The 57,155-nt window shown below is 62.6% G+C and carries 49 protein-coding genes and 1 pseudogene (1 of these 50 cut by a window edge); 26 read left to right on the forward strand and 24 right to left on the reverse strand.

Annotation, left to right across the window (positions count from 1 at the left end):
• Positions 1-78: 78 nt before the first annotated feature.
• Entirely contained in the window at positions 79-780 is a 702-nt protein-coding gene (locus JM946_RS24260) for a TorF family putative porin (protein ID WP_203169969.1), read from the forward strand.
• Between the two features lie 23 nt (positions 781-803).
• Here the strand turns inward: JM946_RS24260 and JM946_RS24265 are convergent, their stop codons facing one another.
• Entirely contained in the window at positions 804-4,031 is a 3,228-nt protein-coding gene (locus tag JM946_RS24265; RefSeq protein WP_203169970.1) for a putative bifunctional diguanylate cyclase/phosphodiesterase, read from the reverse strand.
• Here JM946_RS24265 and JM946_RS24270 point away from each other — a divergent pair.
• From JM946_RS24270 to queD, 5 genes are all read left to right on the forward strand, one after another.
• Complete coding sequence (locus tag JM946_RS24270; protein WP_218043096.1) at positions 4,030-4,578, forward strand: cupin domain-containing protein; 549 nt, start codon at positions 4,030-4,032, stop codon at positions 4,576-4,578. The genes JM946_RS24265 and JM946_RS24270 overlap by 2 nt on opposite strands.
• Before the next feature lie 26 nt (positions 4,579-4,604).
• Complete coding sequence (aguB, locus tag JM946_RS24275; RefSeq protein ID WP_203169971.1) at positions 4,605-5,480, forward strand: N-carbamoylputrescine amidase; 876 nt, start codon at positions 4,605-4,607, stop codon at positions 5,478-5,480.
• Positions 5,481-5,528: 48 nt separating this feature from the next.
• Positions 5,529-7,751, forward strand: a complete 2,223-nt coding sequence (rlmKL, locus tag JM946_RS24280; protein WP_203169972.1) for a bifunctional 23S rRNA (guanine(2069)-N(7))-methyltransferase RlmK/23S rRNA (guanine(2445)-N(2))-methyltransferase RlmL — start codon at positions 5,529-5,531, stop codon at positions 7,749-7,751.
• Positions 7,752-7,978: 227 nt separating this feature from the next.
• Positions 7,979-8,353, forward strand: coding sequence for a hypothetical protein (locus tag JM946_RS24285; protein ID WP_203169973.1), 375 nt, complete (start codon positions 7,979-7,981; stop codon positions 8,351-8,353).
• Positions 8,354-8,427: 74 nt separating this feature from the next.
• The gene (gene queD, locus JM946_RS24290; RefSeq protein WP_203169974.1) at positions 8,428-8,784 is read left to right on the forward strand and encodes a 6-carboxytetrahydropterin synthase QueD; all 357 of its coding nucleotides are present in this window, start codon (positions 8,428-8,430) and stop codon (positions 8,782-8,784) included.
• Positions 8,785-8,810: 26 nt separating this feature from the next.
• On the opposite strand, the gene JM946_RS24295 is transcribed toward queD, so the two are convergent.
• Entirely contained in the window at positions 8,811-10,844 is a 2,034-nt protein-coding gene (locus tag JM946_RS24295) for a response regulator (RefSeq protein WP_203169975.1), read from the reverse strand.
• A gap of 140 nt (positions 10,845-10,984) precedes the next feature.
• Entirely contained in the window at positions 10,985-12,268 is a 1,284-nt protein-coding gene (locus JM946_RS24300) for an NAD(P)/FAD-dependent oxidoreductase (protein ID WP_203169976.1), read from the reverse strand.
• Positions 12,269-12,438: 170 nt separating this feature from the next.
• Here JM946_RS24300 and JM946_RS24305 point away from each other — a divergent pair, with 170 nt between their 5' ends.
• On the forward strand, positions 12,439-15,612 hold the full coding sequence (locus JM946_RS24305) for an amidohydrolase family protein (RefSeq protein ID WP_203169977.1): 3,174 nt from the start codon (positions 12,439-12,441) through the stop codon (positions 15,610-15,612).
• Positions 15,613-15,725: 113 nt separating this feature from the next.
• Here the strand turns inward: JM946_RS24305 and JM946_RS24310 are convergent, their stop codons facing one another.
• Positions 15,726-17,099, reverse strand: a complete 1,374-nt coding sequence (locus JM946_RS24310) for a glutamine synthetase family protein (RefSeq protein ID WP_203169978.1) — start codon at positions 17,097-17,099, stop codon at positions 15,726-15,728.
• Between the two features lie 248 nt (positions 17,100-17,347).
• Between JM946_RS24310 and JM946_RS24315 the strand changes: the two genes are divergently transcribed.
• From JM946_RS24315 to JM946_RS24365, 11 genes are all read left to right on the forward strand, one after another.
• The gene (locus tag JM946_RS24315; RefSeq protein ID WP_203169979.1) at positions 17,348-18,115 is read left to right on the forward strand and encodes a gamma-glutamyl-gamma-aminobutyrate hydrolase family protein; all 768 of its coding nucleotides are present in this window, start codon (positions 17,348-17,350) and stop codon (positions 18,113-18,115) included.
• Positions 18,116-18,120: 5 nt separating this feature from the next.
• Positions 18,121-19,455 (forward strand): glutamine synthetase family protein, encoded by a 1,335-nt coding sequence (locus tag JM946_RS24320; protein WP_203169980.1) that lies wholly within the window; start codon positions 18,121-18,123, stop codon positions 19,453-19,455.
• 85 nt (positions 19,456-19,540) lie between these two features.
• On the forward strand, positions 19,541-20,929 hold the full coding sequence (locus tag JM946_RS24325; RefSeq protein WP_203169981.1) for an aspartate aminotransferase family protein: 1,389 nt from the start codon (positions 19,541-19,543) through the stop codon (positions 20,927-20,929).
• 58 nt (positions 20,930-20,987) lie between these two features.
• The gene (locus JM946_RS24330) at positions 20,988-22,139 is read left to right on the forward strand and encodes a polyamine ABC transporter substrate-binding protein (RefSeq protein WP_203169982.1); all 1,152 of its coding nucleotides are present in this window, start codon (positions 20,988-20,990) and stop codon (positions 22,137-22,139) included.
• A 21-nt stretch (positions 22,140-22,160) separates the two neighbouring features.
• A complete protein-coding gene (locus JM946_RS24335; protein WP_203169983.1) occupies positions 22,161-23,303 on the forward strand; it encodes an ABC transporter ATP-binding protein in 1,143 nt (380 codons plus the stop codon).
• Entirely contained in the window at positions 23,300-24,307 is a 1,008-nt protein-coding gene (locus JM946_RS24340) for an ABC transporter permease subunit (RefSeq protein ID WP_203169984.1), read from the forward strand. The genes JM946_RS24335 and JM946_RS24340 overlap by 4 nt, the downstream gene beginning before the upstream one ends.
• Complete coding sequence (locus JM946_RS24345) at positions 24,304-25,140, forward strand: ABC transporter permease subunit (RefSeq protein WP_203169985.1); 837 nt, start codon at positions 24,304-24,306, stop codon at positions 25,138-25,140. The genes JM946_RS24340 and JM946_RS24345 overlap by 4 nt, the downstream gene beginning before the upstream one ends.
• Before the next feature lie 51 nt (positions 25,141-25,191).
• Positions 25,192-26,337, forward strand: coding sequence for a methionine aminotransferase (locus JM946_RS24350; protein WP_203169986.1), 1,146 nt, complete (start codon positions 25,192-25,194; stop codon positions 26,335-26,337).
• A gap of 58 nt (positions 26,338-26,395) precedes the next feature.
• On the forward strand, positions 26,396-27,184 hold the full coding sequence (locus JM946_RS24355; protein ID WP_203169987.1) for an amidohydrolase: 789 nt from the start codon (positions 26,396-26,398) through the stop codon (positions 27,182-27,184).
• A gap of 6 nt (positions 27,185-27,190) precedes the next feature.
• The gene (locus JM946_RS24360; protein ID WP_203169988.1) at positions 27,191-28,357 is read left to right on the forward strand and encodes a trans-sulfuration enzyme family protein; all 1,167 of its coding nucleotides are present in this window, start codon (positions 27,191-27,193) and stop codon (positions 28,355-28,357) included.
• Between the two features lie 88 nt (positions 28,358-28,445).
• Positions 28,446-29,432 (forward strand): LLM class flavin-dependent oxidoreductase, encoded by a 987-nt coding sequence (locus JM946_RS24365; protein WP_203169989.1) that lies wholly within the window; start codon positions 28,446-28,448, stop codon positions 29,430-29,432.
• 2 nt (positions 29,433-29,434) lie between these two features.
• Here JM946_RS24365 and JM946_RS24370 read toward each other — a convergent pair whose 3' ends face one another.
• The 3 genes and pseudogenes from JM946_RS24370 to JM946_RS24380 all read right to left on the reverse strand — a co-directional run bounded on the left by JM946_RS24370 (position 29,435) and on the right by JM946_RS24380 (position 30,440).
• Positions 29,435-29,743: an addiction module antidote protein gene (locus JM946_RS24370; protein WP_203169990.1), complete on the reverse strand. Its 309-nt coding sequence runs from the start codon at positions 29,741-29,743 to the stop codon at positions 29,435-29,437.
• A 2-nt stretch (positions 29,744-29,745) separates the two neighbouring features.
• Positions 29,746-30,052, reverse strand: a pseudogene (locus JM946_RS31805) (type II toxin-antitoxin system RelE/ParE family toxin).
• A gap of 178 nt (positions 30,053-30,230) precedes the next feature.
• Positions 30,231-30,440 (reverse strand): hypothetical protein, encoded by a 210-nt coding sequence (locus tag JM946_RS24380; RefSeq protein ID WP_203169991.1) that lies wholly within the window; start codon positions 30,438-30,440, stop codon positions 30,231-30,233.
• A gap of 80 nt (positions 30,441-30,520) precedes the next feature.
• Between JM946_RS24380 and JM946_RS24385 the strand changes: the two genes are divergently transcribed.
• Positions 30,521-30,856, forward strand: coding sequence for an Mpo1-like protein (locus JM946_RS24385; RefSeq protein ID WP_203169992.1), 336 nt, complete (start codon positions 30,521-30,523; stop codon positions 30,854-30,856).
• Between the two features lie 11 nt (positions 30,857-30,867).
• Here the strand turns inward: JM946_RS24385 and JM946_RS24390 are convergent, their stop codons facing one another.
• From JM946_RS24390 to JM946_RS24405, 4 genes are all read right to left on the reverse strand, one after another.
• Entirely contained in the window at positions 30,868-31,344 is a 477-nt protein-coding gene (locus tag JM946_RS24390) for a (2Fe-2S)-binding protein (protein ID WP_203169993.1), read from the reverse strand.
• A 9-nt stretch (positions 31,345-31,353) separates the two neighbouring features.
• The gene (locus tag JM946_RS24395; protein ID WP_203169994.1) at positions 31,354-33,576 is read right to left on the reverse strand and encodes a xanthine dehydrogenase family protein molybdopterin-binding subunit; all 2,223 of its coding nucleotides are present in this window, start codon (positions 33,574-33,576) and stop codon (positions 31,354-31,356) included.
• A 107-nt stretch (positions 33,577-33,683) separates the two neighbouring features.
• On the reverse strand, positions 33,684-34,574 hold the full coding sequence (locus JM946_RS31370; RefSeq protein WP_203169995.1) for a LytR/AlgR family response regulator transcription factor: 891 nt from the start codon (positions 34,572-34,574) through the stop codon (positions 33,684-33,686).
• A gap of 151 nt (positions 34,575-34,725) precedes the next feature.
• Positions 34,726-36,096 carry a metal-dependent hydrolase family protein gene (locus tag JM946_RS24405; RefSeq protein WP_203169996.1) on the reverse strand — a complete coding sequence of 457 codons (1,371 nt, stop codon included), beginning with the start codon at positions 36,094-36,096 and terminating at the stop codon, positions 34,726-34,728.
• 211 nt (positions 36,097-36,307) lie between these two features.
• Between JM946_RS24405 and JM946_RS24410 the strand changes: the two genes are divergently transcribed.
• Positions 36,308-36,877 carry a porin family protein gene (locus JM946_RS24410; RefSeq protein WP_203169997.1) on the forward strand — a complete coding sequence of 190 codons (570 nt, stop codon included), beginning with the start codon at positions 36,308-36,310 and terminating at the stop codon, positions 36,875-36,877.
• Between the two features lie 58 nt (positions 36,878-36,935).
• Here the strand turns inward: JM946_RS24410 and aceK are convergent, their stop codons facing one another.
• From aceK to JM946_RS24430, 4 genes are all read right to left on the reverse strand, one after another.
• The gene (aceK, locus tag JM946_RS24415; protein WP_203169998.1) at positions 36,936-38,699 is read right to left on the reverse strand and encodes a bifunctional isocitrate dehydrogenase kinase/phosphatase; all 1,764 of its coding nucleotides are present in this window, start codon (positions 38,697-38,699) and stop codon (positions 36,936-36,938) included.
• A gap of 189 nt (positions 38,700-38,888) precedes the next feature.
• The gene (gene icd, locus JM946_RS24420) at positions 38,889-40,190 is read right to left on the reverse strand and encodes an NADP-dependent isocitrate dehydrogenase (RefSeq protein WP_203169999.1); all 1,302 of its coding nucleotides are present in this window, start codon (positions 40,188-40,190) and stop codon (positions 38,889-38,891) included.
• 135 nt (positions 40,191-40,325) lie between these two features.
• The gene (locus JM946_RS24425) at positions 40,326-41,621 is read right to left on the reverse strand and encodes a sensor histidine kinase (RefSeq protein ID WP_203170000.1); all 1,296 of its coding nucleotides are present in this window, start codon (positions 41,619-41,621) and stop codon (positions 40,326-40,328) included.
• Positions 41,578-42,264 (reverse strand): response regulator transcription factor, encoded by a 687-nt coding sequence (locus JM946_RS24430; RefSeq protein WP_203170001.1) that lies wholly within the window; start codon positions 42,262-42,264, stop codon positions 41,578-41,580. Before JM946_RS24430 ends, JM946_RS24425 begins: the two co-directional genes overlap by 44 nt.
• A gap of 226 nt (positions 42,265-42,490) precedes the next feature.
• On the opposite strand from JM946_RS24430, the gene JM946_RS24435 reads away from it, so the two are divergent.
• Positions 42,491-43,054, forward strand: coding sequence for a phosphatase PAP2 family protein (locus tag JM946_RS24435; protein ID WP_203170002.1), 564 nt, complete (start codon positions 42,491-42,493; stop codon positions 43,052-43,054).
• 315 nt (positions 43,055-43,369) lie between these two features.
• Here JM946_RS24435 and JM946_RS24440 read toward each other — a convergent pair whose 3' ends face one another.
• From JM946_RS24440 to JM946_RS24455, 4 genes are read right to left on the reverse strand one after another with little or no spacing between them, the layout of a single operon-like run.
• Complete coding sequence (locus JM946_RS24440; RefSeq protein ID WP_203170003.1) at positions 43,370-43,765, reverse strand: DUF6165 family protein; 396 nt, start codon at positions 43,763-43,765, stop codon at positions 43,370-43,372.
• A gap of 32 nt (positions 43,766-43,797) precedes the next feature.
• Positions 43,798-44,829: a CDP-glycerol glycerophosphotransferase family protein gene (locus JM946_RS24445; RefSeq protein WP_203170004.1), complete on the reverse strand. Its 1,032-nt coding sequence runs from the start codon at positions 44,827-44,829 to the stop codon at positions 43,798-43,800.
• A 9-nt stretch (positions 44,830-44,838) separates the two neighbouring features.
• Positions 44,839-45,669: a glycosyltransferase family 2 protein gene (locus tag JM946_RS24450; RefSeq protein ID WP_203170005.1), complete on the reverse strand. Its 831-nt coding sequence runs from the start codon at positions 45,667-45,669 to the stop codon at positions 44,839-44,841.
• A gap of 49 nt (positions 45,670-45,718) precedes the next feature.
• Complete coding sequence (locus tag JM946_RS24455; RefSeq protein ID WP_203170006.1) at positions 45,719-46,786, reverse strand: glycosyltransferase family 9 protein; 1,068 nt, start codon at positions 46,784-46,786, stop codon at positions 45,719-45,721.
• 10 nt (positions 46,787-46,796) lie between these two features.
• Here JM946_RS24455 and JM946_RS24460 point away from each other — a divergent pair, with 10 nt between their 5' ends.
• Positions 46,797-47,633 carry a 3-deoxy-D-manno-octulosonic acid kinase gene (locus tag JM946_RS24460; protein ID WP_203170007.1) on the forward strand — a complete coding sequence of 279 codons (837 nt, stop codon included), beginning with the start codon at positions 46,797-46,799 and terminating at the stop codon, positions 47,631-47,633.
• 109 nt (positions 47,634-47,742) lie between these two features.
• Here the strand turns inward: JM946_RS24460 and lpxL are convergent, their stop codons facing one another.
• Positions 47,743-48,666, reverse strand: a complete 924-nt coding sequence (gene lpxL, locus JM946_RS24465) for an LpxL/LpxP family Kdo(2)-lipid IV(A) lauroyl/palmitoleoyl acyltransferase (RefSeq protein ID WP_203170008.1) — start codon at positions 48,664-48,666, stop codon at positions 47,743-47,745.
• Positions 48,666-49,601 (reverse strand): LpxL/LpxP family acyltransferase, encoded by a 936-nt coding sequence (locus tag JM946_RS24470; RefSeq protein ID WP_218043098.1) that lies wholly within the window; start codon positions 49,599-49,601, stop codon positions 48,666-48,668. The genes lpxL and JM946_RS24470 overlap by 1 nt, the downstream gene beginning before the upstream one ends.
• Positions 49,602-49,655: 54 nt before the next feature.
• Between JM946_RS24470 and waaA the strand changes: the two genes are divergently transcribed.
• Complete coding sequence (gene waaA / locus JM946_RS24475) at positions 49,656-50,942, forward strand: lipid IV(A) 3-deoxy-D-manno-octulosonic acid transferase (RefSeq protein ID WP_203170010.1); 1,287 nt, start codon at positions 49,656-49,658, stop codon at positions 50,940-50,942.
• On the opposite strand, the gene JM946_RS24480 is transcribed toward waaA, so the two are convergent.
• Together JM946_RS24480 and JM946_RS24485 are read right to left on the reverse strand one after the other, a co-directional pair.
• On the reverse strand, positions 50,918-51,451 hold the full coding sequence (locus JM946_RS24480; RefSeq protein WP_203170011.1) for an MEDS domain-containing protein: 534 nt from the start codon (positions 51,449-51,451) through the stop codon (positions 50,918-50,920). The genes waaA and JM946_RS24480 overlap by 25 nt on opposite strands.
• 283 nt (positions 51,452-51,734) lie before the next feature.
• On the reverse strand, positions 51,735-53,333 hold the full coding sequence (locus tag JM946_RS24485) for a glucan biosynthesis protein (protein ID WP_218043100.1): 1,599 nt from the start codon (positions 53,331-53,333) through the stop codon (positions 51,735-51,737).
• A 170-nt stretch (positions 53,334-53,503) separates the two neighbouring features.
• Here JM946_RS24485 and JM946_RS24490 point away from each other — a divergent pair, with 170 nt between their 5' ends.
• Positions 53,504-54,007, forward strand: coding sequence for an RcnB family protein (locus tag JM946_RS24490; protein WP_203170012.1), 504 nt, complete (start codon positions 53,504-53,506; stop codon positions 54,005-54,007).
• A gap of 224 nt (positions 54,008-54,231) precedes the next feature.
• Entirely contained in the window at positions 54,232-55,767 is a 1,536-nt protein-coding gene (locus JM946_RS24495) for a M48 family metallopeptidase (protein WP_203170013.1), read from the forward strand.
• Positions 55,768-55,831: 64 nt separating this feature from the next.
• Here the strand turns inward: JM946_RS24495 and JM946_RS24500 are convergent, their stop codons facing one another.
• On the reverse strand, positions 55,832-56,038 hold the full coding sequence (locus JM946_RS24500; RefSeq protein ID WP_203170014.1) for a CsbD family protein: 207 nt from the start codon (positions 56,036-56,038) through the stop codon (positions 55,832-55,834).
• A 343-nt stretch (positions 56,039-56,381) separates the two neighbouring features.
• Here JM946_RS24500 and JM946_RS31375 point away from each other — a divergent pair, with 343 nt between their 5' ends.
• Positions 56,382-57,155: the start of a homoserine dehydrogenase gene (locus JM946_RS31375; RefSeq protein ID WP_203170015.1), read on the forward strand. The gene runs 972 nt beyond the window's last position; 774 of the gene's 1,746 nt are visible here — the first part of the coding sequence; the start codon lies at positions 56,382-56,384; the stop codon falls past the right edge of the window.

Consider the following 57,155-nt stretch of genomic DNA (forward strand, 5'->3'; position numbering starts at 1 on the left):
GTGGATCTGGCCGACTAAATCAACTCGAAGCACATGCCGGGCACGGCGTGTTCCTTTCTCACCACAAAGGGGAGACGTATGCGTCAACTGAGGATTCTGGCTACTGTCGGATTACTGGGCGCGGCGGCGACAGCGAACGCCGATGTTTCGTCGACCTGGGCGTTGACCAACGAGTACGACTTCCGCGGCATATCTCAGTCGGCCAAGGATCCCGCCCTGCAAGGCAGCCTGGATTTTTCCATGGACAACGGCTGGTACGTGGGCGCATGGGCCAGCAACGTCGACTTCGATTCGGACGTCGACTACGAAGTGGACCTGTACACCGGCTTCTCCGGCGGCGCCGAAGACGGGCTCGGCTGGGACGTGGGCTTCGTGTACTACGCTTATCCGGACGACTCCGACATCAACTACCCCGAGATCTACGGCAAGCTCAGCTACGACATGTTCTCCGGCGGCGTGTATTACTCGAACGACTGGGGTAACACGGGCGAAAACTCCATCTACGTGACCGGCGATGTGAGTGTGCCCTTGTCGGATGCCTTGAGCTTGAACTTCCACGCCGGCTACAGCACCGGCGATTATTTCGAAGACCTGGACGCCGAGTACTTCGACTACTCGGTGGGCATCGGCTACACCGTCAACCAGTTCAATCTGTCGCTAAGGTACGTCGACACCGATCTGGATCGCGGCGACAACGGGTTCTCCGGCGACGACGTGTTCAACACCGAGGGGCGCGTGATTTTCTCGATCGCCACCACCTTCCCCTGGCAGAACGACTGAGCGACGGCGCAGGCGCCGACGGCTCAAGAGCCTCGCATCGAAAGGTGCGAGGCTTTTTTGTTGGACGACAGAGGCAGCTGCTTGATGACCGCCGCGACCGCGTTCGGCTTGGAAAGCAGCACCAGCTCTTGCGCGCGCTGTGCGGCGCTCGCCATCGCCGTGAACACCTGGTCCATGGGCACGGGTCGCGATAGCAAATAACCCTGCAACGAAAGATCCTTGCAGCCGAGCAAACGTTCGAACTGCTCGGCGCGCTCCACTCCTTCGGCGGTGACCTGCAGGTCGAGGCCGTCGCACATATCGACAATGGCGCGAACGATGGAGCGCGAGCGCGGGTTGGTGTCGATGCTCTCGATCAAACTGCGATCGAGTTTGACGCGGGTCAGCGGCAAGCGCTCGAGCGAAGACAGCGAAGAGTAGCCGGTGCCGAAGTCGTCGAGCGCGATGGCGAGGCCGAGCGCGCGCAGTCGATGCAACTGCTCGATCGTGGCCGGGCCGGTTTGCAGCACCGACTCGGTCAACTCGATTTCGATGCAGCGCGCCGGCAAGTTGTATTCGTCCAATAGCTCGCGCACGCGATCGACGAAGCGATAGTCGAGTAGCTGTCGCGGCGATACGTTGACGGCGATACGCGCTTGCGGCCAGGCGCCATGGTGCCACCGAGCGGCTGCGCTCACGGCCGTACGCAACACCCAGTCGCTGATCTCCATGATGAGCCCGGACTCTTCGGCCACGTTCAGGAACTCGCCCGGAGGCACATAGCGGCCGTCCGGCGTGCGCCAGCGGAGCAGGGCTTCGACCAGCTCGGTCTGCAAATCTTCGATGCTCACTTCGGGTTGGAAGAACAGCTCGAACTCATCGCGCTCGATCGCGCGGCGCAGGTCCTGCTCGATGCGGAACTTGTTGGAAGCGCCCTTGAGCAACTCGGGCGTGAACATGCTCACCCGCCCGCGGCCCAGCGACTTCGTGTGGAACAGCGCGGTGTCCGCGGCGATCAGCAGCGCTTCGGGATTCTGCTCGTGATCCGGATAGATGCTCGCGCCGACGCTAACGCCGATGATCAGATCCCGGCCGTCAATGTCGAGCGGGGTCTGAAACGCACGAATGATTTCTTCGCCGGCGGCGTGGACGTCATCGGTGCCGCCGACGCCTTCATAGATGACGGTGAACTCGTCTCCACCCAAGCGTGCAGCGAACCCCGCCGGCTGGGCGGCGCTCTGCAGCCGTCTCGCGATACCCCGCAGGACTCGATCGCCGAACGAATGCCCGACAGAGTCGTTGATGTTCTTGAAGTTGTCCACGTCGAGAAACAACACTCCGACACGGCCGCCGGCGCGTGCGGCGCGTTCGATGCTCGCATTCAACAGCGTGAACAAATGACGCCGATTCGGCAGGCCGGTGAGCGGGTCCAGCTCCGCCAGCTCCTGCAGCTGGCGCGTGCGTTCGGCGACCTTCGCTTCGAGCTGATGATGCGCTTCGAGCGCGACGGCCTGTGCTCTGCCCAGGCGCTCCGCCATGTTGTTGAAGGCGACCGCGAGCGAGTCGAGTTCCTTGATGCCGCCGCGAGCGACCCGGGCGTCCGGCTCACCGGCCGCGATGCGCTCGGATGCTTTGATGAGGCGTCGGACCGGGATGACGACACTGCGCACGGTAGCGATGGAGATCCACAGGCACAGTACGAGCACGACGATGCTGATCCAGGCCACGAGGGCGCGATTCGAAGACTCCGCTTCGGGCTGCGCGATCGGCACCGGAGTTTCATCCAACGCTGGCGCTAGCGGAGATGTCGCGCCAGACCAGGGAGTCGGCGGCGCATTCGCATCGAGCGGGTTGGCCTGTGCCAGCGATTGAGTCGCCGAAGCGTTCGCATCCAGCGGGTTCGTTCTCGCCCCAGGCAAACCGGTCTGCGGAGCGCTCACGTCGAGCGAGTGCGTTGGCGCCCAGGGCGTGCTGTTCTTGGAGGGGTGAGGCTGCGCTGATTTCGATTCAACCATCGCGCCCGGCGTTCGCTGGGGAGCGGTCGAGTCGCTGGGCAGGGCCGCCAGCACTCGGATTGTCTGCGTGACAAAACGATTGCCGCTGGTGGTCAGCTCCCGATGGGTCGTCACCAGCGATGTGCGCAGTTTGACCAGGGTGGCGAAGTCTTGCTCCATGGCGGCGAACCATTCGTCGCTCTCGGCACGCCGCAGGCTGCGGGAGTTGTCGAGCAGCGACTTCGCAAAGCTCGCTTCTGCCTTGCCCAATGCTTGGAAGATCTCGGGCTGGGTGCTCCAGGTGCGCACGGCGGCGGCGAAACTGTCGCGCAGCCCACCCAGGCTGGTGTTGAGCTGAACCAGCGACTGCCGCGCCACCACTCGCCCGAAGATCTTGAACGCGCCATCGAGGGAAGCGTTAACGCGCCCATCCATGTGTTCCAGCGTTTCCGAATATTCACGCAACAGGCGGCGACGGCCCTGCGAAAGGTCGATCCACTTGGCGGCCTCGCGCTGGTGCTGGCGGAGCGAGGCCGGCAACGAGTCGTAAGCGGTCTCGCCGAACGCTTTGGCCTGAGCCGTGAAGCTCGCCGACGCGCGGTCCAGTTCATTGCCGGCCTGGCGATAGCGCGCCTGTATTTCGATCGAGTCGGATTGGACGGCGGCGTAGACAGCTTCGTCGAAGCGTTCGAGAGCGCGGGTCAGTTCTTCCGCCGACAAGGTTTTGACGGGCGCCGGCGCTCGGACGGCGAGATCCACCTGCGCAGCGTTGATTTCGGCGGGCGGTATCGGCACTGGCGACGATGTCGCGCTGTCCGTCACAATGGACACGCCCCGTTCGACAATGAAGTTCGCGGCGGCCGCCAGGACGGCAACGCTGGCGAATGCGACCATCAGGCGCTCAGTGATGCCCCATGGCGCTAAAACGCGAGAAAGCAGCGCCGAGCAAGCGCTCGAGATCGAGCCCAAGGTGGGCAGACTCGCCCGCGCAGTGGCCAGCCACCGGCGCGCGGCTTCGATGAAGCGCAAATAACCCACTATGAATTCTGGACCAGCGCTGATCAATTGGGCGGGGGCATAGTCTGCGCAGCGCTGCTGCGAGGATCCATGAGGCACTCTACAGTTTGAAGGATGCATCCCATTGGTGTTCGCCGCGGGCGGCCTGAGGGATGCGCGAGCCGCCCAAGTAGGGGACTGCCTACGTTGCCGAGCGCCTCCTGGATGGAGCCGGGTGCCGTCTATTATCCTAAACACACGACGTGCACCGGGGAGCGGCATGAGTATAGACGTAGGCGGTCATTTGAAGGCGGTGCGCACGATGTACGGCCTGTCCCAGCGGGAGCTGGCCAAGCGCGCCGGCGTGACCAACGGCACCATTTCGCTGATCGAGCAGAACCGCGTCAGCCCCTCGGTGAGCTCCCTGAAAAAAGTGCTGGACGGCGTGCCGATGTCGCTGGCCGATTTTTTCGCCTTGGATTTGCAGGAATCTCCCCAAGTTTTCTACTCCCGGGACCAGCTCACCGAGATCGGCGACCGCGAAGTGTCGCTGAAGCTGGTGGCGGCCCAGCGGCCCAACCGCGCCATGAGCATCATGTACGAACGCTATCGGCCGAAGGCCGACACCGGCTCGGACATGCTCAGCCAGCAGGGCGAGGAGGGCGGCATCATTCTGAAGGGCCATATGGAATTGACCGTAGGTGGTCAAAGCAGAGTGCTCGGCCCCGGAGACGCGTACTATTTCGCCCGCGCGGTCCCGCACCGGTTCCGCAACGTCGGCGATGAGCCTTGTGAGATCGTCAGCGCCAGCACGCCGCCGACGGTCTGATTTCTACTTGCGAGCGCCCGAACACGATGAAGACCACTGTTGCCGCCACTCAATTCGCCAGCACGCCGGACCGCGTCGCCAATCTCGCCACTGCCGAGCGGCTGGTGCGCGAATCGGCCAGGCAGGGCGCGAACATCGTGCTGATTCAGGAGCTGTTCGAGACGCCGTACTTCTGCAAGGAGCACGATCCGAAGTGCTTCGCGGTGGCGATGCCGATCGCCGAGAATCCGGCCGTGCGCCGTTTCCAGGATCTGGCGCGCGAGTTGAACGTGGTGCTCCCTTGCAGCGTCTACGAGCGCGCGGGCAATGCGTTCTATAACAGCGTCGCGATCATCGACGCGGACGGCTCACTGCTCGGCACCTATCGCAAGGCGCACATTCCCGAGAGCCCGGGCTATCACGAGAAGTTTTATTTCTCGCCGGGCGATACCGGCTTCAAGGTGTGGCCGACCCGCTTCGGCACCATTGGCGTGGCGATCTGCTGGGACCAGTGGTTCCCCGAGTCGGCGCGCGCAATGGCCGTGCAAGGCGCCGAGATCCTGTTCTATCCCACCGCCATCGGTTCGGAGCCGCAGGATTTGAGCATCGATTCGCGCGATCACTGGCAGCGCGCGATGCAAGGCCACGCCGCTTCCAACATCATGCCGCTGGTCGCGTCCAATCGCGTCGGCACTGAGAAAGGCGAGCATTGGACGGTGACCTACTACGGCTCCTCGTTCATAGCCGACCACACCGGCGCCATCGTGAAGCAGGCGGCCCGTGACAACGAGGCGGTGCTCACGGCGACCTTCGATCTGGATTGGATCCGCAACTATCGCAATGCCTGGGGCGTATTCCGCGATCGCCGGCCGGAGTTGTACGGACCGATCATGACGCTCGACGGTCAACAGCGCGCACGCTGATTTTCTATCTGCCAGGGGCCGCGCCTGTGCGCGGCCGAGAGCTATTTCATGCAAATTTTCGTTTCGTGTCCGCCGGGCGTCGCGGATCTGACGGCTGCGGAGCTGCGCAATTGCGGCGCGACCCAAACGCGCGAGTTCAAGCTGGGCGTGCAGGCTGAGGGCTCGCTCGAGGTCGCCTATCGCGCTTGCCTGTGGTCGCGAACGGCCAGCCGTGTGCTGTTGCCGCTCGGGTCATTTCCCGCGGCCACGCAAGATCAGCTGTATCAGGGCATCGCGAGTATCGATTGGCAGCAGCACATGAATCCGAAGGGCACGATCGCCATCGACTTCGGTGGCGCCTCCAGTGGCATCACGCATACGCATTTCGGCGCGCTCAAAACCAAGGACGCCATCGTCGATCAGTTTCGAGAGCGCACCGGCGAGCGGCCATCGGTGCAATTGGAACAACCGGACGTTCGTATCGATGTGCGACTCGATCGCGATCGAGCCACGGTCAGCCTCGATCTCTCGGGCGACAGCTTGCATCGCCGCGCCTACCGCGCGCGCGGTGTGGCGGCTCCATTGAAAGAGACTCTGGCGGCGGCGGTGTTGCTTCGCTGTGGTTGGCCTGCCATCGCGGAGGAGGGCGGCGATCTCGTCGATCCCATGTGCGGCTCTGGCACGCTGCCCATCGAAGCTGCGCTGATGGCGCTCGACATCGCGCCGGGCCTGCTTCGCAGCTACTTCGGTTTCATCGGCTGGCGTGGTCATGATCGCGCGTTGTGGGCGAAGCTCATCGAGGAGGCTCGAGCCCGACGCGAAGCCGCCGCGTCGAAGCGAATCACGCTGCGCGGCTACGACACCGATGCGCTCGCAGTTCGTGCCGCCATCGAAAACGTCGAGCGGGCCAGGTTGCGGGGCGTGGTTCACATCGAACGGCGCGATCTGGAACAGCTCACGCGACAGAGCGATGCGCCGACTGGATTGGTGGTCACCAATCCGCCGTATGGCGAGCGCATCGGCGAGCAGGAACGCTTGCAGGCGTTGTATCAAACATTGGGTGCGAAGCTGCGAGAGCATTTCGAAGGCTGGAAGGCGGCGGTGCTCACCGGCAATCCGCCATTGGCCAAGTCGGTGGGCATCAATGCACGCCGCACTCACACGCTGTTCAACGGCCGTATCGAGTGCCGGCTGCTGCGCTTCGATGTAACGCCGGGCGACTATGTCGGCGAGCGAAAGCCGCCGCCGGATGCGGCCGAGCTGCGCGAGCGGCCCGGTGCGCAAATGTTCGCCAATCGGCTGCGCAAGAATCTCAAAACCATGCAGGACTGGGCGCGCCGCGAAAACGTCGATTGTTTTCGCATCTATGACGCGGACATGCCTGAGTATGCATTCGCCATCGATCAATACGGCGATGGCGAAGGCGAGCGCTGGGTGGTGGTGCAGGAATATGCGCCGCCGAAAAGCATCGATCCGAAGGCTGCGCGCCAGCGACGCAACGAAGCGCTGGCCGTGATTCCGCACGAGCTGGCGATCGAGCCGGAACGTTTGTTCATTCGCGAGCGACGTCAGCAGAAGGAAGGCGCGCAGTACGAGAAGCTGGATAACGAGCGCGAGTATCAACTGGTGCGCGAGCAGCCCTATCGATTCGCGGTGAACTTCACCGATTATCTCGACACCGGTTTGTTTCTCGATCATCGGCTGACGCGACGCCTGGTGGGCGAAATGGCCCGAGGCAAGCGCTTTTTGAATCTGTTTGCTTATACAGGCACCGCGACCGTGTACGCGGCGGGCGGCGGTGCGACCTCCTCGACCACCGTCGATATGTCTCGCACCTATCTGGATTGGGCCAAGCGCAACCTGGCGTTGAACGATCTCGCCGGGCCGGAACACGGCTTCGTTCAGTCTGACTGTCTGGCATGGCTGAAAGAGCAACGAGACAAGTCGCGTCGGTGGGATCTGATGTTCATCGATCCGCCGACGCATTCGCGCTCCAAGCGCATGGAACAGGATTTCGACGTGCAGCGGGATCACGTGCAGCTGCTGAGCCTTGCTGCGCAGCTGCTGGCCCCGGGTGGCGTCATCGTGTTCTCGAACAATTACACGCGTTTTCGGCTGGACCGCGAGGGACTTGCAGCATTCGAAGTGGAAGACATCGGGCGACGCACGTTGCCGCGCGACTTCGAGCGCAACCCGCGCATCCATGCTTGTTATGTCCTGAAGCTACGCGACACGAGCGATGCAGTTGCAGGAGTTACTGAAGATTCTGCTGGTGGCGCGGGCCGGCACTGAACGGAAGACGCTCACCGTGCGTGTCCATCCATTCACCGGACGGTGTCGGCGGAGGTCAAACGCCGCGGCAAATGGAGCTTCGAAATGGTGATTGCTTGCGCTTTTCGGCGCGGAAAACCGCTAAATAGGGGTGAAGCTCATTGCCATGACAGGGCCGTTGCAGCACAATTGCGCCCGCGTTACAGCCCACCCTCTCCCCAAAATCCGTCGATTGTGAAGTGATTGTTATGAGCGGCGATCCGTTCCAGGTTCATTTTCATCCCAAACTGGGCGTGGTGATCTACGATCCCGTCGCGCAGATGGGGTTGGCGCGCGAGCAGATGCGCCTGTTCAAGGTTGGCTCGATGACTTCGAGCACCTTCATGCGCGGCATCGTCAGCAAGGATCTGAACGCCTGCACCGGGGACGCGGCCAGCCAGAGCGCCGGCGCCGTGGATACTTACCGGACTGCCCGCTCGGGCCGTCGCAAGCCGTACTGCGAACAGTGCCGTCGTCACTTCGGCTCGGTGGATTTCGGCGTTTGCAGCGATTGCAGCGGCATCCGTTGCACCTGTGGCACGTGTAGCTGCGTGTCCAGCTCGCGTCGTCGCAAGGCGGCTTGAGCCGTGCAGCTGCGCATCGGCGCAGCTTGATGAGATAATCGAAAAGGCGCCGCTCGCGGCGCCTTTTTTCACATATGAACATCTTTCGCGTTTTCACCATCGAAGCGGCGCACCGCCTGCCCAACGTGCCGGCGGGCCACAAGTGCGCGCGCCTGCACGGCCATTCGTTTCGCATCGTGCTGCACTTGCGCGGCGAGGTGGATGCCACGTCGGGCTGGGTGATGGACTTCGCCGATGTGAAGGCGGCGTTCCAGCCGATTTACGATCGGCTCGATCATCACTACTTGAACGAGATCCCCGGGTTGGAGAATCCCACCAGCGAGAATCTGGCGCGCTGGGTGTGGCAGCAGGCCAAGGCGGTGTTGCCGTTATTGGATAAGGTGGTGATTCACGAGACTTGCACGAGTGGCTGCGAGTATCGCGGGGACTGACCGGGTAGCTCAGCTCGTCTCGGGGCTCAGGCTTGGGCTTGGGTGAATGAGGCGAAGGTCGTCTGGATGTCGGTGAGGCTCACCGGCTTGACCAGGTGGGCTTCGAAGCCGGAGTCGGCGGAGCGTTGCTTGTCGGCGGCGAGGCCGTAGCCGGTGATGGCGATCAGGCGGGCCTGGGGGATCATGGATTTCAGGCGGCGAGCCACTTCGAAGCCGTCCATCTCGGGCAAGCCAATATCCAGCAGCACGAACTGCGGGTCGAACGTCGCAGCCTGCGTCAGCGCGTCGGCGCTGGAGTAGGCGGTGAGCGTCACGTGCTCTTCGAGCTGCAGTAACAAGGCCAGCGAATCGGCCGCATCCCGGTTGTCGTCGACGATCAGCACACGAGCGGAGTTTCCGTTCGCGTTCGCGGCTGCCGGTGTAGCGTCGACCATGGCCACTGCCAGCGGCATGCGGAGGGTGAACGTAGAGCCGCGATCCACGCCGGGGCTGGTGCCACTGACGCTGCCGCCTTGCATCTCCATGAGCATGCGGCAAACAGCCAGTCCGATCCCCAGGCCACCGAGCGAGCGATCGAGCGAGCGCTCGCCTTGCACGAAGAGCTCGAACATCCGGGGAATGAGCTCCGCTGGCATGCCGATGCCGGTATCGCTGATCTCGACGACGGCAGCGCCATCTTCAGCGAATCCCCGCAGCCGAATCTCACCGCCCGGCTCCGTATATTTCGCCGCGTTGGTCAGCAGGTTCGCGATGCATTGAGCGAGCCGCACCTTGTCCGCATCGACCCAGAGAGGCTCGGCGCACAGCCCCAACGTGAGCCGATGTTGTTTCTCTTGAATCAGTGGCTGCGTGGTTTCGAGCGCCAGGTCGATGCACGACTGCATCGTGAGCCGTTCGCGATTGATCTCGATGCGGCCGCGAGTGATGCGAGAAACGTCAAGCAAGTCGTCCAGCAACCGGCCGAGGTGGCGGATCTGCCGATCCACGATGCCGACCAGCGCCTGCTCTTTCTCTTGGCGCACCAGGCGTGACAAAGCCTGCGCCGCATTGCCGATGGCCGCGGCGGGATTGCGCAATTCGTGGCTCAGCATGGCCAGGAACTCGTCCTTGCGCTCGCTGGCCTCACGGAAGCGAGCTTCGCTTTCCCGCAGCAGCCGCTCGGCCTTGCGTTGCTCGGTGATATTGCTGCCCGAGCTGACGACGCAGTCGCTGCCCATGGCGAACAGGGTCACGGAAAAATCCTGATCGCCGTAGATCGTTTCGTAGCGAACCGTCTGGCGTGTTTCGACCGCCTGCAAGCACCGGCCGTGAAAAGCAGCTATCTGTTCTGGCTGCAGCAGCTGTGAGACACGACGACCCAGTGCTTCCTGTCGCGACAGCCCGAACAGTCGAAGGGCGTTCGTGTTCGCGTCTCTGAAGCCCCAGTCGCTGATTGCGCCGTTCTCATCGCGCACAGCCTGCAGCACCGTGAACAGCTCAGTGGGATGCTCGAAGATGGCGTGCAGTTGCTCATCACGCTCGGCAAGCGCGCTGGCGTAGCGCGTTTCTATTTCAGTGCGAGCGCGGGTCAGCGATGTATTCAGCGCTTCGAGATGCCGACGGCGCTCGTGCAGTTCCACCAGCACCATCACTTTGGTGCGCAGGATCTCCGGCACGACTGGCACGGAGATGTAGTCGATGGCGCCGACCTCGTAACCTTTGAGCTGATCGAGGTTGGAGATATTGATGCCGGTCACAAAGATGATCGGCGTGCGCTCCCAGCGCGGGTGTTCGCGAATCATGCGCGCGGTTTCGAAGCCGTCCATGTCCGGCATGTTCACGTCCAGCAGGATCAGCGCGAATTCCTTGATCAGCAGCTGTTTGAGCGCTTCCCGGCCGGACGATGCACGAACGCATTCGATGTCCAGGCCGGCAAGGATGGCCTCGTACGTGAGCAGTCGCGCCGGCTGGTCGTCGACCAGCAGAACTCCCACGCGCGGCTTGCCAGGTTCGGTCTGCGCAGCAGGTTCAGCACCGGACGCGGTCGATGTCGCCGGAGCCTTGTCTGTCGCCTGTTTCATTGACGCACTTAAAATTCACCGACAGCCGAGGGCGGCCGCCAATCTGTTCTTGGGCGTGGGAGGTCTCGGCCTGCCAGACCTGCCGAGCGCATTTGTGGGAATGCGTGTAAAAAGGCGGAAGTTCCGCCGGCGCCTGAAAACTAGAGCAGATCCCGAGCTCGATACCAGAGCATGGCCAACACCAGGGCCGGCATCCTGAGAAACTGGCCTCCGGGGAAGTTCCTATGGCTGATCCGGGTGAACAGATCGAAGCGTTCAGCCTGCCCGGCGATGGCTTCAGCGGCCAGGCGGCCCGCGATGCCGGTCAATGCGATGCCATGCCCGGAGAAGCCCTGCAGATAGTAAATATGAGGAGCGATACGCCCGAAGTCCGGCGCGCGGTTCATCGTGATGTCAACATAACCTCCCCACGCATACTCGATCCGCACATCCGCCAGCTGCGGAAACACTTTCAGCATGCGCTTGCGGGTGGCGTTCGACGTGTTGAAGGGATCCAGCCCCGAATAGCTCACGCGCCCGCCGAACAGCAGGCGGTGGTCCGCCGAGCGTCGAAAGTAATCGAGCACGAAATTGATGTCGGTGACGGCGATGTTCTTGCGCATCAATCGATGCATGCGCGCTTCGCCCAGCGGCTCTGTGGCCACGATGTATGTGCCCACCGGCATGATGCGCGATCGGAGTGAGGGCACCAGCGTATTCAGATAGGCGTTCCCACAAAGCACGACGAACTTCGCCCGCACTCTGCCGCCCGCGGTGGTGACCACTGCGGGTTGGTCGTGAGTGATGTTCGTGACTAACGAACGTTCGTGGATCGTCACGCCAGCTGCACTGGCGGCCGCTGCGAGACCGAGGGTGTAGTTCAGTGGATGCAAATGGCCGCTGCCGTGGTCGTACAGGCCCGCTATATAGCGCCTAGTCTCCAGTAGCGATTCGACCTTGTCGCGCTCCATGAATTCAAGTTGGGTGTAGCCGTATGTTTGCTCCGCTTCGCGCTGTTCGTGCAGCAGGTCCGCACGCTGGCGCGGTTTGATGGCGACGTGCATCTGGCCCCAATGCAAATCGCATTCGATATCGTACTTCGCGACTCGGTCGCGGATCAGCTGCAACCCTTCCAGCGAGATGTCCCACATTCGCCTGGCGTTCTGCGCGCCGACCTGTTGCACGAGTTTCTGTTGGCCGCTCGCGAAACCGGCGATGGCCTGGCCGCCACTGCGGCCCGAGGCGCCCCAGCCGACCCGCTGCGCTTCGAGCAGCACGACTTTATAGCCGCGCTCAGCCAGCTCCAGCGCGGTCGAGCAGCCGGCGATGCCGCCGCCGATGACGCAAACGTCCGCTGTCTGATCGCCGCGCAGGGGCGGATGCTCGGGCGCGGGGTTGGCCGAGGCTGCGTAATAAGAGACCGCTTGGTTGGGATCTGTCGTCAAATCAGGCTCCGATGGCTTGGCCCGCGTGGGATGCGGCCAAATTTCGAGCCGACAAGCTAGGGCGGCTTACGGTTTTGCGCAACTCTGCGTCTATCTTGTCGATGGGCGCCGTTGACGCGCGCCATGCGCACGCCTGTTTAGAATCGGCTGACTGGCATAGGACTGAATGCATGCTCAAAAGTGCTCTGATCACCGTACTGGTTTCGCTCGGCACGGCCTCCGCCAGCACGCTGCCGCTGACTACACCGCGCCACGTCGGGTTCGAGACCGATGAGGGCACGTGGATGGCGCCGGACATCTCGCCCGACGGCAAGAGCATTCTGTTCGACCTGCTGGGCGACATCTACGCGCTGGACGCCGCGGGCGGTCGGGCTCGGCCGCTGTTGTCAGGGACCGCGTTCGAGGCGAACCCGGTGTTCTCGCCTGATGGCAAGCAGTTCGCGTTCGTCAGTGACCGTTCCGGCGCCAACAATCTTTGGATCGCGAATGTGGATGGCAGCGATCCGCGGCAGATTTCGCAAGACGAGGGCGCTGTGCTGTGGACGTCGCCGAGCTGGTCGCCGGATGGCGAGTATGTGTACGCATCGCGGATGACGCACTCGACGCTGGCGTTCGAAGTGTTCATGTTCAACAAGCACGGTGGCAGGGGCACGCAAGTCACCAAGGCGCGGCCGTCCGGCTCCGAGGACTTCGACAATCGCCGCAATGTGCTCGGCGCCGTGGTTTCGCCCGATGGTCGATATCTTTATTTCGCCTCGAAGATCGGCACGACCTGGTCGGACAAAGAGCCGCCACAGTGGTCGATCACTCGTCGCGACCTGCGTAACGGTCAGGATCACCAAATCATCCAGTCGCACGGCGAGGCCATGCAGCCGGCCTTGTCTCACGATGGTCGCCGGCTCGTGTACGCCAGCCGGTATCAGAATGACACGGGTTTGCGTATCCGCGATTTGAGTTCGGGGGACGATCAGTGGCTGTTGTATCCCATCGATGATGATGGGCATAACGGCGGTTATTACGCGAACTTGCTGCCTCGCTATACCTTCACGTCGGATGATCGAGCGCTGATTCTCAGCTCCGGCGGCAAGCTGCAGCGCTTGTCCCTGGTGGACCGCTCGCTAACGGACATTCCGTTCACGGCGCAGGTGGAGCTCGACATCGGGCCGCAGACCCGGGTCGAGCAGCGTGAAGAGACCGGGCCGGTTCGCGTGCGCGTGATCCAGCGGCCACGACAATCGCCGGACGGGCGCTCGGTGGTGTTCTCGGCACTAGGACAGTTGTATCTGCTCGATCTGCAGCCGGGCGCCAAGCCGCGAGCGCTGGGAGCAGGATATCAACCCTCATGGTCGGCTGATGGTCGTTCGATCGCGTTCGTCACCTGGAGCGCGCGCGATGGTGGGCATGTTTGGAGTATGGCTGCTCGCGGTCGGAGCGCGCCGAAACAACTCACTAACGTGTCGGCGTATTACACGGAGCCGGTGTTCGCGCCGGACGGCAAGAGCGTGCTGGCGTTGCGGGCGAGTCACTATGATCGTTTGCGTGCGTCTTCTGAAATCGATCCAAGCCGCGCGACGGACATTATTCGTTTGCCGGCGGCGGGCGGCGAGGCTCATCTCGTGGCGCATGCTTATGGCGCACGGTTGCTCGACTTCGGTAGCGAGCCGGATCTGATTCGTTTCTATTCTCCGGAAGGCGTGAAAACGCTGCGGCTCGATGAGCCTTCGGCAGAGCCGCGGCGAGTCGTGGTGATCGAGGCTCGACACCCTTCTCAGTACGTCGAGTCGGCGCGGCCGGCGGAGGAGGTGCGGTTGAGTCCGGATGGGCGCTGGGCTTTGGCTAGAACGGCGTCGCAGCTCTATCTGGTTTCGGTGCCGCCGTCGATGACCGCTGATCCGCCAGTCGTGAATCTGAAGGCGCCGTCGACTCGGGTTGTGAAGCTCACTTCAGTCGGCGCTGATTATTTTGCGTGGGCCGATGGCGGGCGGACCATTACGTGGTCGGTGGGTGCGTCGTTCCGGCGTGTTCCTTTGAGTGCTCTTGCCGATGCGGAAAAGACTGCGGAGCGCTTCGATGCCGTGGTCGAGGTCGGTCGTGACATTCCGGAGGGTTCGGTCGTGCTTCGAGGCGCGACGGTGATCACCATGCGCGGCGATGAAGTCCTGCGCAACGCAGATGTTGTGGTTGTGAACAACAAGATCGTCGGTGTGGGCGCGCAGGGCAGCGTCGATGTGCCGGAGGGCGCTGTGGTGCGCGACGTTTCTGGCAAGTACATCGTTCCGGGCTTCATCGATACACATGCACATTGGGCGGAGATGCGGCGCGACATCCTGGAGCCGAATCAGTGGCCGTTCCTGGCGAATCTTGCGTACGGCGTTACGTCGGGGCTCGACGTGCAGCCGTTCACCGTGGATGTGTTCGGGTATCAGGACATGATCGATGCCGGGCTGATGCTCGGGCCCCGTGCGTATTCCACTGGGCCGGGTGTGTTCGTCAACAGCGAAATCAATTCCGAAGCGGATGCGCGCAATGTATTGACGCGCTATCGCGACTACTACCGTACGCGCAACATCAAGTCGTACATGGTGGGTGGGCGTAAGGAGCGGCAGTTCATGATCCAAGGCGCGAGTGCGCTCGGCATGATGCCAACGACGGAGGGTGCGTCGGATTTGCACCTGAATCTCACTCATGCGTTGGATGGGTTCGCGGGTAACGAACATGCGTTGCCTGTTTCGCCGTTGCGCAAGGATGTCGTCGAGTTGTTCGCCAAGAGTCGGATTGCGTACACGCCGACGATCAGTGTGTTGTACGGCGGCAGGCCGGCGCTTTATGAAATGACCATTCGTCATGTGCCGCAGGCGGACGCGAAGGTGCGGAGGTTCATGCCTCCAGGTGTGCTCGATGTGAAGACGCGCACCGTGAAGTGGTCACGCCCTGAAGATCAAACTTACGCGTCGTTCGCGGCGGATGCGGTGGCGATTCAGCGTGCGGGTGGTTTGGTTGGCATGGGGAGTCATGGGGAGATGCAGGGCATCGGATATCACTGGGAGCTCGAGGCTTACGCTTCCGGCGGTGCGACTCCACATGAGGTGCTGCGGGCGGCGACGATCGGGTCAGCGGAAGTGATTGGGCGGGCTGGGGCGCTCGGTAGTCTCGAGGTGGGTAAGTTTGCGGACCTGCTCGTTTTGGATCGGAATCCGCTGGTTGATGTGACCAATACGGTTTCGCTGAGTTTGGTCATGAAGAACGGCCGCCTTTACGATGCGAACACACTCGATGAGGTTTGGCCGCGGCAGAAGGCGCTAGAGGCGCAGTGGTTTTGGAACGAGGCGCCGCCTCGCCGTTGAGCGGAAGACTCACCCTCTGACCCCTCCCGTGAACGGGCCGTGAACGGGAGGGGCTACCTGACTTTTCTCCCTGCGGGAGACGGGCTTTACGGAGTGATGATCCGGTAGAACCCTCAGCACGTGCGCGCGTACCACGCGTACTCGAGGGGAGAGACGTGAGACTCGAAGGCCTGTAGTTCGCCGCGGCGAGTAGTGACGAAAAGCTTGTGAAACTTCTCGCCGAGGTACTCGCGCATGACATTGCTCGCTTCTAGCTTCGAAGCGGCCTCAGGCCAGGTGATGGGAAGCGTGGTGACTGCGTTTCGATAGGGGTTGCCGGTCACGGGAGGGCCGGGGTCGAGTCGCAGGTCGAGGCCGTGATGTATGCCGGCGAGAACAGCGGCGGTGAGTAGATAAGGGTTCACGTCCGCCCCAGCCACTCGATGTTCGATACGTCGGTTCTCCGGGCTGCTGGCAGGAATTCGCAAAGCGACGCCGCGGTTGTTCACTGCCCAATTGGCATTCAAAGGAACATACGCCTCCGATCGATAGCGACGATATGAGTTCGCCGTCGGGGCGAAAATGAACATCGCGTCCGCCATGGTCGCCGCCAGCCCACCGATGGCGTGCTTCAACTGTTCGCTGCCCGTCGCCTCATCGGCAGCAAAAATATTCCGACCGTGCCGATCCAGCATGCTCACGTGAATGTGAGCTCCGCTGCCCGCCATATCCATGTAAGGCTTGGGCATGAACGTCGCCTCCATGCCGTGGCGTGCCGCGACTCCCCGCACCAGTCGCTTGAAACGAATCGCCTGATCGCAGGCGAGCAGAGCATCCGACGTATGCTGAAGATTCACTTCGAACTGGCCGGGCCCGTACTCCGCCAGCGCCGTGCCCGCCGGAATCTGCTGGGCCTCGCAAGCGCTGGAGATCTCCGCGAGCACCGCCGAGTACTCGTTCAGATCCGCCATGGAGTTGATCTGCGTCTGATATTCGCGGCGCCCGGTCTGTGGCAACCGAGGCGGTTGCGCACGCCCGTCGACAGTGCGCTCCGGATCGAGCAGGTAGAACTCGAGCTCGATGGCCACGACGGGCGTCAGCCCGAGCGAGTGAAAGCGATTCAACACTGAGGCCAACACATGACGCGGGTCCCCGTAGAACGGCGAGCCGTCGTGATCGATCATCGACACCTGGATCTGTGCGACGCCTTCGCCGTCACGCCAGGGTACGGGCACCAGCGTGCCCTCGATCGGCAGACAGCGACGATCCGCATCGCCTTCATCGAAGCCGAGGCCGGTTTCCTGAATCGTGCCGCCGAGCACGTCGAGCGCGAACATCGAGCCCGGCAGCAGAAAGCTGCCGCGGTACATACTCGGCAACTCGGCGATGGTCACGCGCTTGCCGCGAGGGATTCCGCACAAGTCGGCGAGTAGCACATCGACAAAGCGCGTTTCGGGATGGCGCAGCTTGAAGGCAGTCAGCTGCACGGAGTGGTCAGTGACCGCCATAAGGGATTCCCTGTTTAAGATTTGGGTGCGCCCGGCGCCTCACTGACGGGCCCGGCGCACAGCCAGGATAGCCACTGCGGGCTAGGGGCGGCAAGCGGACAACGTGCGATGCGGCGGATGCAAGCTATTGAAGTGACTATATTTCCGCCTCATCCTACATTCGCGGACGGGCGGCCCAGCCACGGATGTGCTTAAATGCCGGCACGCGACCAGGCTGCTGAACTGGCTCGTCGTTAAAGATCTTAAACGTGTCAACGCGTAGGCCTCTTATCGGGATTCCGGCGGACAGGCGTCTGTTGGGCCACCATTACTTCCACTGCGTCGGCGAGAAATACATCGCCGCGGTGGCTGAAGGCGCTCAGGCCGTCCCTGTCTTGATTCCGTCGCTGGGCGAGGGCCTGCAAGCGCGTGAGCTGCTGGCGGACTTCGACGGCATCCTGTTGACCGGCAGCCCGTCGAATGTCGAGCCGCATCGATACAACGGTCCGGCCAGCGCGCCGGGCACCTTGCACGACGCCTGGCGGGACGCAACCACGCTGCCGATGATCCCGCAGGTGATCGAGGCAGGGCTGCCGCTGCTCGCCATCTGTCGGGGCTTTCAGGAGATGAATGTCGCGTTCGGCGGCACCCTCTGGCAAAAGCTGCACGAGGTGCAGGGCTATCGCGATCATCGCGAAGATCTCGAAGCGCCGCTCGATGAGCAGTACGGGCCGGCGCACGACATCGAGCTGGCTCCGGATGGCCTGCTCGCACGGCTGTCGGGCGAGCGGCGGCTGACAGTGAATTCGCTGCACTCGCAGGGAGTGCAGACCCTGGGCGCCGGCCTCGCGGTCGAGGCGCGCGCTCCGGACGGAGTGATCGAGGCATTTCGGGTGGCGGACGCGCCGTCATTCGCGCTCGGGCTGCAGTGGCATCCCGAGTGGAAGTTCAAAGACAACTCTTTTTCGCGCGCGCTGTTCGCCGCTTTTGGCGAAGCTGCACGCGAGCGTGCCCTACAACGGGCCAAGGTCAGGTGATTCCAATGAGCACCATCCAACAATTCTTTAAAGAACATGGCATCTCGGAGTGCGAGGCCATCATTCCCGACATGGCCGGCGTACCACGCGGGAAGGTGATGCCCGCGGCGAAGTTCGCCGAGGAAGAAGGCATGCGCCTGCCCGAGAGCATCTTCCTGCAGACCGTCACCGGCGAATATCCCGATGACGAGCGCGCCATCAGCCCGTCGGAAATCGACGTGGTGATGAAGGCCGATCCGACCAGCATTCGCGTCGTGCCGTGGGCGGCCGAGCCCACCGCGCAGGTGATCCACGACAGTTTTTATTCCGATGGCCGGCCCGTGACGATGGCGCCGCGTTACGTGCTTCAACACGTGCTGGAGCTGTATGCGCAGCACGGCTGGGATCCGGTGGTCGCGCCCGAGCTGGAGTTCTATCTCATCGAGCCGAACACCGACTCCGACTATCCGTTGAAGCCGCCGATCGGCCGTTCCGGTCGTCCGGAAATCGGCCGCCAGTCGTACTCGATCGCGGCGGTCAACGAGTTCGATCCGCTGTTCGACGACATGTATGCATTCTGCGAGGCGCAGGACATCGAGATCGATACCCTGATCCACGAGGACGGCGCCGCGCAGATGGAAATCAATCTGCTGCATGGAAACGCGATGTCGCTCGCCGACCAGGTGTTCCTGTTCAAGCGTACGGCGCGCGAAGCGGCGCTCCGTCACAAGATGTATGCGACCTTCATGGCCAAGCCGATGGCGCGCGAGCCGGGCAGCGCCATGCATATCCACCAGAGCATCATCGATCGTCGCACCGGCAACAACGTGTTCAGCGACGCCGAAGGGCGGCCGTCGCCGCTGTTCTTTTCTCATATCGCGGGCCTGCAGAAGTATCTGCCGGCGGCGATGTCGCTGTTCGCGCCGAACGTGAATTCCTATCGGCGCATCACGCGGCACTATTCCGCACCGATCAATACACAATGGGGCTATGACAACCGCACCGCTGGACTACGTGTGCCGGTATCGAACCCCAAGAATCGACGCGTCGAAAACCGGATCGCCGGCGCCGACGCCAACCCGTATCTGGCGATCGCTGCGTCGCTGGCGTGCGGCTATCTCGGCATGGTCGAAGGGCTGAAGCCGAGCGAGCCCATTACCGGCAGCGCTTACGATCTGCCGTTCTCGCTCCCCCGCAACATCGAGGACTCGCTGCGGCTGTTGCGGGAGTGCCGGCCGCTGATCGAAATGCTGAGCGAGCGCTTCGTGATCGCCTATGCGGCCGTGAAAGAGAACGAATACGAAACCTTTTTGCAGGTCATCAGCTCGTGGGAACGCGAGCACCTGCTGCTGAACGTTTGAGGCGAGCGGCGAGCCTGCTCGTAAACAACATGACTTATTCCCGTCGATTTCGCTAACCCATCCACAACGCTCGTTTCGCACCATCATGGCGTCGTCAATTCCCGAGCGCAGCACTGCCGAGTGGCAGGCGCTCGATGCAGCCCATTACATTCATCCGTTCACGGACCACGCGGCACTGAGCAAGAAGGGCACGCGAGTCATCACTCGCGCCGAAGGCGTTTACTTATATGAGTCGGACGGCCGTCGCATTCTCGATGGCATGTCCGGCTTGTGGTGCGTGAATCTCGGCTACGGTCGGCGTGAGCTGGCCGATGCCGCTTACCGGCAGATGCAGGAGCTGCCGTACTACAACAGCTTCTTTCAGGTGGCGCATCCGCCGGCAATAGAGCTGGCGCGGCTGCTGTCCGAAGTCACTCCGCCGCAGTTCAAGCACGTGTTCTTCACCGGGTCGGGTTCGGAAGCGAACGACACGGTGGTGCGCACCGTGCGTCATTACTGGAGCGTGCTCGGCCAGCCGCAACGTACGGTCATCATCAGCCGGCACAACGCGTATCACGGCAGCACCATGGCCGGCGCCAGCCTCGGCGGCATGAAGCCCATGCATCAGCAGGGCGGCTTGCCTATTCCGGGCATCGTGCACATCCGGCAGCCGTACTGGTTCGGCGAAGGCGGTGATCTGTCGCCCGAAGAGTTCGGCCTGGTAGCGGCGCGCGCGCTGGAAGAAAAGATTCTCGAACTCGGCCCGGACACCGTCGCTGCATTCATCGGCGAGCCCATTCAGGGCGCCGGCGGCGTGATCATCCCGCCCCCGACGTACTGGCCCGAGATCCAGCGCATCGTGGACAAGTACGGCATCCTGCTGGTGGCGGACGAAGTCATCTGCGGCTTCGGGCGCACCGGCCGCTGGTTCGGCTCCGAGTACTTCGGCATTCGTCCCGATCTCATGCCCATCGCCAAGGGGCTGTCCTCGGGCTATCTGCCCATCGGCGGCGTGATGGTCGGCGACCGGGTCGCGGCGGTCATGACCGATCAGGCGGGCGAGTTCCATCACGGCTTCACTTATTCCGGCCATCCTGTCGCCTGCGCAGTGGCCTGCACCGCCATCAACATCCTGCGCGACGAGCGGATCGTCGCACGCGTTGCAGATGACCTTGCACCCTACTTGCAGCAGCGCTGGCAGGAACTGGCGTCCCATCCTCTGGTCGGCGAGGCCCGCATCGTCGGCTTGATCGGCGCGCTCGAGCTGGTGAAGGACAAAGCCAGCCGCCAGAGCTTCCCGGATCCGGGCGAGGTCGGCCTGCTGTGCCGGGATCTGTGCATCGCCAACGGGCTGGTCATGAGAGCGGTGCGAGACACCATGATCATTGCACCGCCTTTGGTCATCACGCACGCGCAGATCGACGAGCTGGTGGAAAAGGCCCGCCTCGCGTTGGATCAGACCCTGGAGCAACTGCACCGTCAGGGTAGGTTATAGCCGCTGCCCCTGCTTCTGCGATACGCTCTTTCTTTCCACTTCGCGGGGAGAATTCCTGATGAGTAGGGCGTTGAACAGTTCCGTGCGCGCCGGGCTTGCCGTCGCCTCGATTGCGCTCGCCGTCGCGGCCTGCGGCAAGAAGGAAGAAGCACAGCAGTCGCAAGCGCCTGGCGCTGCCGCCGCCGAGGAGAAGATCCTCCACGTCTACAACTGGTCGGACTACATCGCCGAAGACACCATCAAGAACTTCGAAGCGCAGACCGGCATCAAGGTCACCTACGACGTCTTCGACTCCAACGACATGCTCGAGACGCGCCTGCTGGCGGGCAACTCCGGCTTCGACGTGGTGGTGCCGTCGGCTTCGTTCCTGGAGCGCCAGATCAAGGCCGGCGTGTTCCAGAAGCTGGACAAGAGCCAGATCCCCAACCTGCAGCACATGGATCCGGACATTCAGCAGCGCGTCGCGCTCCACGACCCGAACAACGAGCATTCGGTGACTTACCTGTGGGGCACCACGGGCATCGGCTACAACGTCGATAAAGTGAAAAAAATCTTAGGGGATAAACCGCTCGACTCCTGGAATCAGATTTTCGATCCCAAGGAAATCGCCAGATTCAAGGACTGCGGCGTGTCGGTGCTGGACGCGCCGGATGAAATCCTGAAGGTGGTGCTGCAGTGGATGGGCCGCGATCCCAACAGCCAGAAGGACGAGGATCTGACCGCTGCGGCCGAGAAGCTGCAACAGATCCGCCCGTACATCCGCAAGATCCATTCCTCGCAGTACATCGACGATCTGGCCAATGGCGAGCTGTGCGTCTCGATCGGCTGGAGCGGCGACATCCTGCAGGCGCGCGACCGCGCCGAGGAGGCCGGGCAGGGCGTGAAGGTGGCCTATTCGATTCCGAAGGAAGGCACCATCGTGTGGTTCGACATGCTGGCCATCCCCGCCGACGCCAAGCACCCGAAGAACGCGCATGCCTTCATCAACTATCTGATGGAGCCGCAGGTGGCCGCCAACAACACCAACTTCGTGAACTACGCCAACGCCAATGCCGCCTCGTTCGGCATGGTCAACGACGAGGTGAAGAACGATCCGGGCGTGTATCCGACGCCGGAGGTGAAGGCCAAGCTGTTCCCCTCGCTGGCCTATAACGAGCAGGCCACCGCCACCATGGCGCGCCTGTGGCAGAAGTTCACGACCGGCCAGTAGCGCAAGGTCTCTCGATACGACATGGCCACGAATGCGCGGCCCCAGCAACAGCTTGCGGTCTGGAACGATCCGCAAGCTGTTCCTTACGTGCACATCGATCGCGTCACCAAGAAGTTCGGCGACTTCGTTGCGGTCAACAACGTCTCGCTGAAGATCTATAAAAAGGAGCTGTTCTGCCTGCTCGGCGGCTCGGGCTGCGGCAAGACCACGCTGCTGCGCATGCTGGCGGGCTTCGAAGAGCCCACCAGCGGCAAGATCTTCATCGATGGCGTGGACATGACCAACATCCCGCCGTACGAGCGCCCGGTGAACATGATGTTCCAGTCGTATGCGCTGTTTCCGCATATGACGGTGGAGCAGAACGTCGCGTTCGGCCTGAAACAGGACGGCGTTGCCAAGCACGAGATCCGCACGCGCGTCGATGACATGCTCAAGCTGGTGCGGCTCCAGCAGTTCGCCCAGCGCAAACCCCATCAGCTCTCCGGCGGTCAACGTCAGCGCGTGGCACTGGCGCGCTCGTTGGTGAAGCGGCCGAAGTTGCTGCTGCTCGACGAGCCGCTCGGCGCGCTGGATAAGAAGCTGCGAGAGCACACCCAGTTCGAGCTGGTGAATCTGCAGGAGCAGCTCGGCGTGACGTTCGTGGTCGTGACGCACGACCAGGAAGAGGCGATGACGCTGTCGACGCGCATCGGCGTGATGAATGCCGGCGAGATCATTCAGGTCGGCACGCCCAAGGACATCTACGAGTATCCGAACAGCAAGTTCGTCGCCGAGTTCATCGGCAACGTGAACATGTTCGAGGGTCGGCTGATCGAAGACGAGCCGGATCACGTGCGCATCGACTCAGCGGAGCTGGGCGGCACGATTTTCGTCGATCACGGCGTGAGCTCGGCGCCGGATGCGGTGGTGGCGGCGGCGATTCGTCCGGAGAAGATCATCATCTCGCTCGAGAGGCCGGAGCAGGCGGACAACGTCGCGCAGGGCATCGTCAAGGAGATCGCGTACCTGGGCGACATGTCCGTGTACCTGGTGCAGCTGGCCTCCGGCAAGGTGGTGCGAATCACCCAGCCCAACACTTACCGGCATGCCGAGGCTTCCATCACCTGGGATCAGACGGTGTACTTGAGCTGGCATGCCTCCAGCCCAGTGGTGCTTAGCGAATGAACGCGCGCGCGGAAGCGCCTCGTCGCCATCGCCAGAGCGCTGGAGTTCAGCTCATCCTGGATTTCCTGCAGCGCTTGCCGCCGTATCGCTGGACGCAGGCGCGGCTGGTGCGTTGGGGGCTCACGGGCCGCACGCTGGTGACGGCGGTGCCGTACTTCTGGCTGCTGCTGTTCTTCCTGGTTCCGTTCATCATCGTTCTGAAGATTTCGTTCGCCGAAGCGCGCATCGGCATTCCACCGTACTCGCCGCTGCTGAACTGGGTGGACGGCAGCCTGGCGCAGATCCGGCTCAACTTCGCAACCTTCCAGAACATGATTCAGGACAGCCTCTACTGGAAGGCGTACCTGAACTCGATCAAGGTGGCCGCCGTCTCGACGCTGTTCTGTCTGCTGATCGGCTATCCCATGGCGTACGCCATCGCGCGGGCGCAATCCACCTGGCGTCACATCTTGTTGATGATGGTGATCCTGCCGTTCTGGACGTCCTTTCTGCTGCGCGTGTATGCGTGGATCGGCATCTTGAAGAACAACGGGCTCATCAACAATTTCTTGATGTGGACTGGCCTGATCGAGCAGCCCATCGTGATGCTGCAGACCGATTTCGCCATCTATGTCGGCATCGTGTATTCGTACCTGCCGTTCATGATCCTGCCGCTGTACTCGAACCTGGAAAAGATGGACCTGACCTTGCTCGAGGCCGCGGCCGATCTCGGCGCCAAGCCGTTCAAGACTTTTCTCACCATCACTCTGCCGCTGTCGATGCCGGGCATCGTGGCGGGTTCCATGCTGGTGTTCATTCCGGCGGTGGGCGAGTTCGTGATCCCCGAGCTGCTCGGCCCGTCCGATTCTTTGATGATCGGCAAGGTGCTGTGGCAGGTGTTTTTCACCAAGCGTGACTGGCCGGCCGCGTGCGCCGTGGCGATCGCATTGCTGTTGCTGCTGGTGATCCCGATCGTGATGCTACAGCGAGCGCAGGCCGCTGAAGCTCGCGGAGCGCATCGATGAAACAGTCATCGACGTTTCGCCTGTCAGTGCTCGTGTTCGGGTTCGCGTTCCTGTACATCCCGATCCTGTCGCTGATCGTCTATTCGTTCAATAAGTCGCGGCTGGTGACGGTGTGGGGAGGATTCTCGACCCAGTGGTACGGCCGACTGCTGGACAACGATCAGATTCTCGACGCCGCGTGGCTGTCGTTGAAAATCGCTGCGATCAACGCGACAGGCGCGGTGATCCTCGGCACGCTGGCGGGGCTGGCGTTGGCGCGCTTCGGCAAGTTCCGCGGCCGGACCTTGCTCTCCGGCATGACGACTGCGCCGCTGGTCATGCCCGAGGTCATTACCGGCCTGTCGTTGCTGATGTTGTTCGTGGTGATGGAAGCGATGTTCGGTTGGCCGGCTGGCCGCGGCGTCACCACCGTGACCATCGCGCACATGACGCTAACGCTCGCGTATGTCACTGTTATCGTGCAGTCGCGGTTGTCGACGCTGGACGATTCGCTCGAAGAAGCGGCGATGGATCTGGGCGCGCGGCCGTCCAAGATTTTCTTTGTGATCACGCTGCCCATCATCGCGCCGGCGCTGATCTCCGGCTGGCTGTTGTCGTTCACCATCTCGCTGGACGACCTGGTGATTGCAAGCTTCGTGTCCGGCCCGGGGTCCAGCACTTTGCCCATGGTGATCTTTTCCAAAGTGCGCATGGGCGTCAGCCCGGACATCAACGCGCTCGCGTCCATCATCGTGCTGCTGGTCACCATCGGTGTGATCACGGCCGGTATTTTCCTGGCGCGGCAGGAAAAACGCCGGCAGCGCGACATGCAGATGGCCGCGGCTGCCAAGTAACGGGCGCACTCGCGCCTGGCGCGAGATGCCCGAGATCAAGTTGGGGGCGGGATGAACATCCGATCCAAGCTGCCGCACGTCGGCACCACCATTTTCACCGTGATGACCAATCGCGCCCGCGAGCTGGGCGCGATCAATCTGGCGCAGGGATTCCCCGATTACGACGCGCCGGCCAAGCTCAAAGATTTGCTCGCGTATCACGTGGCTGCCGGTCACAACCAGTACGCGCCCATGATCGGCGTTGCCGAGTTGCGCGAGCAGATCGCGTTGAAGCTCGGAGCGAGCTACGGCCGCTTTCCCAACAGCGACAGTGAAATCACCGTCACGCTTGGGGCTACCGAGGCGATCTTTTCAGCGGTGGTTGCACTGGTGCATCCGGGCGAGGAAGTCATTCTGTTCGATCCTTCCTACGACTCTTACGCGCCAGCGGTCATTTCCGCCGGTGGTCGCCCGATTCATATTCCGCTCGATCCGCCGAAGTTCGCGATCGATTGGGATCGGGTGCGAGCAGCGCTGTCGCCTCGCACTCGGTTGGTGATGATCAATACGCCGCACAACCCAGTCACGACGGTAATCCCGCGCAAAGAACTGGACATCCTCGCCGAAATCCTGCGCCCGACCGATGCGCTGGTGATTTCGGATGAAGTGTACGAGCACATGATCTACGACGGTGCGCGCCATGCGAGCATCGTCGAGCATCCCGAGCTATATGAGCGGGGTGTGGCCGTGTTCTCGTTCGGCAAGACCATGCATGCGACTGGATGGCGTGTCGGATACGCGGTGGCGCCGCCCGAGATCACGCGCGAGATCCGCAGGGTTCATCAGTTCAATACATTCTGCATCGCGCATCCATTGCAGCTGGCGATCGCCGATTTCCTGAAACAGGCGCCGCAGCACAACGCCGGCTTGAGTGCCTTCTATCAGGCCAAACGCGACCGCTTCCTGGAGCTGCTGCGCAACTCCAGTTTCAGCTGGACGCCAGCGGCTGGGAGCTTTTTCCAGCTGCTGGACTTCAGCGCCATCAGCAAGGAAGGGGACACCGAGTTCGCCGACCAGGTGTTGCGACAGGTCGGCGTGGCCTCGATCCCCGTGTCGCCGTTCTATGTTTCGCCACCGAAGTTGAACGTGCTGCGCTTCTGCTTCGCCAAGAACGACTCGACCTTGGAAGAAGCAGCCGAGCGGCTGTGCAAGCTTTAGCCCACGGACGGAGGGAGAAGACTGGCGATGACGGGCTTTGCGCCGTATCTTCGCCATCATGAGCACGCTCGAAGCTACATTGATCCAGACCGATCTGGTCTGGCACGACCCGGCCGCCAACCGGCGCCGCTTGCAGGAACGCTTCGCCGCGCTGGACGGTCCGCCCGATCTCATCGTGCTGCCGGAAATGTTCACGACCGGTTTCACCATGGACGCCAGCTCGGTGGCGGAAGTCGCCGACGGGCCTACCGTCGCGTGGATGCGAGAACAAGCGGCGAGGTTGGGGGCGGTGATCACCGGCAGCATCGCGACCCGACAGGGTGAGTGCTATTTCAACCGGCTGATCTGGATGCGGCCGGACGGCACCCATGAGAGTTACGACAAACGCCATCTGTTCAGGATGGCGCACGAGCACGATCACTATTCCGCGGGCGCGAAGCGGCTGATCGTGGAGCTGAAGGGTTGGAAGATTCTGCCTCTGGTGTGTTACGACCTGCGCTTCCCGGTGTGGAGTCGCAATAGAGCCGAGGACGCCTACGACGTGTTGCTGTACGTTGCCAATTGGCCCGAGCGCCGTCGGTATGCGTGGCAAACTTTGATCAAGGCTCGAGCCATCGAGAACCTGAGTTACTGCATCGGCGTCAACCGTGTCGGCAAAGACGGCAACGATGTGAACTACAGTGGCGATAGCGCCGTCGTGGATTTCCTCGGCCAACCGATGACGGCGCCGTCGGAGCAGGAATTCGTCGCCAGCGTCACGCTCGACAAGGCTGCGCTCGAAGGATTCCGTAACAAGTTCCCGGCGCACCTGGATGCCGACCAGTTTCATTTGACCGTGGATCGTTGAGCCGCCATGAAGATTTCCACTCGCGTCAATCATCCGCCGGCCGTCGCCGTGCCGGCCGACAATCGGCCGCTGGTCGCGCCGATCTATCAATCGGTGAAATTCACATTCGACGATGTCGCCGAAACGGAGCGGCAGTCGCGAGGACAGCGCGATGGGTTTCAATACTCTCGCGTGTCCAATCCGACGCTGCAGCAGCTGAGTCTCACGCTGGCGCAGTTGCAAGGCCGCGATGATTGCCTGCTGACCGCCTCGGGCGTCGCGGCCGTCAATCTGGCGCTGCTGGCGCTGTGCAAGCAAGGCGATCACGTGATGTTGTTTGCGGAGATGTATCAGCCGACGCGTTACATGATCCGTCGACTGCTTGGGCGTTACGGCGTGACTCACACGATGCTGTCGATCGAGGACACTGTTGGGATCGAACAGGCGCTGGCGGCGAAGCCCACGCGGCTGGTGATGTTCGAATCGCCGAGCAATCCGGTGCTCAAGATTGCGGACATCGAGGCCATCACAGCTGCGGCCCGTCGTCATGGCGCGTTGACGGTGCTGGACAACACCTTCGCCGGCTTTCACAACCACGGCCAGTTCGAAATCGACGTGTTCGTGCACAGTCTGACCAAGTACGCGTCCGGGCATGGCGATGTCATGGGCGGCGCGGTGATCGCTCGCCGCGAGCTCATCGACAGGATGCGACAGGACTTCATCGTGCTCGGCGCCACGCTCGATCCGCACACCGCCTTCCTGATCCAGCGCGGATTGAAAACATATGCGCTGCGATACGAGCGTCAGTGCGCGAATGCAATGCATGTCGCGCGCTTTCTCGAAGGTCATCCGCAGGTGGCGCGCGTTAGCTATCCAGGATTGACGTCACACCCGCAGTATCAGCTCGCGCAGCGCCAAATGCTGGATGCAGGAACCATCGTGTCGGTCGAGCTCAAGGAGCAGGGTGGGTCGCCGGCAGCTTTTGCGAATGCCCTGAAGCTGTTTGCAATTTCCGCCAGCGTCGGCTCCACCGAGTCGCTGGTGCAGCCGGGCCAACTGATGAAGCCGCGCGACCTCAACGAGAGCGAGCAGCAATGGGCGGCGGTGTCCGACCGCACCATGCGGCTGTCGGTCGGAATCGAGGACGCCGAGGATCTGGTGGCTGATCTGCAGCAGGCCTTGTCGGCGGTTTGACCCTGCCTGTTCGGCCTGAGCGGACGTGAACTTCTGTTGTTCCTGGATGGCTTGAATCCGCGACCGGAGACTCAAGTAATCTGCCGCCATGGCTATTCTATCCGTCCTCGATCTGTCACCCATTCCGGTGGGCAGCGATGCTGCTCAGTCGTTACGCAACTCGCTCGATCTGGCCCAGCATGCGGAGCGGTGGGGGTACCGCAGGTTCTGGCTGGCCGAGCATCACAGCATGCCGGGCATCGCCAGCGCGGCGACCGCGGTGGTCATCGGCCATGTCGCGGCGGGCACCTCGAGCATACGAGTGGGCGCGGGCGGCATCATGCTGCCCAACCATTCTCCGCTGACCATCGCGGAGCAGTTTGGCACGCTGGAGTCTTTGTTTCCTGGCCGCATCGATCTGGGACTGGGGCGGGCCCCTGGTTCCGATCAGGCCACGGCGCGGGCACTTCGGCGGACGCTCAATTCGGATCCCGAAGCTTTCCCTCAGGATGTGCTCGAACTGCTTGCGTACTTCGGGCCACTGCAGGAAGGGCAGCGCGTGCAGGCGGTGCCTGGGCAGGGGTTGAATGTTCCTATCTGGATTCTCGGCTCCAGTTTGTTTGGCGCGCAGGTCGCGGCCGCGCTGGGCCTGCCATTCGCATTCGCTTCGCACTTCGCGCCGGCGCAGTTGATGCACGCGTTCGAAATCTATCGCGCGCGGTTCAAGCCATCCCAGTATCTGGATAAGCCGTACGCCATGGCCGGCTTCAATGTCTTCGGTGCGGACACTGACGAAGAGGCGAAGGTGCTGGTCACTTCCATGCAGCAGGCATTCGTGAACCTGCGCTCCGGCACACCGAAGAAATTACAGCCGCCTGTGCCCGGCTATTACGAAAACCTGCATCCGCACGATCGTTCCATCCTGGACGACGTGCTGGCCTGCTCGGCGATCGGGTCTCCCGACACCGTGCGGCGTCAACTGAAAGAGTTCGCCGAACGAAGCGGTGCGGACGAGATCATCGTCGCATCTATGATCTACGACCACGCCGCCCGCCTGCGCTCGTATGAGATCGCCGCCGAGGTCAACGCAGGCTGAGCTCAGGCGACTCGAGGAACGAATTTCAAACCGAGGGCTCGCATCACTTTGAGAATGGTGTCGAAGCTCGGATTCGCGTTTTTGTTGAGCGCCTTGTAAAGGCCCTCGCGGGTAAGACCCGTTTCTTCGGCAAGTCTGGTCATGCCGCGTGCTCGTGCGATCGTGCCGAGGGCGTCGGCGATGAATGAGGCATCGTCGCCGGCTTCTTCCATACAAGCTTCGAGATAGCCGACCATGTCTTCATCGGTCTTGAGATAGTCGGCGCTGTCGTAAGGTGCAAAGGTTTCTTTGACTCGCCGTTTGGTCGCCATGATCAACCTCGCCAGTCTTGAGCAATGGTCATCGCCCGCTCGATATCGCGCAACTGCGTGTTCTTGTCTCCGCCACAAAGCAGAACTACAGCGTCGACGCCGCGCCGCATGAAGTACACGCGGTAACCCGGCCCGCAGTCGATGCGCAGTTCACTCACGCCATCGCCCACGGAGCGATGCATCGCCGGGATTCCCGCCGGCCAGCCTATCGATGCGAGCCTGCACTCTGTGACGTGCATGCCTGTCCCGTAAATCGTGCAGCCAACTGTCAAAGGTGGCAGAACGAAAGATGGCGAACCGTGGATTCATAGTAAACAATAGGCTACAAGTTGTAAACTCCAGTTCACGTCAGGCCGCCAGCCGTCGGCAACAATCGACGGCGAGCGGCAGGAGCCTAGGGTGGGCCGGACGGCCCGATCGCAGGTTCTTTTGGCTTTTTGGCTCGCTAAAGCGTGCGCAACGAACCAGCAGGTGAGTTAGCGCAGCTTCAATACTTCATCGCGCCGAGCCGGGCGAGCATTCTGGAAAGCTCTTCGGGGCTGATATAGAAATATTCGCAGACGCGGCCCCAGAGCATCGGGGTGGGTACGTTGTGATCGCCGCGTTCCTTTTGCGTCTGGTGCAGGACGTACAGCACGATGCGTTCCTTGCGGGTCAGGCCGTCGCGGACGTCGGGAATGTCGTCATGGATGCTCATCGTACGTCGCTCGAGGCCATTGCTGTTTGGCGCGCGCTGGCGCAAGGTAGGCCTCGAGCCCGATCGTGAGGAAAGCCAGGATGGACACCAAGCTGCCTGCCTCCGCCGTCGACCCGAAGTCGTTCGAAACCTTCGCGGAATTTTATCCCTTCTATCTGGCCGAGCACAGCAACCGCACCTGCCGACGGCTGCATTTCGCAGGCTCGACGCTGGCGCTGGTGTGCCTCGTGCTGCTGATCGGCACAGGCAAATCCTACTGGCTGGCAGTCGGCCTGCTGTGCGGCTACGGCTTCGCCTGGGTCGGCCATTTCGTGTTCGAGAAAAACCGGCCCGCCAGCTTCCGCAGGCCTTGGTACAGCTTCCGCGGCGATTGGGTTATGTACGCCGATATCTGGCGGGGCAAGATCAAGATCTGACAGCCTTGTCGCTACAGTCTGGTCGCCTTGCTTCGTAACGCCGCCGCCTTCACCGCTTTTCTGATGCGCACATACGTGCCGCAGCGACAGATGTTGGTCATGGCCGCGTCGATGTCGGCGTCGGTGGGATTCGGAGTGCGTTCCAGCAGCGCCACGGCCGACAGAATCTGGCCGCTCTGGCAGTAGCCGCATTGAGGAACGTCGACCTCGATCCAGGCCTGTTGCACGGGGTGCAGCTGGCGTTCGTCCCTGGCCAGGCCTTCGATGGTGGTGATCGCCATGCCCTGGGTGTCGGCGAGGCGCATCACGCAGGAGCGAACGGGATTGCCATTCGCCAGCACCGTGCAAGCTCCGCACTGTCCGATGCCACAGGCGAACTTGGTGCCTTTCAGGCGCAGGTCTTCACGCAGAAACCAAAGCAGCGGCATGTCCGCCTTGTCGTTCGACGCTGCGACCGGCTCACGATTCAATGTGAATTCGATGGTCATGGTGGTTGCTCAGATCCTGAAGCTGTCGGCGATCGGCATGCGACGCACGCGTTTGCCGCAGGCGGCGAAGATTGCATTGGCCAGAGCGGCGCCCGCAGGCGGCAGCGGCGGCTCGCCGACGCCAGTGGGTCCGTAGCCGCTGTCGATGATGGCCACTTCGATGGAGAGGGGCGCCTCGCGTAAGCGAATCCATCGTAACGAGCCGAAGTTATCGTTGACGACGCGGCCTTCGCTTACGCGGGCATCGTTGAACAGCGCGGCATTCAGACCGTCGACGAAGCCGCCTTCCATTTGCGAGCGGATGTGGTTGGGATTGATGGCGAAGCCGCAATCGATCGCTCCCCAGGCGTGCAGCAGCTTCAGCTCATTGTCTTCGCTGACGCTGACTTCGAGCACGCATGCCGCGTAGGAGCCGAATGTGAACTGGCCGGCGATGCCCAAGCCCGTGCCTTTCGGCCGGGGACGGCCCCAATCGGCGAGGCGGGCGGCGGCTTCATAACAGGCGGCCATGCGACCGGAATGGATGGTCTTGGCCGCCCAGTTCTCGATGGGATATTCCCGATACGGCTGCAGCCACTGCAAACGAAACGCCAGCGGATCCTCTCCAGCCGCATGGGCCAGCTCATCGAGCATGGACTCGGTCGCGAACGCCCACTGCAGAATGGTGGGTGCGCGCCAGGGGCCACAGGGAATGTTGGAAGTCGAAGCAAACTGTTCGACCCGATAGTTCGAGACGACATTCGCTGGGAAATATTCGCTGGCTTCCGGCCGGCCACGCGTTTGCGCCTGACGATGCTGCCAGCCCACGATGCGCTTGTTCTTGAGCGCCGCGCGCACCCGCATGACCGCGGCGGCATCGAAGAAGTCGCGCTGGATGTCGTCTTCGCGCGTCCAGGTCACTTTGACAGGTTGTTTGATCCGATAACTCAATGTCACCGCTTCGCGGACATAGTCGAGATCGCCGCGACGACCGAATCCGCCGCCCATGCGCTTGCTGACGACTGTCACCTTCAGGCCGTCGATCCCGGTGATGTTTTCGACTTCGCGCGCTACCCAATGCGGCACCTGATGGCCGGTGATCACTGTGGCGCTGTCGCTGCGAATGTCGGCAATACAATTGAAGGGCTCCATGCACGCATGCGCGAACAACGGCTTCTCGTAAGTCTGATCGAGGACCAGATCGGCGGTTGCGAACGCGGCGTCCACGTCGCCGCGATCGATCAGTTTGTTTGCCACGCCGTCACCGGCGACCAAACGCCGAAACTCCTGGATCTGCTGCGCGGAGTCGTCGCTGGTTCCGTTCTTCCATCGAGCTTGCAGCGCCTTGCGCCCCTGCATGGCTGCCCACAGGCTGTCGGCAACCACTGCGATTCCCGCCGCCAGCACCTGGGCGTCACCGCCGGGCCAGTGGTCTTCTATTTTGCGCGGCATCTCGATGACGTGCCGGACGCCCGGCATCGCCAGCACTGCCTCCCTGTTGTAGCTGGCAATGTCAGCATGGAGGGCGGGCGCGCGCTCGATCACGGCCTGGAGCGCATTCGGATATTCCTCGTCGATGCCGAACAGCGGCCGTCCCATCACGATGTCGCGAATGTCTGCACTCACGGCATCCTTGCCCATGATGCGATATTCGGATCGCTGCTTGAGCTTGATCTGCTCGGGCCGCACCCGGCGTCGCGCCGCCTTTGCGGCGAGCTCGCCGTAGCTGATGCGACGGTCGCCTGCCGGATCGATGACAAAGCTGTCCTGCGCGATCAGCGAATCGGGAGACATCCGCCAGCGTGCCGCCGCTTCTTCGACCAGCATGCGGCGTACGGTCGCGCCTGCCTGCCGCATGTAGTCCCAGTTGTTACGGACGCTCTGGCTGCCCCCGGCGCTGACCTGCCCGTATCGGGAATCCAGCTCGCCCTTGCCGTTTTTTCTCATCAGCACCGGCTCGTCCCAGGTGATGGTCAGCAGCGACCAGTCCAGGTCCATTTCGTCGGCCAGGATCATGGGGCCGGTGGTGCGCATGAATTGCCCCATCTCCATCACCGGCGACATCAGCTCGGCGGTGTTGTCCGGGTGCAAGGTCAGATACACGCACCATGTGGAAGCCTCCGCCGCTCGAGTCGCAGCAGACAACGAGCGGGGAGGCAGGGGGATCGTGACCAGCAGCGCGCCGGCGGCCGACACCGAGGCCTTCAGGAAAGTGCGTCGATCGACTGAATGCGCGATGGCCGGCGGACGCATGGCAAATGGTCTCTGCTTGGCTCAGGTGAGGCCATTGAAGCGGGCCGGCGCGGGGCCGACGAGGGAAATGTGACGACTGGACGGGCGCTGGGACGAATGTCCGAACGCTATTCGACGGCTCTCAGGCGCTGCAAGGCCTGCTTGTGCTTCTTGCTCACGGGCAGGACGTGGCCGCCGCGCAGTTGCACGATGCCGCTGCCGGACGGTTGGTTCTTGATCAGCTCGATCTCGTCCCGGCGCACCAGGTGCGAGCGATGGATCCGAATGAACTGGCCGGGCGGCAGCTCGGCCTCGAGTTGCTTCAGCGGCGCGCGCATCAAGTAACGCTGGCCGCGCTCGATGATTTCGACGTAGTTACCGGCGGCGCTTACGCACTCAATGCGACTGACCTGGATCAGGCATTGATGCGCGCCTTTGCTGACCAGCAGGGTGGCGGCGGGTGGCTCGGAGGCGATCTCGCGGACGGCGGCGACGCGCGGTGCGGCTTCCACTCTGGAGGACGCCACCTCGACAGCATCGACTACCTCGTCGGTCTGGTCGGTCTCGGCCGGCGAGCGCCGGTCGCGCAAAAACACATACCAGACCAGATACACGACGCCGGCCACGGCCACGTATCGCGGCAAGAAGATCATCAGGCTGGTGGCCGCGTCACGGGCGTTTGTCAGCAAATCGATGGCCACGGGCACGGCGGCCGAGATGAACACGATCAGAGTGACGAAGGCGGCGAGCTCGACCGCCCGCTCATGCCATTTGCTGGAATATTTGCGTAGCGCCGCGAACACCGCTGGCGTGGTCAGCAGCCAGATACCCCAGTTTTTGAACACATGGCTGAACGAGCCGCTCAGATTCGCGGGCGTGCGATCGACCACAATCTGATAGACCGTGCAATAGCACGTCAGCAGGACGATGAAAGCGCCCCAGCAAAGCAGCGAGGTTTTGATGTCACTCGACAGCGGCCACGCCATCTGGCGAGGCATGGGTAGAGCTCGCGCCGACACGGCGGCCTCCTGGCCGATCGGAAAGTGGGGTCAAATTAGCATAGCCAGGGCGGTTGTGAACGAGGCCGCCGGGGCGGGCGTTGCCATTTGTGTGGCCCAGCACTGAACCGGCGCTGACCGGTGCTCGCCGGTCAGCGACGGCCAGTTGCAATCAGCGGCTGGCGATCTGCTCCGGGAATGGCTGGCGCTTGCCGTCCACTTTGTGGATCACGCCACGACGCATGACGAAGTCGACCTGCTCGAGCCGGGTCACGTCTTCGATCGGGCTACCGGTCACGGCGATGATGTCGGCATCCTTACCCGGTGCGAGCGAGCCGATGCGGTCGGCTTGACCGAGCAGTGTCGCCGCATCGAGCGTGGCGGAGCGAATGGCGGCGGCCGGGGTCATACCAGCCTTGACCAACAGGCTGAACTCCTTGGCATTGGCGGCGTGGTCGCCGACGCCCGAATCAGTGCCGAAAGCTATCTTCACGCCGTCCTTGATCGCGCCCGCGGTGTTCTTGCCGTGGCTCGCCACTGTCTCTTCCGCTTTCGCCAGCGTTGCCTTGGAACGAGCGCCAGCTTGTGCCTGCGCCAAGGCGGCGAGCGGAGCCACCATCGTCGGTACGAAATAAGCGCCGCGCTTCTTGAACAGCGCATTGGTTTCCGCATCGGTGAACGTGCCGTGCTCGATCGAATCGACACCGGCTTCGAGCGCCGCCTTGATGCCGTTCTTGCCGTGCGCGTGCGCAGCCACCTTGCGGCCGAACATATGCGCGGTCTCGACGATCGCTTTCATTTCGTCGGCGAACATCTGCTGATTCAAGCCGCCGGCGATGTTGCTGTTCACGCCGCCGGTGGCGGCGAACTTGATGACATCCGCGCCTTGTGAAATCTGCTGACGGACTGCGCGACGGCAATCGTCCGCGCCGTTGCAGGTGTTGATGGCATGCTCGTGCACCATTTCGGTGATGTCACGATTGGTGTTGTTGGAGCTGTCGCCGTGGCCGCCGGAGATGGAGATGCTGCGGCCCGCGACGTACAGCGTCGGACCGACCAGCATGCCGTTGTTGATGCCGTCGCGCAGCGCCGTGACGCTGTGAACGTCGGAGCCGAGATCGCGCAATGTCGTGAAGCCTGCTTCGAGCGTGCGACGGGCGTTGTCGATGCCGATCACGAAGTTGTCTTCGACGTCGCGATTGTTCTGCTCCATGCGTGCACGCATTTTGTTGTCGTCATTGAAGATGTGCACGTGCATGTCGATCAGGCCCGGCAGCACGAACTGCTTGCTCAGATCCACCAGTTTGGCGCCGCCTTCGGGAGCCACGAAGCCGTCGCGAATGGCCTCGATCTTTCCATCGCGCACGATCAGCGTCGAGTTGCCGCGGGGCGCGGCGTCCGGCCGATCGAGCAAGTTGCCGGCGTGGATATAGACGACCTTGCTGAGCGGCGCCGGCGCTTGCGCGGTGCTGGCCACCGAGCTTAACAGGGCGAGAACGCCGGTCATTACCAGGGACGAACGGGACACAGACGGTCGTTTCATTCTCTTCGTTTCCTTCGGGTGGGCGCGAAGCGAGCGATCTTAGGCAACCGCCGCTCGGGCATCCAGTCCGGCGCGGCGCGCCTCGCCAGCTTGCATATGTCATGCACGGAACGGGCGAATCTCGGTGAATTGTGACGTATGCACCGCCGGCTCGACGCCGTTAGCGCCAGTGTGCGGCCCTTGGATCAACTCAACAAAGCAAGGAGTTTCGATGCGGAGCTTGTATGTGGCAGTGGGCCTGGCGTTGTGCTCGGCCAACGCGCTGGCGGCCGATTTCGGTATCGGCGTTTCGGCGCGCTCGGACGATGGCTATCTGTATGTGCCCATCGATGTTTCCAAGTCGTTTCGGATCGAGCCCAGCGTGCGCTATGGAACCAGCGAGCTGACGTTCTCGGCTGACGGCGACACCGACCAGCAGGAAACGGAGACTTGGGAACTCGGCGTCGGCCTGTTCGGCCTGAAGCAGGTCACGGAAGCGGCGCATGTCTACTTCGGCGCACGTCTTGCGTATGTCGAAACCGAGAGCACGGTGGTGCAGCCGACACTCTTCGACGTCGTGTACAGCCGAAGCAAGCAGGATGGCTATCGCGTCGGCCCGACGCTCGGCTTCGAGTACATCTTCGGCGGCCATTTCTCCATCGGCGGCGAAGCGAGCTATACGTTCCTGGATCTGGAAGGGGAATCGCGGTCCACGCTCGGCGACTTCGAGCTGTCGCGGACCGAGACCGAACAGAAGAGCAACGGCACGCAGACGCGGTTGATCTTCCGGTATATGTTCTAGATTTGTCGCTAACCTGGACAGCGCCGCCCGGTGCGAGCCGGGCGGCGTGTGCACGACTTCAGATGCTGCTGAACACCCGCACGCGATGGCGGTGATACGGCAACACTTCCAGCACTTCTCCATCCTGTAGGCGCTGCTGAATGCCGCGCCACCACTCGGCGGTCATGATCTCGCCGTGCACTTTCAGGAATTCTTCCTTGAGCTCGGCGTCGAAGCCGAGGAACTGCATGAAAGTCTCGGGGAACACGTCGTTGTCGTTGACGTGGAACCACGCTTCGGCGCGCATATCGTCTTCTTCGAACTTCGACTGCGGCACATCGCGGAAGCGGCAGTCGGTGACGGCGCACAGCTCGTCATAGTCGTAGAAAATGACGCGTGCGTGGCGCGTGACGCCGAAGTTCTTCAGCAGCAGGTCGCCGGCGAAGATGTTGGTGACCGCCAGGTCGCGAATGCACTGGCCGTAATCGAGCACGGCCTTGATGGCGTCTTCACGCGAAGCATCGCGGATGTACAGGTTGAGCGGCGTCATGCGGCGCTCGATGTACACGTGATCCATGATCACCCAGCCGTCTTCGAAGTGCACGGTGTTGGCGGCCTCGTCCTGCAGTTCGGCCACCAGCTCCTTGGAGAAGCGTGACGCCGGGAACTTCAGGCGTTTGAATTCCTGTGCATCGACCAGCCGGCCGGCGCGGTCGTGCTTGAACACCATTTCGTATTTCTTCTGCACTTCTTCGCGCAGAATGTTTTTCGGATAGGCGAAGCGGTCGCGGATGATCTTGAACACCACGTCGAACGAGGGCAGCGTGAAACAGATCATCACCAGGCCCTTGTCGCCCGGCGCGTGCACGAACTGATCTTCGCTGTTCTGCAGATGTTTGAAGAGCTCGCGGTAGCGCTCGGTCTTGCCTTGCTTGGCGCGGCCCAGCACGGTGTACAGCTCGCTCACCGGCTTGCGCGGCAGGATGCTCTTCAGGAACACGATGGCCTGGCCGACGTGCGCCAGGTCGGCGTGGAAATAGGAGCGGGTAAAGCTGAACAGGATGCTGACGGTGCTCTCGTCCATCATCACCGCGTCGATGCGCACGCCGCTCTCGGTGTTCTGCAGCGCCAGCACGAACGGCAGGCGCCAGCCCGGACCGGAGATGCGGCCGACCAGGTACGCGCGCGTCATCTGATAGAACACGGTGCGAATGAATTCGATCTGCTCGACTTGCAGCGGCGGCTTGGACGCATCGGCGTCTGCTTCGCACTGCGCGCGCACTTCATTGCTGATGGTGCGGACGCTGCGATCGAAATCAACGTACGGAGTCTTGAAGCGGAAGTCCGCGAGCACTTCTTCGAACAGCAGTTCGAGCGAGCCGCGGTTCACGTAAACGTTGGTATCGATCGGCGAGGTGACGGCGCCGATGGGATCCAGATCCAGCGCCACGAACTCCACCGCGGGATCGACGCCGATGGTGCCGAAGGTGCGGCGCGTGACGGAGTTGAAGAACGTCTTGTCGAATTCCAGGTCGGGCAGGGCGTCGATCAGCTCGGTGAAGCGACGTTTGATGCTGCTCCACAGAGCACGCTCGGTCACATCTTCGCCGAGCCGGGCTTTCATCTGGGTCACGGCGCGATTGACGCACTTGTCGTAGAGCTCGATGCGCTCCACCGCATCACGCAGGCTGCCGCGCCAGTCGCGATCCTCGAAACGCTGGGGTGCCCGCCTTGTGATGGCGCGGAACTCAGCGTTGTAGTCGGCGAACGATTGCACAAGCGCGCCGGCGCACGTGTCGACCAGTGCGTCACGCGAAAGAACTGTGGCTGCAGATGCTGACATATTCAGTAGGTTCCATGGCCGGGGCCGGGCAGGACGCCGCCCCGTGAAGATGTCTGAGATATTACCGCGCCGCCATGCAGCCGCGAAGCCGCCGAGGTCGGAGTTCAGGCGGGGCCCGCCCTCTCGCGCACGAGAGGGCGTCCCTTAAGGAGGGAATGAGGCTTTCCCCGCGGGGAAAGCCTCCACAAGTCACAAATTGCGGATCAGGGCATCGCCAAACTCGGAGCACTTCACTTCCTTCGCGCCTTCCATCAGACGCGCAAAGTCGTAAGTGACCGTCTTCTGGCCGATGGTCTTGTCCATGGCGGAGATGATGGCGTCGGCCGCCTCGGTCCAACCCATGTAACGCAACATCATTTCACCCGACAGGATCACCGAACCCGGGTTCACCTTGTCCAGGTTGGCGTACTTCGGCGCCGTGCCGTGAGTCGCCTCGAACACCGCGTGGCCGGTCACATAGTTGATGTTGCCGCCCGGCGCGATGCCGATGCCGCCGACCTGTGCCGCGAGGGCATCCGACAGATAGTCGCCATTCAAGTTCATCGTCGCGATCACGTCGAACTCTTCGGGGCGCGTCAGCACCTGCTGCAGGGTGATGTCGGCGATCGCGTCCTTGATGATGATCTTGCCGGCCTTCTTGGCCGCATCCTGCTCTTCGTTCGCCGCCTTCTCGCCCTTGGCGGCCTTGGTGCGCTCCCACTGATCCCAGGTGTACACCTGGTCGGCGAACTCCTTCTCGGCCAGCGCATAGGCCCAGTTCCGGAACGCGCCTTCCGTGAACTTCATGATGTTGCCCTTGTGCACGATCGTCACGCTCTTGCGCTTGTTGACGATGGCGTACTCGATGGCCGAGCGGAACAGACGCTCGGTGCCTTCCTGCGACACCGGCTTGATGCCGATGCCCGAAGTCTCGGGGAAACGGATCTTGGCGAACTGCTTGGGGAACGCCGCCTTGAAGGCTTCCAGGAACTTCTTGTTGTCGGCCGAGCCGGCTTCGAATTCGATGCCCGCGTAAATGTCTTCGGTGTTCTCACGGAAGATGGTCATGTCGACGCGGTCCGGAGTGCGCACCGGCGAAGGCACGCCCTTGAACCAGCGCACCGGGCGCAAGCAGACGTACAGATCCAGCATCTGGCGAAGCGCGACGTTCAACGAACGAATGCCGCCGCCGATCGGCGTGGTCAGCGGGCCCTTGATGGACACCAGGTAGTCGCGGCAGGCCTGCACGGTCTCATCCGGCAGCCAGGTGTTGAACATGTCGTTCGACTTCTGACCGGCGTAGACCTCCATCCAATGGATCTTGCGCTTGCCGCCATAGGCTTTTTGCACGGCTGCGTCGAGGACGCGCACCGAGGCGCGCCAGATGTCCGGACCGGTGCCGTCGCCTTCGATGAAGGGAATGATGGGCTGGTCGGGAACGTTGAGCTTGCCGTTCTGGATGGTGATCTTCTGCCCCTGCGGGGGCACGTTCAGCTTTACTGCGGTCGACATCGACGAACTCCGTGCTGGTTCGTAAAAAGGGGGCTTTCAAGGGATTTTTTGGGGGGCGAATGCTATCACAGCGGGGCCTGGGGGCGGGCCCTGTAGGCGCCGGCTGATATCGGACTCATGTCAGGGGGGCGATGCTCAGAAGTTGAGCGTGGCGGTCACGCCGCCGCCGGCGTTTTCCAGCCGGATGCCCCAGCCGTAGCGTTCGCAGATCCGGCGCACCAGGTACAGCCCCATGCCGTGTCCGCCAGGGTGCGTGGTGAAGCGGGGAGGGATGTTCTCCAGCTGTCCGGCCGGCAAAGCGCCGGCGTTGCTCACCACCAGCTCGCGGCCTTGGGAGCGGCACAGAACCTCGCTGCCGGAGCCGTGCTGGACGGCGTTGCGCAACAAGTTGCCGAGGGTCATGGCGACCATGCTTTCCGGCGCCGCCACTCGGAGCGGTCCGCCATGAAGGTCCATCACGATGTGCTTTTCTGGTGCAACGCTGCGCTGATCTTCCACCACACGCGCCAACACTGCATAGACGTCGCAAGTGGTGTCGGCCGGTGCGACTCGCTGCGGCTCGCGCGACAAGGCCAGCAACGCGTCGGTGAATTCTGTCATCTCGCGCACGGCGCGTTGAATGCGGGCAATCGCCTTGGCCGCGCCCGGCCGGCTCGCGGTTTGCGTTTCCAGCAACTCGACAGCGCCGCGCATCACGGCCAGCGGTGTACGCAGCTCGTGACTTGCCGTGGCAGTGAACGACTGCTCGCGCTCGACGAAGCCGTCGAGCCGTTCCATGAAAGTATCGATGGAGCGGGCGATGGGCTCGAGCTCGTTGCCCGCGAACTGCGCGCCGATGCGTACATGACGCTGGCCCGGATCGATGCGTGTGAGTCGATCGGCGAGCGCGGTGATAGGCTCTACGAGCCGGCGAGAAATCGCCGTGGCGGCGAGGCCGGCAATGATCACGACGCCCACTACACCGAGAGCCAGCACCAGCAGCGCGATCTTTTCCTGCGTGGCGTAGGTCGTGACGTCGTAAGTGATATAGAGCCGGCCGAAGTTGCCGTCGCGAACCAGCACGTCCAGCAGGCGACCGCCCGAGCGCACTCTGTGCATCTCTCCTGGCTTGAGCATCGCGATGTGCCGTGGCAGTTCGGCGAGATCGCTGGAGCGATAGATACTCAGACGCGCCGAGCGTAGCGGTTCGGCGCCACGGTCGGCATGCAAGCGCTGCTCGAAGTGCGTCAGCTCCTCCGAGAGCAGATCGAGTGTGATGTTTCGTTTCAGCCGCTCATCGGCCAGATAGGCCCAGGCGCTCAGGATCAGGCCCGCCATCGCCAGCAACGCAATCATGGTGCCAGCGATACGTGCGCGCAGGCTCAGCTGCGCGTACCACTCGCTCGTCTTACGAACGAGGCGGGTCCGCCGAAAGTCGATAGCCGGTGCCATGGACGGTGTGCAGTAACTTGGTGGCAAAGTTCTTGTCGATCGCCGTGCGCAGCGCGTGCATGTGGGCGCGCAGAAAATCTCCTTGCGGCGGCTGGTCGCCCCACAGCTCGCGTTCCAGCTCCTGTCGCGTGACCACGCGATGCGAGTTTTGCAACAGCACGATCAGCAGTCGGCGCGTGGTGGGGTTGAGCTTGACGCGCTCGCCGCCGCGCTCGGCTTCGAGCGTGTCGAGATCGAAGGTGAGATCGCCGACGGTCAGCAGGCGCTGGGCGGGGGGAACATTGGCCCGGCGTATCAGCGCCTTCAGGCGCACGTCCAATTCGGCCAGCGAGAACGGTTTGACCAGATAGTCGTCGGCGCCGGCTTCGAAGCCTTCGATCTTGTCGGCCAGCAGATCTTTCGCGGTCAGCATCAACACCGGCACCCGGGTGTGGCCGGCCTGGCGCAGCTGGCGGCACAGCGCCAGGCCGTCCATGCCGGGCAGCATCAGGTCGAGCACGACGGCGTCGAAGGGCTGGGTGAGGGCGAGCTGCAGACCGCTCTCTCCGTCCAGCACGTGCTCGACGGTGTCGCCGTTCGCCTCGAAGAATTCGGCGATATTGGCGGCGATGTCACGGTGGTCTTCGATCAGCAGCAGGCGCATGGGTGAAATGAGGTCGCGGACGCTGACACAGGAGCGTCACATTGTACGTGAGCGCGGTCGATTGCCGGCAAATACCTGGAAATCGGCGGCTTCCACCCGGGCCATCACACAAATGTCACGCGGCCGTCAAGGGTTCGCAGTATCCGGCGGGCAGAGTCATGGTACGCGAAGGTATCGCGGGCGGCATTTGAAGGGACTCGGTCGCTTTCGATTGGAGAGACAAGCCATGGCCACTGCACCGGTAGACGTTCGAGTGGACGGAATATTCCGCAGGGTCGATGCGTACGAATACGCGTGGTGCCTGAGGCTCAATCGGGGCTGCCAGCAGCGAAGGCTGGTGCGCGAAGTGTTCGCGGCGGTCAGCAAGCTCGGCGATGGCGTCTTCTGGTACGCGTTGATCTTCCTGTTGCCGGCCGTGTACGGCTCATCGGCTGCGTGGCCGTCGGTGCGCATGGCGCTGGTCGGCATCGTCGGCGTCCTACTCTACAAATACCTCAAATCACGGTTGGTTCGAGAGCGGCCGTATATCTCGCTCGCCGGCATCGTGCCGGGGACGCCGGCTTTGGATCGCTACAGCTTCCCGTCGGGTCACACGCTGCACGCGGTCAGCTTTACCGTGCTTGCTGTTTCGAGCTTCCCGGAGCTTGCTTGGTTGCTGGTGCCGTTTGCCACGCTCGTGGCTGCGTCTCGCGTGGTGCTTGGGCTGCACTATCCGACCGATGTGGCCGCTGGCGCCATCCTCGGCGCGCTGTTGGCTGTGCTCGGGATCGTGGCGTTCCCGGTCGACTGACCGGAGGCGCGCCGGAGAAACGGAGCGTCGGTGGTTCGCGTCGCCGGCACCGACCTACCTAATCCCGGCACCGCTGCACCCGCCGCGCCTGCGCTCTCGCGCGGCGCGTTGCTTGTACATCCTTGTAGCGCTAATGGGTCAACGTCCCTGTTGATCCCATTTGCCGGGAGGAGGTAGGTCACTCCCGGCGACGCCGACGCGTCGGCGGTGACCCGCGACCCCGAAGGGGACCGGCGGAGACGCTGAGGTCAGCGCTGCTTCAGAGATCGCCGGCGGCAGCGCGAAACTCTTGATCGCAGCTCCTTGCGAAACCTCTTAGTACTTCGCGTAGCTCTTCTCTTCGACGATCTTCGAGCCCAGCTTGGTGTTGATCTGCTTCTTCACTGCTGCGCGCTCGTCATTGGTGACATACACCGCGCGAGCCAGCTCGATGAACTCCTGATCGAACTTGCGCTCGCGTTCCTTGTCGCGGATATCATCCTCGATATCCCAAAGTTTCTTGTTGATATCGCGCAGTTGCGCCCACTCCGCGTCGATGTTGTGGCGGTCGGCATGGCCTGAGGTGCGCCACGTGTCCTGCAGTAGCTGCAGCTCAACTTTCACGTTGGCGAGCTTGGCAGCGTCGGTGATGTTGGCGGCTTTGATTTCCAGGATGGTGATCTTGTCGATCAGCTCGCCTGGGGAAATGGGGACGAGGATTTCTGTGCTCATGAGAAGTGACGGATAACGAGTGGAGGGAAACTTCAGCGAGGGCCCCAATACCCCAGCCGCTTGCGGATTTTAAGTTTACGCCACCAGTTGCCGGGCTTGGGCTTGGGGTTGCGGGCGCCGGCGGCAATGAATTCGTCGACCGCGTCGAGCACGCGCTCGCTAGAGCGGCCGTCGCGGTAGGGGTGAATCGAGTCGGCGTATTCCCGAATGGCGCGCATCAGCTCGGGTGGCCGCGAGAGGGCGCGCTCGATGGCGGGCAGCAGCTTGTCGGGCGAATCGATGTCGATGAGCTGAGGGCCCGGGCGACGGTTCTTGAACGTCACTACCGGCTTGTACGTGAGTAGGAATTCGTTCAGCGCCGACGACGTGTCGGAGATCATCATATCGACCTGCGGGAACAGATCGAGGATGTTGTCCTCCGTGGCGAAACGCAGGTACTCGCCTTCGAGGGCCTTGTATTTCGCAACTGTCTCGGGCGCGGTCTTGGGGTGCAACGTCACGATCCAGCGCCAGCGTCCGCTGCGCGACATCTCGCGAATGTTTTCATACAGGATGGGCGCCGCGCTCCAGGAGGGCGAGAAGGTCGAGTGATACAAGATCACAGGCTGCTCGCGAAGCGGCGGCGGTTCGGGTGTGCCGTGCACGCGCATGAACGGATCGAGCTTGGGCCAGCCTGTTTCCCTCACGGCGAAATGTCCCAGCTCGCGGGCCTTCTCGGTGAAGGCCTGCGTATCGCGCGCACCAGTCGTGCAATACAAATCGAAAAAGCCGCGAATATAGATATGGCGCGGCTTGCCGGCGTCGAAGCCATGGAAGACTTCCACTTTGACGCCTGGGAAGAAATGCGGCACGGCGTTGCTGGACGTGAGCACCGCGATCGGCGCGAACTCCCGCACTTCGCGAGTGGTGCGAAGGAATGTTTCATCCGGCCGCAGCTCTTCGCCGCCCGGGCCGTCGAAGAACCACGCCGCTTTGTGGCCGCGCGCGCGGATCGCTTCCTGCAAAGGACGCAGAATGGCGAGCGCGTAGCGCTCCGAGCCGTACAGAAGATAATGTTTGGTCATCGGTAAGAGTTACGGATCCAATCCATAGCCGTGCAGCAGCTCTGCCGCCATGTCACGGGACTCGGGATTGCGCTGCATTTCGTAATAGCGCATGCGCTTGTACACGGCGTACGCCGCGGCCGTTTGCGAAACCACGTAACCGCGCCAGCCATCCAGAAACGCCAGTCGAATCAGATAATCCTTGATGAAGGCGGCGATATACACCAACGGCGTCATCCACATCTGCACCGGTTTGCCACGATCCAGCCAGTCGCGCGCTTTGAGCTCGGCATAGCGCAGCGTCTTGAGCTGTTTATGAACCAGCGTCGGGTTGTTCAGATGAATGAACGGATGCTCGAACGTGGGCGTCGGTCCGTCGAAGCGCAGCGATTCGTGCACGCGCACGTCGGTCCAGCGCGCTCGGCCGCGATGATAGAGGCGGCCCATGCGCTCGCCAACCATGGGGCGATACCAGCGCATCGGCGCGCCCATGTACCAGGTCTGGCGTCGCAGGATGGCGCCCGCATTCGAAGATTGCATGAGCTGCGGCAGGCGCTGCTGGATTTCGGCTGCAAGCTCGGGCGACAGAGCTTCGTCCGCATCCAGCACCAGGATCCAGTCATGCTGGGCCTGGGTGCTGGCGAAATTGCGTTGTGGCCCGAAGCCCAGCCAGTCCTGATGGACCACGCGAGCGCCATGCTGCCGGCAGACTTCCTGGGTGCCGTCGGTGCTGCCCGAGTCGATCACCAGTTTTTCGGCGGCGAACGGCACGCTGTCGAGGCAGCGGCCGATGGCGGCGGCTTCGTTGCGCGCAATGATCAGGAGCGTGATGGGCAGCTTGGGGCTGGGTTCTGGAACCATACGGGCAGTTTCGCAGCGGGCGTCAGCCCCGGCAATGGGGCGCGCCGGCTCACTTCTTCTGGCGGGCGAGGCTCAGCAGCACCGCGTGCAGCTTCTTGATCACGTCATCGGGTGTGATCAGGTCCATCACACCGGGCCGTTCGATCTTGGTGGTCCAGGGGATTTCGGCGGCCGGGCGCCCCATCAGTCGGCGCGCGGCCTGATCGTATTTGTCTACGCACCATTGGCGGCTCAGATAAGGTCCACTGCGCGCCGGATTGGTGGCTGCATACAAGCCGATGACCGGGATGCCCGCGGCCGTTCCCATGTGCGCAGGGCCGGAATCTGGCGTGATGAGCACCGTGGCGCGCTCGAGAGTGGCGAAGAACTGGAGCAGCGTGTCCTGGCCGATGGTGTTCTCGCATTTCTGCTTCATGCGGCTGACGATTTCGGCGCCGGTGCGTCGCTCGATCTCGCTCGGTCCGCCGCACAGGATCACGCGCATGCCGAGTGACGAGACCGCGTAATCCGCGACCTCTGCGTAATATTCCGATCGCCAGTTGCGCAGCTGATGACTCGAGCAGGGGCTGATGAGCAGCGTGTTGCCGGGCTCGGGAATGACTCGTTGCGCGTAGGCGAGCGCGTCCTCGCTGAGTGGGATGTCCCAGCGCAGCAGCCGCTCGTACACGTCGAACTTTTCGGCGAAGCCGAACAGCCCGTCCATCACGTGCTGGCGGGACGCCGGAGCGATGCTCGTGTTGGTGAACAACCATTGCAGCTCGCGCGCCCGGCTGCGATCGAAACCAAGTCGGACCTTGGCTTTGATGGCGGTAGAAAGGATGCTTGCGCGCAGCGACAGCTGCATGTGCATGAGCACGTCGAAGGTCCGGCCGCGCAATGCGTCGTTGAGCCTGGCGCGCGCTTTCCAGGTGTTCTCGCGCTTGTCGACCACGATGAACTCGATATCGGGCAGATGCCCGAACAGCTTGGCTTCGAGGCGGCCGATCACCCAGGTGAAGCGGGTGGCGGGCCAGGCCCGCTGCAAGGTGCGGATCACCGGCAGTACATGGCAGGTATCGCCGATCGCCGAAAGCCGCAGGATGCAGACGCTGGCAGGTGGATGGGTGACGTTATACATTGCTGTCCGAATGACCGACGAGCAATTCATCGCCACCGCCGGCGGCGGCATCCTATACGACGCATCGCGAGTAAGTAAGCCAGGCGCAGAATTGTTCTCGCGATCGCAATGGGCCGCGCGCGGCGCTCTCGAAGAAATCGCTGGCGGCCGCAGCTCCATCGCCCTGTTGAACGTGGCCGTGTGGCCGGGCGTGGAGCCTGGTTCTAATCCACCTGCCGCCGACGGTGGGGGTACCCGCTGGGTACTGCGCCATTATCGCCGCGGCGGCTTCATGGCCAAGCTGTCGCGGGACAGCTACGTATGGAGCGGCGCTGGCCGCACGCGCTCGTTCGCCGAGTTCCGCTTATTGGCCGAGTTGCGGAGGCGCGGCTTGCCAGTGCCCGCGCCAGTGGCGGCTCACTACGCTCGCGGGCTGATTACTTATCGCGCCGATCTGATCACGGAGCTGCTGCCGGGGACGCGCACCTTGGCGGATTCGATCACGGGGCGTGATTTGCCCGAGGCTGGATGGGTTGCCGTGGGCAGGACGGTCGCGGCGTTTCATCGGCAGGGCGTGCATCACGCGGATCTCAATGCCAACAACATCCTGTTGGGCTCGAATGGGGTGGATGTTTATTTGCTCGATTTCGACCGCGGGCGGATTGAGGCGCGCGGGGCGTGGGAGCAGGGGGTGGTGGCGCGCCTGCGGCGCTCGCTGGAGAAGATCAAAGGGCAGCGGGTGGATGTGAGATTCGGCGAGCAGGAGTGGCACTGGCTGCATTCCGCCTTGATGCTAGCGTTGACTGAAGAGGGCCCTCACCCCCTGGCCCCCTCTCCCGATGGGAGAGGGGGAACCAAACTTTCATAAGAGTTTTCTTCCGGGCAAAGGCGAGCCCGGCTCTACCGATGGGCAGTGTTTCGGAGCAGGGGCGAGGGTGCTTACTCACGCGCGGGGGCGCGGACTGCGTCGGCCGGAGTCAGCTCTTCTTGCGTTTGTAGTAGTCCGGGTAGTCCGGGGTGAGGCCTTTGAAGCGGCGGTGGATCCAGAGGTATTGCTCGGGGACGCGGCGGACCTGGGCTTCGATCAGTTGGTTGAAGCGGCGGGCGTCGGCGATGGGGTCGTCGCTCGGGAAGTTTTCCAGCGCGGGGTGGATGACCATGCGGTAGCGACCGCTGGGCAAGCGCTCCTGGAAATAGGGCACGACGGCCGCGCCGGTCATGCGAGCCAGACGAGAAGTGGCGGTGTTGGTGGCGGCAGGGATGCCGAAGAACGGCACCATCTCCGCGCCTTTCTTGCGATACGCCTGATCCGGCGCGTACCACACCGGCTCATTCGCTTTCAGGGACGAGATCAGCGTGCGGATGTCGTCGCGCGGAATCGCGCGTTTGGCGCGAGCATTCCGATTGATGCTCAAGAAGCGCTCGAGCACCGCGTTGCCCGTCGGCCGGTACATGATGTTGATGTTGCCCGGCAGCTGATCGCATAACACTCGGCCACCGATCTCCAGGGTCGTGAAATGCGCGCTGAGCAGGATGGCGCCGCGGCCGCGGGCCATGGCGGCCTCGAAGTGCTCGGCGCCTTCGAGCTGACACAACTCGGCGATGCGTCGCTTCGAGCCCCACCACGCGATCGCGGTCTCGAAAATGCCCAACCCCAGGCTCTTGAAATGTTCCTTGAGCAACTGTTCCCGCTGCGCGTCCGACAGCTCGGGCAGGCAAATGCCCATGTTGGTTCGCGCGATGCGCACGAAGGACAAAGGCAAGCGCACGATCAGGCTGCCGAAGCTGCGGCCGAGCCAGGCGAGCACGGGATACGGCAGCGGCTGTAGAGCGCGCAGCGTGCCGATGGCCAGCCAGGTGGGCCAGTAGTGCGGCTTGAGCAAAGGCAACAGGGTCTTCATCAGCGTCGATACGGATCGTCGTCGGGGCGTTTGAAGCGCTTGTAAGTCCACAGATACTGCGCCGGATTGCGGCGGGCGTGATCCTCGATCAGCTCGTGGAAGCGCCGCGTATCCTCGACGGCGTCGCCGGACGGAAAGTTCTTCAGCGGCGGATGGATGATCACCACATAGCCGCTATTGTCCGCGCGGCGCTCCGGAAAGTAAGGCAGCACCGGCGCGCCGGAAATCTTGGCTAGCCGCGAAGTAGCGACGTTGGACGCCGCGGGCACGCCGAAAAACGGCACCAGCTCGCTGTTCTTGCCGGTATAGCGCTGATCCGGCGCATACCACACCGGCAGATTGTTCTTCAGGTTTTGCAGCAGCTCGCGGATCTGCTCGCTGGTGACCGCTTGGACGGTGTGCTTTTCGCGATTACGGCGCGAAAGCTCGGCGATGAGCGGATTGCTCGGGGTCAGATACATGACGCTGGTCGGCCCGAGCAACGTCAGCGCGCGCGCCCCCATTTCCAGTGGAGTGAAGTGCGCGCTCAGCATCAACGCGCCACGCCCTTTCTCCAGCGCGTCCTGCAAATGTTCCTCGCCCTCGAACCGGATCAGCTTGCGCAAACGAGCGTCATCCGCCCACCAAACCAGGCCGGTCTCCACCAGCGTGCAGCCCAGCGACTCGAAGTGCTCGCGCACCAGGTCTTCGCGCTCGGCGTCCGACAGGCCGGGCAGGCACATGCGGATGTTGATCGAGGCAATGCGGCGATCGCGACGCGCGAAGCGATACGCCAGGCGCCCGAGCCCGCGACCCACCGCGAACTGTGCGCCCAATGGCAACAAGTTCACGGCGCGAATCAGCCCCAGTCCGACCCAGATGGGCCAGAATCGGGGGCCGAGAAAGCGATAGAGCGGGACGCGGTCGGTCGATGGAGCCGTCGGTGATGTCGTCATCACTTCATAGATGGCAGCAGTTGCGGGTACCATCTTATAGAAGAACACCACAACATGCTGCGTTCCGTCTATACCGCACTCCTGTATGTGTTTGCGCCCATGGCCCTGGCAGGCACCGCCCTGCGCGGCCTGCGAGATCCGGCGTATCGCGAGCGGCTGTCGGAAAGATTCGGATTCACGCAGGCCGCCGCACCTGCGAGACAGCGTCGCATCTGGATCCATGCAGTGTCGGTCGGCGAGGTTCAGGCCGCGGCTCCGTTGGTCCGCGCGCTGCTGAAAAGATATCCACAGCACTCGTTTCTCATCACGACGGCAACGCCCACCGGCGCACAGCGCGTGCGAGCACTGTTCAGTGACTCGGTGACCCACGCCTATTTGCCGTACGACCTGCCAGGGGCGGTGCGCCGCTTTCTGGATCGCGTGCAGCCGTCGCTGGCCATCGTGATGGAGCGAGAGATCTGGCCCAATCTGTTCGGCGAGTGCGAGCGGCGAGAGATTCCGATTCTGCTGGCCAGTGCAAGGATCTCGGCACGCTCCGCGGTTCGACATCAGAAGTTCGCCGCGTTGTTTAGCGCGGCTCTGTCGCACAACGTGATCGTCGCGGCTCAGACGCAGCAGGACGCGGGTCGATATCGCGCCATCGGTGCTCAGCGCGTGTTAGTCACCGGCAATGTGAAATTCGACATCGAAGTGCCGCAGGCAGCGCGCGAGACCGGAGAGCAGTTGCGACTCACGCAACTCGCGAATCGTCCCGTGTGGGTCGCTGGCAGTACGCACGATGATGAAGAGCAGCAGGTTCTTGCGGCCCATCGCCTGGTGGTCGAGAAACAGCCAGATGCGCTGCTAGTCCTCGTGCCACGTCATCCGAACCGGTTCGACACTGTGCGCGCGTGGTTGAAGTCCGAGCAAATCGATTTTGTCGCGCGCAGTCGCAACGAGTCCGTCACGACGACCACGTCAGTGCTGTTGGTCGACACGCTGGGTGAGTTGATGTCTTTCTACGCCGCGGCGGATATCGCCTTCGTTGGCGGCAGTCTCATCGCGACAGTGGGCGGGCACAACCTGCTCGAGCCCGCAGTGCTGGAGCGGCCCATTCTGGTCGGTCCTCACAATTTCAACGCGCCCGACATCGCGCAGCTGATGTTTGCAAGAGGCGCGGCGCGCCAGGTGGATTCTGCCGAACAACTCGCTGCTGCCATTCTGGATTTGTATGCGAACCCAGCGGCGCGTGCCGAAATGGGCTCGAAAGCGAGCGCGATCGTTGCGGAGAATCGTGGCGCGCTGAGCCGGGTGATGGAGCTGATCGAGTCGCTGCTTCAGGCGCCGTCACGCACCACGTGACTGTGAATGCTGTGCAGGAGCTTGCGATATCGCGGGTTCTCGGTGAACGGCGACACCTTGTACGAACAGAACAACGTGAAGTTGTGTTGCCGGCTCAGTTCGTTCCACAGTTCCTCGAGCTGAATGGCGTAGTCCGGTTGGCCTCGCTCGGCGAGCAGCGACACCATTTCGCCGAAAAGCCGCACCGGTTGACCGCGCGCCGCGGCCTGGCTGATGAGCTGATTGAACTGGCGGTGAAAGCGCTCGCGATGAATTCCGAACTGCGGGTCGAAGACGGTTTGCAGCGTGTGCTCCGCTTGCAGCGGAATGTACCGATACTCCGCCGATAACGCCGCGGTGTTCAGGCCGATATCGAACAAATAAGCGTCCAGCTGGCGGTGATGATCGGCGGTGGCGACGGCGACGCACGTGTCGCCCGCGCACAGGCCTTCGTGCAGGAACTGGCCGGCAGCGCGAACGTACGCTTCGTCGCTGCTGAAGAACTGGACGATGTGTGCAGTGTTGCTCATGTCGGGTCGAGGGGTCAGTCGAGCCGAGGGGCGCCCGGGTAATCACGAATCGCTGTTCCCGTGCTCGCCGTGCGAAGCGGGGCGGATGATAGTTGTATGGCAGCCGACCCGAGCAGTGCTGCTTTCCGAAGTGACAATCCTCGTCACTGCGCGTTGGTTTTTTGTCGCGATGTTGTGAAAACTGATAAACGCGCGAATCGGCGCAGAGAACGGCGTGGTATTTGATCCACAGCGGTGAATCGAGCCGGGTTGGGGCCTCCAATGGGAGGCCCCTCGCATTGAACTAGTGGCCGGCGTTGCGCAGGTACAGCTGCCGTTCTTGCGGCGTGGGCGGCGACCATTGATAGGTCCAGGTCTCGCTCAACGGCAGATTGCCGATCCGCAGGAACAGCCGGAGATCCACCGGATCCATGCTGTCGTCCGGCAGCTTCACATCGAACATGGCGCGATAGCCGCCATTGTGCTGGAGCGGTCGCGCCGAGGTGATTTCCACCGTGCCTCGCGACGCATGGATGACGGGCTCCACTTCCGCTCGCGGCGGCAATGTCGCCAACTCGCCGCCCTTGAAGTCGATCGCGAAGCGCCACGAGAAATACTTGCGTCGCTGACCCACGACGCCGCCCAGGCCGGTTCGCGTTGCCACGGCCTTGGCGAGATTGGGCTCGATCGGGGTGTGTGTGCCCCAGTACATGCGATAGCTGTACAACAGTTCTTCGCCCGGCTTCGGCGGGGTGGCCGGATTCCAGAAGGCCACGATGTTGTCGAATGTTTCATCCGGGGTCGGGATCTCGGTGAGCTGGACCGAGCCTTTGCCCCACGGCGACTTCGGCTCGATCCACAGGCTGGGGCGGCGCTCGTAGAACACGCCGTCGTCCTGGTAGTTGTTGAAATCACGATCCCGCTGCATCAATCCGAAGCCGCGCGGATTCTCGTCGAGGAACGAATTGAAGCGCAGCGTCGCCGGATTGTTCAGCGGCCGCCAGATCCATTCGCCACTGCCGGTATATAGCGACAGGCCGTCCGAGTCGTGGATCTCGGGGCGCCAGTCGTAGCCCATGCGTTTATCGTTCTCGCCCACCTGATACATGCTCGTCAGGGGCGCAATGCCGAGGCGACGAATCGCCTTGCGCGGATACACCGCAGCGTCGACTTCCACGATGTGCGGTGCGCCCGGCGTCAGGGCGAAGCGATAGGCGCCGGCGACGCTTGGCGAATCCATCAGGCCATAAACGACCAGCGTACGCGCCTCGGGAGCGGGACGTTCGAAGTAATATTCGGTGAAGCGCGGAAACTCTTCGGGATCCAGCGCCGTGTCGACGGCAAGGCCGCGCGCCGACAAACCGAACTGCCGTGTGTCGCTGGGAACGCAGCGGAAATAACTGGCGCCGAGGAACGAAGCGAGGTCCGCTTCCCAGTTGGTCACGGTGTGGATACGGAAGCCGGCGAACGACAGATCCTTGGGCAGGGCACGTGCGTTGACGCCGCTGCGGCTCAGGTCGAACAGGTCGGGCCGATAAAGAATCTCGCGCGCCTGACCTTCGGCGACTTCATACATGTGCACCGGCTCCTTGAAGCCGCGGCCCATGTGAAAAAATTCCAAGCGGAAATTGCCGCCTTTGATGTCAGTCCAGATTGCCTCGTCGCGATTGAAACGAATCGATTGATACTCGTCGTAACCCAGTTCGATCAGCTCCTTGGGCGCGAGCCGGCTGGGCGGTACAAAAGGCTTGCTCGCCAGTGCACGCGCCTGCCCCTTGAGCGAGGCGTAATTGAACGGGCGCGCTGGGCCTCGGGTGGGCGAGGCGGCGGCGGAAGCCAGACCGGAAGCGGAAAGCGTCGACAACAGAACTGCGGATTGCAAGAAGTCGCGGCGTCGGATCATGTGTCGTCCAAGTGGCCAGAGGGGTCGGGACCTGCGATAACGCTCGAGGTGGCCCGAAGGTTACCAGCTGAACAGCAGCTGACCAAAAACGTTCAGGTTCCGATCAGATGGCTTGGTCGATAGTGTCTCCCAAGTCCGGCCCGTCCGGCCGGTGCAACGAGGAGATGGCGATGAAGACCTTGTTTGCTGCAGCCGTGGCAGTGTCGTTGCTGACGGGCACGGCGGCGACAGCGTACGCGGACAACGATCGCGGTCGTCACTACGAGCGTCGTCACGACGATCGCGGCAAGGACAGGCGCGAGCATCGCGGCCACCACGATCGCAAAGACTGGGACCGCAAGGACCACAAGGACTGGGATCGTCATCGGGGTCACGATCGTTACGATCGTCGCGATGCGTATCGACATGGCTATTGGCAGGGTCGAGCCGACCAGCGCCGCTATGACCGGGGTCGGTACAACCCGCCACGCGGCTACTATGTCCGCAGTTGGCGACATGGCGATCATCTACCGCGAGCCTATTGTGAGAGCCGGTACATCGTGCACGACTATCACGCCTACCACCTCAGCCCGCCGCCGCGCGGCCATCACTGGGTGCGGGTGAACAACGACGTGGTGCTCGCGGCCGTCGCCAGCGGCCTGGTGGTCAGCGTGGTCAACGGGTTGTTCTACTAACCTGAACGTCACAATCGACCTTTCCAACAACGCGCCCGGGTACATGGACGTACCCCGCCGCCTTCCAGGCGGCGGGCGAGCGGCACAAGTCGCGCCTTTTGCCGCCTCGCCAGGAGGGTCGTGGCACGATGCCCGATCCCGACGCAATTATGAGACTTCGGTCACGCGGCGAACGTGACCGAATTCCGTAGTCTCGCCTCGGTTGAGCGTCGCGGCGAGAGATTATGGAAAGACACGAGTTCTCGGCCCTGATCGGGCGTCTGGAACGCCAGGCCGACGACAATCCACAACTGTATGCATTGAAAGTGGGCGCGCTCGCCGCGTTGGGTTACGCGTCGATCTTCGTGCTCGCGATCGTCATTCTGGTCACGTGCTGGTACACGTTCAGTCCGCTGTTATCCGGCGAGCGCTTTCGTGCGCCGCTGGTGGTTGCGTGCGCCGTCGGACTGATGACTTTGGTTGGAATGGTTCGCGCGCTGTGGGTGCGTATCGCCGAGCCTTCGGGCTTGCGGGTGACACGCGAAGAAACCCCGCAACTCTATGCCGCCATCGACGAAGTCGCCGCGAAAATGGGCGGCGTGCGCGTCGACTCGGTGTCGGTCAGCTCCGAATTCAACGCCTGCATCGTGCAGACGCCGAGCTGGGGCATCTTCGGCAACTATCGCAATCACCTGGAGATCGGCCTGCCGCTGGCGATGGTGCTCACCGTCGACGAGTTGAAAGCGGTGCTCGCGCATGAGATGGGTCATCTGTCCGAGGCGCACGGCAAGTTCGGCGCGTGGATCTACCGTCAGCGGGTCACCTGGCACGCGCTCGAATCCAAGTTCAACAATCCCGTCGGCATCTTCGATCAGATCCTCGGCGCGTTCTACGGTTGGTACGCGCCATACTTCTATGCGTACAGCTTCGTGCTGGCGCGCAATCACGAATATGTAGCGGATCGGGCCGCGGCGAATGTGACGAGCGCGGCGGCCATCGGTGCGGCGCTCACCAAGCTCGATCTGGCGGGAAGATTCCTTTCCGAAGTGTTCTGGAAACGTTTGTACGACCAGGTGGAGAAACAGCCCGATCCGCCTTACATGCCGCATGCCGTCATGCCGCGCGCCTTCAAGGCGGCCGAGCGTCAATGGGCGCGGCCCGATTGGTTGCAACAGAGCTTGAAGCGCTACGCGGCGGACGACGATACACACCCGAGTCTGGCGGAGCGGCTGGCCGCGCTCGACATCGAGCCCTCCACGCCGGTGCACGAGCCCGAACGCTCCGCGCTGTCGTTGTTCCATCCGGCGACGACATCGCTGGTGAAGTACTTCGATCAGGAATGGCAGCAGGACACCGCTCCCAAGTGGCGCAAGCGGCATACCGAGATCATGGAGGCCAAGGCCAAGCTGTCGCTGCTCGAGGACGCGCAGACGGCGCAGCTCAACGATCAGGAAGTGTGGGAAAAGGCGCTGTTGCTGCTGGAAATCGATCGCGAGCGGGAGGCGATGGAGGTGCTCGAAGAACTGCTATCGCGCAATGGCGAACATGCCAGGGCGCATCTGTTGATGGGGCGGATGCTGCTGGATCACAACGACGATCGCGGTTTGAAACATTTGCTGCTGGCGGTGGAGCAGGACCTGGAGTTGACCGACGAGGCCGGGCGCGCCGGCTATGTTTATCTGATCCGTCGGGGACGCGAGCAGGAAGCCAAACGTTTCTGGGCCAAGGCGCAGGATCTCTACGAAAACCCGCGTCATCTGCCCGACTCCATGGTCGACTGACGGGCCGATCAAGAACGACGCGCCTCGCGCCCTCGCTGGCGGAGGCGTCGACGTTCAGTGGCGTTTACTGCCAGTTGTTGCGAGTCCTGAACTCGCGCGCCTGCCGCTCGGCATCGTCCTGCGCCAGGCCATACCGTTCCTGCAGCTTGCCGGCGAGAATCTCGGCGTTGCCTTCCATCTGATCGATCTCGTCGTCAGTGAGCTTGCCCCACTGCTGCTTGATCTTGCCCTTGAGCTGCTTGAAATTGCCGCCTGCGATGTCTTTGTTCATGCGATCCTCCAACTATCGACGATTTACACAGCGCGCAACGCGCCGCGCGCCCTAGTAACGGCTCGCATGCTCACAAAGTTCACTTGTGTTAAATGCTCCAGGCTGACGGTTGCGTTGCACACTCCGTCCGCATTTGCCTGCCTTTCCTTGACAGCGACGACCCGAAGCCTTTAGCGTTCGCGTTGCGCCGATTTGAGTTCAGCTTGCGGGCGCGTAAGAAATACGGCTAAAGCGAAGCAACCCTGCTTGAGCTTTGGCGAGCGGGTTTTTTTATGTCCAGCCAGCCGCTCTCCCGCCAGCCCTCGTCGACGCGTGATCGAAGCATTCGGGTCGGGAGACGGGCGTGCATCCATCCATAGTCGTGCTCAAGTTTGGCAGCTCGGTATTGCAGACCGAAGCGGACCTGCCGCAGGCGATCGACGAAATCTACCGTGAGTGGCGCGAAGGGCGGCGTGTGATCGCCGTCGTCTCCGCGTTTGCAGGCGTCACCGATCAACGCTTCGCGCAGACGCGAGCGGTCACGAGTGACTTGCACGAGCAAGCTGCCTGGGTGGCGGGTGGAGAAGAGGAATCCGGCACCAAACTGGCCGCCGCTTTGGTGGCCAATGGCGTGTCGGCTCGCTACGTCGATGCTCGCGAGGCTGGGTTGCGCGCTCACGGCGAGCCGCACGAGTCGACGCCCGTTTCATTGAACGCGGCCTATCTACGCGAATGTTTGCAAGAGCACGCGGTGCTGGTGGTGCCTGGATTCGTTGCGCAAGACATTCAAGGTCGCACTGTGCTGCTGGGGCGCGGCGGCTCCGATCTCACGGCGCTGTTCGTGGCAAAGAATCTGGACGCGCGCTGTCGATTGCTCAAGGACGTAGACGGGGTGTACGAGAGCGATCCGGCCGTCGTCGAGAATCACGCGCAGCGCTTCAATCGACTGAGCTGGCGCACGGCGCTCTCGATTGGCGGAAAGATCATTCAGCCTCGCGCGTTGCAGTTCGCGCAGTCGCACGGACAATCGTTCGAGGTCGCGTGCGTCGACTCGAATCTCGCCACGCTGGTGGATGCAGGGCCCGATGAATTCGCCGCCGTTCCCCACGAAAGCACACAGCGTCTGCGTGTGGTGTTG

The sequence above is a fragment of the Steroidobacter gossypii genome (genome assembly GCF_016801985.1).
Taxonomy (GTDB): domain Bacteria; phylum Pseudomonadota; class Gammaproteobacteria; order Steroidobacterales; family Steroidobacteraceae; genus Steroidobacter; species Steroidobacter gossypii.

What these genes read in the sequence shown, in the direction of transcription:
- JM946_RS24260 (WP_203169969.1), top strand. Translation starts at nt 79, where the DNA reads ATGCGTCAACTGAGGATTCTGGCTACTGTCGGATTACTGGGCGCGGCG.
- JM946_RS24270 (WP_218043096.1), top strand. Translation starts at nt 4,030, where the DNA reads ATGAGTATAGACGTAGGCGGTCATTTGAAGGCGGTGCGCACGATGTAC.
- JM946_RS24265 (WP_203169970.1), bottom strand. Translation starts at nt 4,031, where the DNA reads ATGCCGCTCCCCGGTGCACGTCGTGTGTTTAGGATAATAGACGGCACC.
- aguB (WP_203169971.1), top strand. Translation starts at nt 4,605, where the DNA reads ATGAAGACCACTGTTGCCGCCACTCAATTCGCCAGCACGCCGGACCGC.
- rlmKL (WP_203169972.1), top strand. Translation starts at nt 5,529, where the DNA reads ATGCAAATTTTCGTTTCGTGTCCGCCGGGCGTCGCGGATCTGACGGCT.
- JM946_RS24285 (WP_203169973.1), top strand. Translation starts at nt 7,979, where the DNA reads ATGAGCGGCGATCCGTTCCAGGTTCATTTTCATCCCAAACTGGGCGTG.
- queD (WP_203169974.1), top strand. Translation starts at nt 8,428, where the DNA reads ATGAACATCTTTCGCGTTTTCACCATCGAAGCGGCGCACCGCCTGCCC.
- JM946_RS24295 (WP_203169975.1), bottom strand. Translation starts at nt 10,844, where the DNA reads ATGAAACAGGCGACAGACAAGGCTCCGGCGACATCGACCGCGTCCGGT.
- JM946_RS24305 (WP_203169977.1), top strand. Translation starts at nt 12,439, where the DNA reads ATGCTCAAAAGTGCTCTGATCACCGTACTGGTTTCGCTCGGCACGGCC.
- JM946_RS24310 (WP_203169978.1), bottom strand. Translation starts at nt 17,099, where the DNA reads ATGGCGGTCACTGACCACTCCGTGCAGCTGACTGCCTTCAAGCTGCGC.
- JM946_RS24320 (WP_203169980.1), top strand. Translation starts at nt 18,121, where the DNA reads ATGAGCACCATCCAACAATTCTTTAAAGAACATGGCATCTCGGAGTGC.
- JM946_RS24325 (WP_203169981.1), top strand. Translation starts at nt 19,541, where the DNA reads ATGGCGTCGTCAATTCCCGAGCGCAGCACTGCCGAGTGGCAGGCGCTC.
- JM946_RS24330 (WP_203169982.1), top strand. Translation starts at nt 20,988, where the DNA reads ATGAGTAGGGCGTTGAACAGTTCCGTGCGCGCCGGGCTTGCCGTCGCC.
- JM946_RS24335 (WP_203169983.1), top strand. Translation starts at nt 22,161, where the DNA reads ATGGCCACGAATGCGCGGCCCCAGCAACAGCTTGCGGTCTGGAACGAT.
- JM946_RS24340 (WP_203169984.1), top strand. Translation starts at nt 23,300, where the DNA reads ATGAACGCGCGCGCGGAAGCGCCTCGTCGCCATCGCCAGAGCGCTGGA.
- JM946_RS24345 (WP_203169985.1), top strand. Translation starts at nt 24,304, where the DNA reads ATGAAACAGTCATCGACGTTTCGCCTGTCAGTGCTCGTGTTCGGGTTC.
- JM946_RS24350 (WP_203169986.1), top strand. Translation starts at nt 25,192, where the DNA reads ATGAACATCCGATCCAAGCTGCCGCACGTCGGCACCACCATTTTCACC.
- JM946_RS24355 (WP_203169987.1), top strand. Translation starts at nt 26,396, where the DNA reads ATGAGCACGCTCGAAGCTACATTGATCCAGACCGATCTGGTCTGGCAC.
- JM946_RS24360 (WP_203169988.1), top strand. Translation starts at nt 27,191, where the DNA reads ATGAAGATTTCCACTCGCGTCAATCATCCGCCGGCCGTCGCCGTGCCG.
- JM946_RS24365 (WP_203169989.1), top strand. Translation starts at nt 28,446, where the DNA reads ATGGCTATTCTATCCGTCCTCGATCTGTCACCCATTCCGGTGGGCAGC.
- JM946_RS24370 (WP_203169990.1), bottom strand. Translation starts at nt 29,743, where the DNA reads ATGGCGACCAAACGGCGAGTCAAAGAAACCTTTGCACCTTACGACAGC.
- JM946_RS24380 (WP_203169991.1), bottom strand. Translation starts at nt 30,440, where the DNA reads ATGAGCATCCATGACGACATTCCCGACGTCCGCGACGGCCTGACCCGC.
- JM946_RS24385 (WP_203169992.1), top strand. Translation starts at nt 30,521, where the DNA reads ATGGACACCAAGCTGCCTGCCTCCGCCGTCGACCCGAAGTCGTTCGAA.
- JM946_RS24390 (WP_203169993.1), bottom strand. Translation starts at nt 31,344, where the DNA reads ATGACCATCGAATTCACATTGAATCGTGAGCCGGTCGCAGCGTCGAAC.
- JM946_RS24395 (WP_203169994.1), bottom strand. Translation starts at nt 33,576, where the DNA reads ATGCGTCCGCCGGCCATCGCGCATTCAGTCGATCGACGCACTTTCCTG.
- JM946_RS24405 (WP_203169996.1), bottom strand. Translation starts at nt 36,096, where the DNA reads ATGAAACGACCGTCTGTGTCCCGTTCGTCCCTGGTAATGACCGGCGTT.
- JM946_RS24410 (WP_203169997.1), top strand. Translation starts at nt 36,308, where the DNA reads ATGCGGAGCTTGTATGTGGCAGTGGGCCTGGCGTTGTGCTCGGCCAAC.
- aceK (WP_203169998.1), bottom strand. Translation starts at nt 38,699, where the DNA reads ATGTCAGCATCTGCAGCCACAGTTCTTTCGCGTGACGCACTGGTCGAC.
- icd (WP_203169999.1), bottom strand. Translation starts at nt 40,190, where the DNA reads ATGTCGACCGCAGTAAAGCTGAACGTGCCCCCGCAGGGGCAGAAGATC.
- JM946_RS24425 (WP_203170000.1), bottom strand. Translation starts at nt 41,621, where the DNA reads ATGGCACCGGCTATCGACTTTCGGCGGACCCGCCTCGTTCGTAAGACG.
- JM946_RS24430 (WP_203170001.1), bottom strand. Translation starts at nt 42,264, where the DNA reads ATGCGCCTGCTGCTGATCGAAGACCACCGTGACATCGCCGCCAATATC.
- JM946_RS24435 (WP_203170002.1), top strand. Translation starts at nt 42,491, where the DNA reads ATGGCCACTGCACCGGTAGACGTTCGAGTGGACGGAATATTCCGCAGG.
- JM946_RS24440 (WP_203170003.1), bottom strand. Translation starts at nt 43,765, where the DNA reads ATGAGCACAGAAATCCTCGTCCCCATTTCCCCAGGCGAGCTGATCGAC.
- JM946_RS24445 (WP_203170004.1), bottom strand. Translation starts at nt 44,829, where the DNA reads ATGACCAAACATTATCTTCTGTACGGCTCGGAGCGCTACGCGCTCGCC.
- JM946_RS24450 (WP_203170005.1), bottom strand. Translation starts at nt 45,669, where the DNA reads ATGGTTCCAGAACCCAGCCCCAAGCTGCCCATCACGCTCCTGATCATT.
- JM946_RS24455 (WP_203170006.1), bottom strand. Translation starts at nt 46,786, where the DNA reads ATGTATAACGTCACCCATCCACCTGCCAGCGTCTGCATCCTGCGGCTT.
- JM946_RS24460 (WP_203170007.1), top strand. Translation starts at nt 46,797, where the DNA reads ATGACCGACGAGCAATTCATCGCCACCGCCGGCGGCGGCATCCTATAC.
- lpxL (WP_203170008.1), bottom strand. Translation starts at nt 48,666, where the DNA reads ATGAAGACCCTGTTGCCTTTGCTCAAGCCGCACTACTGGCCCACCTGG.
- JM946_RS24470 (WP_218043098.1), bottom strand. Translation starts at nt 49,601, where the DNA reads ATGACGACATCACCGACGGCTCCATCGACCGACCGCGTCCCGCTCTAT.
- waaA (WP_203170010.1), top strand. Translation starts at nt 49,656, where the DNA reads ATGCTGCGTTCCGTCTATACCGCACTCCTGTATGTGTTTGCGCCCATG.
- JM946_RS24480 (WP_203170011.1), bottom strand. Translation starts at nt 51,451, where the DNA reads ATGAGCAACACTGCACACATCGTCCAGTTCTTCAGCAGCGACGAAGCG.
- JM946_RS24485 (WP_218043100.1), bottom strand. Translation starts at nt 53,333, where the DNA reads ATGATCCGACGCCGCGACTTCTTGCAATCCGCAGTTCTGTTGTCGACG.
- JM946_RS24490 (WP_203170012.1), top strand. Translation starts at nt 53,504, where the DNA reads ATGAAGACCTTGTTTGCTGCAGCCGTGGCAGTGTCGTTGCTGACGGGC.
- JM946_RS24495 (WP_203170013.1), top strand. Translation starts at nt 54,232, where the DNA reads ATGGAAAGACACGAGTTCTCGGCCCTGATCGGGCGTCTGGAACGCCAG.
- JM946_RS24500 (WP_203170014.1), bottom strand. Translation starts at nt 56,038, where the DNA reads ATGAACAAAGACATCGCAGGCGGCAATTTCAAGCAGCTCAAGGGCAAG.